This window comes from Pseudomonas sp. HY7a-MNA-CIBAN-0227 (assembly GCF_040310325.1).
Taxonomy (GTDB): Bacteria; Pseudomonadota; Gammaproteobacteria; order Pseudomonadales; family Pseudomonadaceae; genus Aquipseudomonas.
On sequence record NZ_JBEOPT010000005.1, the window covers coordinates 334510 to 392180 of the forward strand.

Sequence of the window (57671 nt, forward strand, 5' to 3'; positions counted from 1 at the left end):
CTTACGTGTGGGTAAGTGTTGAGCAGTTGAAGCGGATCGTCGCCTTTGACGTCGCCGGGGACGATCAACACAAACGGCTCTTTGCGCAGCACCTGGACGTGTAACTCCTTGGGCAGGTCAAAGGGCGGACGAATGATGATCGCCGAGTCCAGCTCTCCAGCGTCCACCCGGCTGAGCAACTCCAGGGACACGCCAGGTACCAATTTGCACTCCACCGTCGGAGCAGCTTGGCGCAAGCGGACCAAGGCTTGCGGCAACAGGCCAGTCTGCGCAGTGGTGATGGCGCCGACTTTCAACTCGCCGCGATACTCGTTGGCATCCACCGGCACTGCCATGCGGTTGAACGTCTCCAGAATCTCCCTGGCTAACGGCAAGGCCCGGATGCCCGCCGCATTGAGGCTGGCCTGGCGCCCGGTGCGGTCGAACAACTGCACGCCGAGTACCTGTTCCAACTGGCGGATCTGGGCACTGACGGCCGACTGCGTCAGGCCAATATGCATGCCGGCGGCCGCGAACGTGCCATGGCGGGTAACGGCGATAAAGGTTTTCAGTTCCCGCAGCATCGGCTTCTCGATTGATCAAAATAATTTGTGCTCGGCGCAAAAATTATCGTCTTTTCATCGCCAAAGGCAAGGCTAAACTCGGGCAGACCTAATGCCCATAGAGGTTTGACCTGATGACCCTTGCACCCTTTCACCTGGCAATCCCGGTATTCGACTTGTCCGCTGCGCGGCTGTTCTACGGCGAAGTCTTTGGCCTGGAGGAGGGCCGCTCCAGCGAGCACTGGGTCGACTTCAACTTCTTTGGCCATCAACTGGTCATCCATGAACACCCGAAAACCGCCAGCCAGAAATCCGCTCATACCAATGCGGTGGATGGTCACGACGTGCCCGTCCCGCATTTTGGTGTGGTGCTGGGTTGGGACGATTGGCACGCCCTGGCGCAAAGGTTGCAATCGCGGGGTACGCAGTTTGTGCTGGAGCCGCACATCCGCTTCAAGGGGCAGGTGGGCGAGCAGGCGACGCTGTTTCTGTTTGATCCCTGTGGCAATGCGCTGGAGTTCAAGGCATTCAGGGACATTGGGCAGTTGTTTGCCAAGTGAAGGAGCGACCATGAACCACCTCGACGCAACCGGTATTGCCGAGGCAGTGAGCTCTGGCGCTACGACGCCTGGCCTTGTCGCTGAACATTTTCTTGCACAGATAGGCCGCGGCGAGCCGGACATTCAGGCCTTTGTTTCCTTCGACCCTGAGGCTGTGCGCAAGCAGGCCGGTCAGCTAGAAGGCTGTGCTGGTCCGCTGGCGGGAGTGCCGGTGGGGATCAAGGACATCTTTGATACGGCCGATCATCCCACGGAGTTCTATTCGCCGATTTACCAAGGCAATCGTCCGTCGCGGGATGCTCATGTGGTGACGCTGCTGCGCCAGGCTGGCGCGATCATCATGGGCAAGACCCACACCACTGAATTTGCCTACATGCACACTGGGCCGACGCGCAATCCACTCGATCTGTCCCGCACGCCTGGTAGCTCCAGCGCTGGTTCTGCGGCGGGGATGGCGGCCGGGTTTTTCCCGTTGGCGTTGGGCACCCAGACTGCAGGCTCGTTGCTCAAGCCCGCAGCTTATTGCGGGCTGTATGCCTTCAAACCTTCGATGGGGCTGGTTTCGCTGGAAGGCGTTAAACCCCTGGCGCCGAGTTTCGATACGGTGGGTTGGTATGGACGCTCGGTGCGCGATCTTGAGCGGGTGGCGCGAGTGTTAATTCCGGGTTTTGCGGCCTTCGAAACCGAGAGCCGCCCTTTACGGCTTGGGTTCTGCCGCACATCCCGCTGGCCTGATGTGCAGCCGCCGGTGGCACGCGCCATTGAGCAGGCGGTGGCGCAATTGGCGGGCAAGGGGCATCCCGTAAGTGAGGTCGTGCTACCCACGGCGTTCGATGGAGTATTCGACGATCACCAACTGATCAACGATTGCGAGGGCGCTCGGTCATTGGCCAAGGAGTTTCAGGCCCATCCTGAATTGCTCAGTGATTCGACACTGGCCATGATCAAACGCGCCAAAGCTACGAGCTGGGAGCAGGAATCGGCAGCCAAGGCCCGCCTGGCACAACTGGCTCCGCAGCTCGCGCAGATCTGCCAGCCGTTTGATGCGATGTTGAGTGTTTCCTGCGCGATTCTGGCGCCGGTGGGGCTGGAGACCACGGGACCTTCTGACTTCATCAAGTTCTGGGGCGCGTTTGGGTTTCCGCAGGTGAATCTGCCGCTGGCGCGTGGGGAGGGAGAGTTGCCGGCGGGGTTACAGGTGATTGGGGCGTTCAGAGGCGATGGGCAGTTGCTGATCACGGCGCAAGGCGTTGTTGATGCGCTGGCGAGCTGAGGGGCACTATGGGGATGCAGGTCTCTGTCTTATTCTTGTAATCATCGTATTTATCCCTTATAGCTAAAAAGCATTCATAACGAAAAGAGGCTAAATCAGCCCCCATGCATGAGAACACACGTATCTTTCGCTTTTTAGCCCCCCGTCCTGCGCCCCGCAGTGATGGGTATGGGCCTAACCAGAAATCCCCTCCGCTCACCGCTTTTCCTTCTGCGATTGCCCTGCTCTCGGGACGGTTTCAATACCAGCCAATTCTGCCACATGACGTCCTGGTGGCTCTTAAACGCAAGCGCTCATTCCCTCCACCTGCAGCTTAACGCCTGAACTCTTTCTCCTGTTGCCTGCGGCTTTAGCCGTCTGGGGTTGGATGTTTTATTTTTGCCGCGTTTAATCTGTTGAGGGAATCCTATGTCTATTCGTGTCGCTATTATCGGTGCCGGTCCTTCCGGCCTGGCGCAACTGCGCGCCTTTCAATCCGCACATGCCAAAGGCGCCCCCATGCCGGAAGTGGTTTGCTTCGAGAAGCAGGCCGACTGGGGCGGAATGTGGAACTACACCTGGCGCACCGGGCTAGATGAGCACGGCGAGCCGGTCCATGGGAGCATGTACCGTTACCTATGGTCCAACGGTCCGAAAGAATGCCTGGAGTTCGCTGATTACAGCTTCGATGAGCATTTCGGTCGAGCGATTTCCTCTTACCCGCCCCGTGAGGTGCTTTGGGATTACATCCAGGGCCGGGTGAGCAAGGCCGGTGTGCGCGATTACATTCGCTTCAATACTGCGGTCAAGCACGTCAGTTTCGACAAGGCTACGCGGCAATTTACCGTCACCGCCCACGACTATAGCCTCCAGCAAAACGTGACACAGGTATTCGACTTTGTGGTCGTGGCCAGCGGACATTTCTCGACGCCGAACGTGCCTGCTTTCGAGGGCTTCGACCGTTTCTCGGGGCGAATCCTGCACGCCCACGATTTTCGCGAAGCAACGGAGCTCAAGGGCAAGGATCTGTTAATCGTGGGAAGCAGCTACTCTGCTGAAGACATAGGCTCGCAGTGCTACAAGTACGGCGCGCGCTCGATAACCAGCGCTTATCGCACGCAGCCGATGGGCTACAAGTGGCCAAAGAACTGGGAGGAACGTCCGCAACTGAGCAAGGTAGACGGCGACTTGGTGTATTTCGTCGACGGGTCGAGCAAGCGGGTGGACGCGATTATTCTCTGCACAGGCTACAAGCACCACTTCCCCTTCCTGTCTGAGGAACTGACACTCCAGACGGCTAACCGTCTCTGGCCCACAGACCTCTATCAAGGGGTGATATGGGAGGACAACCCGCAATTGATCTACCTCGGCATGCAGGACCTTTGGTACAGCTTCAACCTGTTCGATGCCCAGGCCTGGTTTGCCCGCGACTATATGCTCGGTCGTATTACCCTACCCGAACAGGCGGCCATGAAGGCCGACAGCGCTCGCTGGCGTGCCGAGGAAGAAAGCCTGGAGTCCACTGCCTCCATGTACGAATTTCAGGGCAGCTACATCAAACATCTGATTGGGCAGACCGACTATCCAAGCTTCGATATCGACGCAGTGAATCGGATTTTCCTCAAGTGGAAGGCTGACAAGAAGCACGACATCATGGGCTATCGCGACAAATCCTATCGTTCGGTGATCACCGGTACGGCTGCGGTCCCGCACCACACGCGCTGGTTGCAGGCGCTCGATGACTCGATGGGAGAGTACCTGCGCGAAACCGCAGGCAAAGGTGACGTTAATGCACTACATCAGCGCTAGGCAGTCATCAGCCAGGCTGAGAGCTTCCTGAGGTCGCCGTGCAAGCCCGCCGCGATCCGCGGCCGTTGCGCCAAGTGTTTTTCAGAGTGTTGTGTTGCACTTTCTCCCAAGCGAGGAGCGTCCTGAATTTTTACCTTTGGACTGCAGGACTGGTCTAGCGTTTTTTACGACGGATACGAAAAAGCCGCGCAATGCGCGGCTTTGAGTATGGTGGGCCCAGTAGGACTCGAACCTACGACCAAGGGATTATGAGTTGCTGGGCGAGCTGATATGCCTAGAGAAATCGTTCGTAGGTGAACGTAGGTTGGCATAGCTGTAGGCCCCATAGTACGTGGTGTTGAGAGTAATTTTGAGAAGGTTGTTCAAGCTGGGCACTGTACCGCAAAGGTACTGTTTTTGCAGCTCGTACACATTTGTAAGCAAGGATCGACTCTAAGGCAAACTCGCAGGCGGTGACGCTCACTAGATCTGTAGAACTTTGTAGTGGTCCCTTCTTTCTCGAAGGGCTAAACGGATGGTTGGTGCTGAGGTCTTACTCAATGAGAAGGTTGGCAGATGAGTCACTTTTCTCTGCCATTCAGCAAGCCCTGCGCTTCAAGACCCGGTTCGTCACCCTCTACGCCAACGGAGTGTTAAGGATCCGGATTCCAGGAAGGCCAGATGAAAACTCTCCCCAATACCCAACAGTTGCACGCGTTCGAGACATTTATAAGTGCTTTCGATTTTATGCTATGTGTCGACCTTGAGGCGACATGCGACGAGCTCATGGAGTCCGAGACTCCTCGAGCACTGATCGTAAGGCCGGATGAGATGGAAACCATCGAGATAGGGCTAGCCGTGGTGGATCTGCGAACACTGGAAACTGTTGAAATGTTTCAGCGCTATGTTCGCCCGGTCCTTCACCCTACTCTGACAGCGTTCTGTACCAACCTGACCTCAATTACGCAAGCTGATGTGGATGCCGCCCAAGCATTCTCGGATGTCGCAATGGAGGTCACTGCGCTCCTACAAAAATATCCCAGCGCATTGTGGGGCTCCTGGGGACATTACGATGCTGACCAGCTTGCTGCTGATGTCCTGAGAGCCAATTGCACGCCGATACTGCCTGGAATTGAGTACTTGGATCTTGAACGACGCTATTGCGAAATATTTGCATGTCCATCAATAGGGTTGAGGCCCGCAGTCGAAGCGCTGGGCCTAGCTTGGAGCGGCCGATACCACCGAGGCATCGATGACGCTAGGAATCTCGCCAATATGGTTACGCTGCTGTTGGAAAAGGCTCGATGCATCTCGTAGCTGCTTGTTCCCGGAGCCTATCGAAAGTGTGCTCCGATCCTAGCCGGAACCCTCCTGTGGACGGGCAATTATGAGTTCTCGGTAATTTTTTGCCGTTTGCGACACTATGGGTTAGTAGGTTACGCCGGCTCTTACCCGCGTAGCCCACTTAAATGTCAGGCGATAGACCTTTATGATGGCCGTCGGCTACTATGTGCGTACTCCAACAGAGCGTGATTGGGGACATGACCAGTAGGGATGCCGATGTCAGTTGCTGTTATTTTTAAGGATTTTGTATCCAATCTGCGCATCACCAACCACGTAACGATTGAAGATCGTTACGCTGGTATCACGCGCTCGCTGAATAAGTATTTTCGGACGTTGGATTCCACCGCCAATAACCTCCAAGTAGGCTCGTATGGCCGGTGGACAGCCATCAAAGGCGTTTCCGACCTCGATATGTTGTACATCATGCCCGACAGTGATTGGGATAGGTACAACAAGGAGGGGGGGCAGTCGAAGCTGCTTTCAGATACTAAGGCTGCAATCCAGGAACGGTACTCCACGACCACGATTACGGTTGACCGCCTGGTGGTGTGCGTGAAGTTCCAGAATTTCAACGTCGAGGTTCAGCCCGTTTTCAAACAAGACGACGGCAGCTTCAAGTATCCTGATACGTACAACGGCGGATCGTGGAAGATCACCAAGCCCAAAGATGAAATCAAGGCTACCAGCGACGTCGATGATGACCAAAATGGAAACCTGCGCCGCCTCTGCAAAATGCTGCGGGCGTGGAAGAACAAGCATGGCATCGGGATTGGGGGCCTCCTGATCGACACGTTGGCACATAATTTCCTCACGCAGACGGACGATTATGCTGACAAAAGTTTCGCCTCATACGACTGCATGGTCAGGGATTTCTTTTACTACGCATCAAACCTTCCACAACAGGAACGTTACGAGGCGCTGGGCAGTCGCCAGCACGTCAAAGTGAAACAGAAATTTCAAAAGCCGGCCAAGCGTGCATATGAGCTATCCCTGAAGGCCATTGAAGCTGCGGGTAAGGAAAACGAGGGAGAGCGGTGGAAGAAAGTATTTGGTCGCGACTTTCCGACCACACGTACAGCCGCACGTGCCGCTATGGAGTCACTGGCCAAGTCCCTTTATACCTTCAGGGACACAGAGGAATTTATCGAGGATCTCGCCCCTATCGATGTCCGCTACCCCTTGGTACTCGACTGTGATGTGGAGCAAAAAGGTTTTCGAGAGCGGTTGCTGAGTGATTTGATTGCACTAGGATTGCCCCTCCAGGCGCGCAAGACACTCAAATTCAAGATTGCTCGAAACGACGTTCCAAAGCCGTACACCGTTAAATGGAAAGTGCTCAATATCGGGGAAGAAGCTGAGAAACGAGATTGCATCCGCGGCTACATAACTGCCGACCTGGGCCATGAGACAGTCCAGGAATCCACGAGCTTTAAAGGCGACCATTTGGTTGAGTGCTATATCCTCAAGGATGGTGTTGTCGCAGCCCGCAGCGAAATAACCGTACCTATTAGTGAAAGCATATGAGTCAAGCGTCGTTACTCAAAAGTATCGCAGAGACGGGCTATAACGTTGGCTTTGGTGGCCGCAAGCACTGGGCTACGTATGACATCGTAGACAAGATCCCAGGGTTGATTGGATTCATTGGCACTGCCGTGGGTATTTTCTCTCTGGTCTACGAGTCACTGTCAGCCAAAAACGTCTCCGCAGTTATGGCCGTTTTTGGCGTTATCGGTATTTATATCTCGGTTTATGATTCAAAAAAATCGGACTACGAGAAGTCTGCCGTGGAGATAACCAAGATTTTCAATGGTCTGCGTGACTTGTACCGCGAGGTTGAAGCGCTGGCGGCGAATGCAGATCTTTCCATCCATTGGGCACGACTGGCTACATTTGAATCTCAGTATTACGGTGCTTCTATCAGCAAACAGATCCTATTCAGCGACTGGTACGCTCACTACAAATTCTTCTGGCAGTATCAAATTGACTGGGTAGCAAACCAGAAGAGTTTTAGCTTTTGGAGAGACAAAGTGCCGCTTACGGCATGGCTAGCTACGGCCGCAATTATCGTGTCGATTGCCACTTGCTTCGCTTTACACATAGACTCAGTCAAGAGTTGTTTCGGTATTGTCTGACCGATGCCGAAGTTTGGAAGGATAGTGGCATTGGCGGTTTTCTATGACGGCGAGGTCGGACCGGGCCTTTACAGCCTAACTCAGCAAATCGCCTTGAATGGTGTCGTCGCGATGCGTATTGCTGACCTTTGCGCTTTCTACGATCTCCAGAAATGCATCTTTCGAACTGGCGGCCTGTTCAAGTAGGCCGCGCTGCTCAAGCGCTATGAACAGCGCTACAGAGTACGCCTGGCAATTTATCGAGCGCTCAGGATTAAACTCAATATCTGTAAACGCTGAATATAACGTTAGCTGAGTTGCGATCAGTGGATGCTTTTTGAGCGCGTTGATGTATAGCCAATCATAGAATGCGGTTCTTGGCTCGAGTGGCCATTCAGTGCCGAAAAACTGAAACGCTGTGAGCCTTCCCGACGATTTTAGCCTCTCATCTTTCTTGGCTTCCCGGGAGGTTAGGGAAAAAATATCGCGATAAGGTCCGCCATGCTCAAAAACCTTGCTGCCCTGAAATGCACATTCAACACTAAATGTCAGATTGTTTTTGAGCGTGGTAATGGTGAGGTTGAAAGCACTTAGAGCGATCCCAAGGTCGAGCTTCGATTTGCTGGACACCTCAAGGACGTCGGTGAGTGAGGGGATCTGTTTCTTTGCAGCTTGGTGCAGCGACTCAACAGATTTCTGTTTTTGAGATGCTGATAATCCTGGAAACCATTTGAATTCGACATGCCTAGTGTCTACTAGCGTAGGTCCTGTGCTGTTCGGGATAAAAATCGGTCTAGATGCCATAAAAATCCTAATTTTTTCTCAGCCCCATGTGCGAGCATATTTACGGTTTGCGAACATTCCTTTGTTGTTCGAATGCACATACGGCTTTCGATCGCCTAGCAAATGTGCATGGGCATCACGGACAAGGGCTTTCTCGTAAATAACTCCGACAATGTACTGCGGCTCGATTACATCGAAAACCAAAACCTCCGCTTGAACGTCTGTAGGGTCTGATATTTTCAACCGTTGCTCAACCCGCGGCAAGCATCCGTCGATTTCCTCGAACATACCCAAGAGCGATTCAGGAGTCATCAGTTGGGGGAGCGGGCAGCAACTGATTCGGCCATCAGCAGCATTGTGCTTGCAGAATGAGCAATCTTTTACCCATAAAATGCTGGGGTGCAGGACCAGAATGACCCAGTCGACGAGGGGCTCGGCCATTCTGTACTTGTACAGCATCTGGCTGTTTGGAAATCCGATTGAAACCGAGTTGCTATCTTTGTGACCGTCAAGGCGCAGTTGATCGTTGATCTGGGGAGCTAAGCCTACCTCATGGGTCCTTCCTATCGGGTATAGCCCATGTTGAAGGATTGTAGGAAGGTTCGATGCTCGTGTGAAATGGAGTAGGTAAGGGATACCACGAGCGGCGGAGTGAGCTTGAATCGCCTGCCTTGGCATAATTTTTCTCCGTAATGGCTATTTGATATTGCCTGTGTGCCGAGGCTAATCCAATTCAGAGCAAACGTCCATGGCGTTGAGCTGCCATAAAAAAGTGGCCGGGGCACGAGCCAGGAAGCGATCGATTATGAGTTGCAAACAACTAGTCTTCGCTAAGCTAGGTGGACAGAGCAACCCTGTAGGGTTGCTCATCGTTTATAGAACTCAATCAATCTAGGATTTAATTTCAACTCTGGTTCTTACATTAATAGCCTGTAACGTTTGGTTTTCTTGCAGTATCTTGTTGTAGATACTGTTGTCACCTTCTGCGCGTATCGTAAGTATCAATGTATAGCGAATGGCAGGTAGATCTTCGCTAATTGTTCCGCCTTGCTCGCGGGCGTGATATTTAACATCAAAAACTGGGGATTGAAGCGTAGATCGTTTAAAGCGTTGATGTCTAGAAAGAGTGGTTTCCCATTTGTGTGCATCCTCTCTCAACTCATACTCACTCGGGTATAGTTTTCCTAGCGAAAAAAATGGCTTGGTGTCAGCATTAGCTCCGTCCAACGTAAATCGATCTTCATTCGCCCGAAAAGAAATTTCAAGACCGGATCTGGTGTAGTGCAATGGATGTTCAGGATCCACGATGGCACTTATACAGAATGTAGCACTTAAATGTACCCATGTTGAATCAGTTGATGCCGGAAGAGGTACTGGGATTCGGAGATGCTTTGAGTTCTCAAGCTCGCCTTGGAATACGATAGTCGCCTCATCATCAAGGCATGTAATTACCGATTCAGGTGAGGTAGGGAATCTACCCCAGCCTACATTTTTCAGATCATGTTCATCCGGTTTCGCAGAGTGCACCATCAGAGCTTTAACTGTGTTTGTGGATAGATTGAAGTCTGTGATGGCGTCAATGCCGGCAGCCACACGTAATGCGTATGGAGCAGCATAGCTTGTGCCCATAGTGTCTACGAAAGAATGGATCCTTGGTGAGTAGACTCTGAACAGGTTGTGAGGCGCGCCACCGAATATCACCCCATCAGGTTTGACTACTCCAGGACTACGTCCTGGCCCCATGCAGCTGTAAGGGGCTCTTGCCCACCCTTGGACTTCCCCGTCACTTGCTCCAACCGAAAGGCTGTTGACCATATCACTAGGTGGTTGTACACGACCATAATCGCCTGGTAGGTCACCGTCGTTCCCTACTGCGACGACTGCGAGGCAGTCACCGTCCTGAAGAAGCGCATCGATAACGGATGTCCACACGTGAACTTCGTCATCGTCAATCGCAATATTAGGTCCGAGGCTCAGGTTTACATATTTATAAGTTTTGAGCTTCAGGGTATCTTCAATGCGAGTGAGTACATCAAATAGGTCAGGGTCGTCGTCACCCTGGGAAATAACTCTGACTATGTCGACGGTAGTGTACGGAGATCCCAGCGTACAGTCCGAACCCAACGCCGGTCCGAATAAGTATGCAGAGCAAACTTCGCTGCCGTGAGCAAGATACTCTGGATGTGAGCCTTCCATTCCTTCTGGTACGATCTCGGTCACCCAGTTAGAGATATGATTTCCGTCTCCTAAGCCTCCATCGAAAATGCAAACCTTGAAATCACGATTCAAGATGTCTGGATTCCAGTTAGGAAGAATTACCGGGTTGCTCACAGGGCTGCGTAGTGTTTCCGGTTTATTCATTCTCAACTTTGGAATGCTTCTGAGTACTCTGAGTTGAGCAAATTTTGCCAGAACTTGTTCCTTGCCACGTGGAATACTTACAGGCAAAAATGTCAATCCACCTACGACTTTGGCTTTTTCTCGTCTTACTGCTCCGCCGTTGAGAGAAGCATAATCGTCGAAAGCGCGAACAACATACTCGTCGTCAGCGGATGCGTGTATAACCACTTCAAGATTCAAGCTGTCGCCAGACATATCGATGCTTTTTATCTTTTCGGCTGCATCAAAATATTCGATACGTTCAAGAGTTCTTAGAACGTCTTCGGATGCTCTTGTTAAAGAGTTTGACGTTAGATCAGTTAATAATTTCCTGTATTGACTTTTTTCACCAGATACAAACACACAACTAGCCAATCCAGCTTCCGGGTGCTTTTTGACACCCCATTGCTCAGGTTTTACGGTTACCGCCCGGGAACCAATATCTTCCATTCCGTAGGCAGAGAACAGCTTTCTCGGATAATAAGATTTTGCTAGATAGGAAGGATGCTGAATAAATTTTATGACTACCTTGCCGCCAGCGCACTCTGTATCTGGTTTATTTTCTATTTTAGATATTATTTCTTCAAGCTGAGAACTAATGCGCTTTATCGCGTCGGATATTGAGTATGGATGTTTTTTTTCGCCACCACCACCACCGATATCTACCTTTGTTGTAAGCGTTTCGCCATATCCGACTATAAAATTGTTCATTGGGTTTCCTTACATTCGACGTGTTGGTCCATAATTTTTTTTACGGTTGGTCTGCTTATTTCCAGTGCGATAGATATGGCTCTCTGAGACATTCCTTCGGCTGCTAATCTAATGACATCTTTCTTTTTTAGCTCAACTTTATTTCCTGGTTTGTTCTCGATGGCTCCAGTGATGCAGGTGATGAAGTTGCACTCATTTAATATGCTTTTCTTTTTGGCTCTCCTCAGGCTTCGATCAATATCGCTGTAGGAAATTTCACCAAAAAAACGTGCGAGATTATCCGCGTGTTTAGTTAGTTCTGGCCAGTAGCTAATGATATAAGCTTTTCGCATTTGTTCGCTTGGAAGATCAAATGATATTTCCAGATCAAACCGACGCCAGATGGCAGGATCCAAGAGGTCGCCGTGATTTGTTGCAGCTATTAATACCGACGATTCAGGCCATTCATCAATAGCCTGTAACAGTACAGTTACCAACCGTTTAAGTTCTCCTAGTTCCCTATCGTCATCTCGCCGCTTAGCTACTGCATCGAACTCGTCAAGAAGCAACACGCAGGGAAATGAAGACGCATGATCAATCACTGCCTTGATATTATTTCCGGTTTTTCCTAGAAAGCTGCTCATGACAGTTGCTAGGTCGAGCGTTAAAAACGGGAGGCCTAGTCTTGATGCAAGCCACCGTGCCGTCATCGTTTTACCGACTCCAGGTGGCCCTTGGAATAATAGTGATTTAGCAGGAGACAAACCTTCGGCTAATAGCTTTGATGCCGATTTTCGCTCAAGAACGACCTGGTCTAGCAGTGCCAGGATTTCTTCGGAGTAAATGGGGGCGTCATCCATGACTACCGGATTTTCGACCCTGACTAAATTTAGTCGGCTGTCTGAATCCACTGGGATAGGTTTCGCTGGCTGAGCTGATCTAAGGCCGTTGGTCGATAGTCGTGACAGGATTTTTTCAGATAACTCTGGATCCCGGTGGCCGGTTTTGACCGCCATTTTGTGAAGATGCATGCGTAGAGTGCGCGGATCTCCGCCTAGAGCTAGGTCTATGAGGCTTAGAATTGCTTTGCTGTCCATGTGTGCTCCGGAAGCGCACGGCTCTGACCCATAGATGAGATGCCGTAAAAGTTACCATTTCTCGGCCTGAGTTTACCATAAATGGTAAATTTTCTGGATATTTTTGGTTTTTGTTTACCGTTTGACGGGTGCGCTTCGATGTTGGGCTGGCTCGAAGACCGACGAGCGGTGGTCGAACCAAAAAATAGAGAGGGCTGCGTTAAATCTAGTGTCAACGCAAAGAGCTGGGGCGCAGGTGGGAGGCAGACATCCGGCGCATTCCTAGAGGCCGCGAAAATCCGTATCAACAGCAGGGGGCTGGAGGGGGCTGCGCAGAATTCTGATCAGCGAACTCGATGGCATCGAGTTAAGTCAGTAGATGATAGGCAATGTTTCGGGTGCTCAAGCGAGTTAATGCTGATGGTCTTTCCTGTCAGTATAAGCAACTTGAGAGATATCTCTGGTGTTGACTAGACGGCTTCAGAGCTCCACTGGCTCTCCCAATAGCACTTCTTCGCCTGCGAGGCTAAGAGAGAAGCCGTGTCGATGGTTTGCTGGCACTTGCCTGGAATAGAGATGCCAGTATTCAGTAGGCGTCTCCGCCTGGATATAGTAAGTAACAGACTCAATTTTGTAATTGGCAGAAAATCGTTTTAGCCCCTCCCTTAGTCTTCCGTACTCCAGGGCCTTGCTTTTCTCCTGGCTTTTAGTCCCGAAATAATGGATGAGTCCATGCTCCAGCAGCATGCCTTCCTCCATTTTTTGTACTTCATCTATTGCGGAGTTGCTAACTGCGAAGCTCATGAGATATGGATTCGTCTGTGTAACTGACATCGCTTTCAGCAGGTTGTAATAGACAAAAATGTCTCTTTCATCGGTGGGCGTGCCATATAGCGAATCACTGTAGCCTCGGTGATCTCGCTTCAACGGGCGGGTTGCGGGGTCATCGGTGGAGCCAACGTATAAAATTTCAGTATCGATCCCAAGATTAATATTCTCCCCCATTAAAAACTCATGCACTGATATTCCTACAGGCTTGCCCTGATCGCTGCCCCAAATTGAAATGAATCGTCCATTATCAACGATAATGGGCAAGCGTCTGCCGCTAAGGGATGGCGATGCCAGGAAGCGGACTTTTCTAACTTTTCGCTTCTTGCCTATTTCTAGATAAATTATTATCTCTCGTTTTGTTAGGCTGTATTTCGGGGGCTTTCTAGTGCTGAATCGTACTTTTTGTCTGGCGGCTATGAAATATACAAAACGTTTGTCATTACTTTCTTTTACTGCGTCGCGATAGTCCTTTAGGTATGCAGCGGCTACTTTCTGGAAGTCAATTCCTGGTGGCGAATTGATCACGAGATCGAACCAAAAGACCGTATAGTCGGCCAGTTCGACGTACCAGTTTTTTTCAGAGTCTTTGTAGGCAGGGGCGTCTTTAATGAAGCTGAAAAAGCCACGTGATTTCATAGCGCTATCCATTGGATATTGAACTGATTATCGGTGCAGCATGAGCACTCTCTGATTGCGAGGCATACGTGGCTCGACTCGATGGATGAAGGTAGCTGGTGAGCGCTAAGCAGTACCTCCTCAACGAAATTATCACTCGACATTCCATCGCTCTAGGCTTGCCCTTATAGCTCTGTTGACGATGTCTGTATGGTTATCAACGATACGGGTTAGCGCTTCGATCCGCTCGACAGTTACCGGCTCGTATGCACCTTCGTTCAGGCGACGAGAGATCTGGTTCAGGTTGCGGCCAAGGGCCAAAAGCTGGTAGTTCGACTCACCCAGTGCGTCGATCTCACTCATTCCAAATTGCGGCTCATGAGTCAGTCCAGCTCGGATGGCATCCACGATCCACCGGCGCATTGAACACCTTTCCACCCGCGTCCGTTCTTTTACTGCCGCCTTTTCAGAAGCGGTCAGTAGGATTTCAAATCGTTGTTTAGGCTCGGCGGCAGGTGCTTCGTGGATCTGATGGTAAATCTTCGGCTGCGGATTTGCGGCCGCCTTCGCCAACTGCTGCTCGATAGCCTCTTTGATTGCCGCGCCGGGCTTCTTACCGAGAGCCTTGCAGTAATCGGCCCATGGCTCTTTGAACGCGCCCAAGTACACGTCCAGGTACTGAGCCGACTTCGACACCTTCGCTTTCTCCATACGTGACTAGCGCCTCCAATGAGTAAGGCCCGGCAGGGCGATCAGAAACTACCGGGGTAGTTTACCGGCGGTTAGCCTATCCTGCACTAGTGCTCCACCGTCTTTCAAATTTGTTCATGAACAAGGAAAAACCATAGTGGAGATGGCGTTGTGTAATACAGCTTTCCGGTGAAAGCCTATCCTGCACTAGGTCTCATATCCCCCAAACATTTGTTCATGAACAAGCTTTCCTTGATGCGGTGTGTCGGATAGTTGGGGTAGAGCGAAGGCAGGCGTAGTGGGTGTCACATTCCCGGCGGAAGCCTATCCTGCACTAGATCTCCACTCGCTTTAGTTCTTGTTCATGAACAAGCTTTTAGCAAAGCTCACTGCGTTCCTGATGGCTGAGAATCGCCCGTGTCAGGAAGCATCTTCTGCGAGAGCATCACAAATTCGTTCAGGTCAATTTCGCCGGTGATGTAGCGCTGGCCAAGGTGTTTCATTCCTTCTGAGGTTTCGAATCCAGAAAGACCAATGGACGCATTGGCGAGGGCGACAGCTTTCTTACGTTGGTTCTGCTCTGCCTCAGAAATCTGATGCTCCGGGTCCTTCCCATCACCGGCTTCGATTTCGGTGCTTCCTTGATGCTGCGTTGGCTCTTGGTTTTCTGAGGTCATGTGGGTTTCTCGCTGTTTGGCTGAACGCAGGAGCGCATCCGCTCTAGTCTTAGGTGCGTGCCAAAGTACCAAGGTTTTTGCTGGATGTGGTGTCAAGGGCGGCACCGGAGGCCGCATGCGGAGCGGAGCCGAAGGCGAGCACCGAACGGGTGAGGATGCCGGGCGTAGCCGCACCCTTGATGCCACAGTAAGCACCGAGCCTATGGCAAGGGGGAGGTCAAGGGCTCTGCCCGCCGTACCTGCCCCCGCAGCCAGTCCGGCAAGTTCGGACGCGGGATGCAACCGAAGGGGGGGCCCAAGCAACGCGCGGAGTTTTCCTAGTCGTGTTGCATTCGCCTTCCGTGAGCTTTGTGTCCGGGGCGGGTTCAATGCGCCTTATGACTGAACATGAATCAGAGGCGCGCTGAAACTGTCTTGTTTTTGGTATTAGTCGTTTATTTACAATCGGTTAACGGATTTTAGAGTTGCCCATCCCCCCGCCCTTCCCGCGAGCGGGAAGGGAGCGAGTCGCCCTCTGTCGTCAAGGGTGCAGGGGGAGGCCTCCGGCCTTGATCCCCTACACCCGTGCCGTAAGCGTTGGTCGCTTCTGCCGCGTCAAGGGGCCGAGTCCTCGTCGCTTCGCTCCTGCGGGCCGCACCAACCCCTTGACCCGACATACGCTTGTCGACGGTGCTCAGAAAAAGACCCCGCCGAAGCGAGGTCTGATGAGTCATAAGTCAGGGCTACTGATTTACTTTGCCGCCGGTAGCGTTCCCCCAGTTTTTGCCCATGTTCTGCATGACGTGCTGTCGGTAGGCTGGGTTCCAGGCTGTGTTACCGGCCGCAAGATGGTTCAAGCGTCCAGCGGTGACCATTTGGCCCGACTGCATGTCGCGCCGCGTGGACTGTCGGTTAAGCCCTTTGGTAATCGGTGAGGCGGCACCGCTCGCGATTCCGCGTAGGGTAAGCCCTGCACTTGATAGCCCACCTGCAAGGCTGCCAGCGACGGCATTGGCTTGCTGCAACATGTACAGCACAACAACCGTTACCACCAGAAGCTCCAGAAATGTGGCAATGGGGTAGTCGGCGGGTGTCGCGAGTATGTCGCTGGTTAGCGATGAGAAGAACTTGATTCCGAAGCTGAGCACAGTGACCACCAACGCTATTTGCAGGATGTAGGTGATGACCTGGGCGAACCAGCTATCGAACCATTTGGATGTGAACTGACCGAACAACAGCATCATGATAAAAATTGGCCCGATCCCCAGCATGATCGACAGCATTCCCTTTGCAACGATGATCATTGCTCCAGCAGGTACCGCGATAATGAGTGTTGCCGCGTAGACGATTATGGCGGTCAACAAATCAAAAAATATCATTCCCACTTCGTGCCAGGCGCGGGTTCCCATCCTCGCCAGGATATCGGCACCTATCGCCCAGCCGTCGGACATGGCTTTGTCCACTACCTGAAACACAGAGGTTGAAGCGGTTGAATCGCCAGTTGCTGAGAAGGCAGAGGCAACCCCCGTTTCTAGGCCGTGAAGTGCTTCCACTATCCACGACATATACGTATCTGCGTTCATTGCCAGTCCGCTAATAAGCAGAAATTTTCCACAGGTCTTGAGGAAGTGGGAAGCGGGTTGCTCGATTGTGCCGGTGATCATCATGAAGCCGATCATGGTCAGATAGAGCGTTCCGCAAAGCGTTACCGTCAGTGAAAAATCATTGATCACTTGGCTGGAAGTGATGCGTATGAAAGTCTGGAGCGTTTGGTCCATGCTCCCCGCGATCCATTCAAATATTCCGGTCGTGGTTGTCATTCTATTTTCCCTGAGAAGAAAAATTGACCGGCTCGCGGTGTTTGTAGCCACGCTGTTCCAGGACTATTGCATTCGCGGCCGATGATGCGTTGATGCAGTTCGCAGAGATCGATAGCTTTCCAGGGTTGGATTTGCACCTATCTAGCGTCTTCAGACGGTCAGATGTATTAGCCTTGTACCAGTCGACGGTTTGAACCGGTTCTTGTCGTTCGCAGCCCGCGAGAATTGAAGCTGTGATGAGCAAGAGAGCAGGAATCCTTTTCATTTTTTCACCTCATCGCCAATGCTGTTGGTTGGTTCCACGCTTGTCGCTTTCGCGTCGCGATTACTGGATATATTCATCGCTGCTGCCAGCTCTGCTTGATCAATGATCCGTAGCGCCGCGACTGTGCGCAGAGCGCTTTCCCGCGTTCCTGCCCAGCTGCCAGCGAGGCGTTCAAAGGTATTGTTGAGAGTGCCTATGCAGGCGCATACACAGCAGACTGAGAGCAATGCAGCGAAACCTGAAGGGATAGGTGCTGACTGCCGGGGAAGCGTTATTCCAAACCAATCAATGGCCGCCATTGCGAATGGCACCATCGCAAGCACTGCGGCTATGAGGTCTCGGTGCAGTAACGTCGGTGCCCGTTTAGAAACTTCTTTCATGTATCCGAGCCGGTCTACGCATACCCAGTATCGGCGGATGGATATGAGAACGAACGTGCAGAAGGTGAGAATGGGTAGGTAAAGGTACGAGATCATAGTGTTGCTCCTTGGGGGAGGGGCGAACGCAGTGCTGTCTTTCCAGCCGTCCGGCGACTCTTTTTATCGAGCTACTTTTCTCGCCAGTCAGGGACTGTCTTTTCGGTCCCAGCACCCTGCACACCGAAGCGTTCTTGGGGTATTTGGATAACTGCGCTCAGAGTTTCTTTTTTAGTTGCCGTTGGCCTCTCATGCAGGTGGGGCTAGGACCAAGCCTTTCGGTCTATCATGATTTTTGTCGATATGTAGGAAATGTTCGCGAGTTCGTCGAGTGCCATCTCTACTGTTCTAAAGCAGTAAGGTCGGTTGTCTTCATCAATGACCGAGTGTTCGCTAACCCCATCAGAGACGGTGAGTGCAAATCCTTTTGAATAATTTGCGTGTAATATTACTTGAATATCTCCTGGGTGCTCTAGGCTGTCACAGTAATTTTCAAGCTCATTAAAATGCAGTTGCATGCTATAGCTCCTAATAAATATACTTTCTAGTTTGGGTTTACTGCTCTCTGCGTCGAGAGATTTTTAGGCCTGTACTAGGGATGAATAAACCAGTTTTGTATTTTTTTAGCAGTCCGTGAAGCAGCCGTATTGGGGTGGTTCGTAATGCGCCTGGTGTCTCCATGACTCCTGAGATTTCATCAAGCAACATTTGGGCGTCCTCTAATGGAACGTCGAGCAGCGCCTTGTATAAGGCTCTAGGCTCATTCGACACCAAGCCCGGTGGATAGAAGAGATCTTTGTGCGACTTATCCACAGAGGGCTTTGTTGTAGTAGTATTTTTTTCTTTTAGTTCTTGTTTTTGTTTCGTATTTAGTAGCGTCGGCTTTGCCTCGGTTGGGACCGCCGCCTTTGGCCTATCCAGATTCGGGTTTTCCGAACCTGGTGGTAGGACCTCCGCTTCGTGCGTTTGCGGGCTGGGATTGATCTCCCAGCTTGTGTTTGAGAACTGGCCTCGCCCATCACGTTCCCGATGGATTTTCAAGTAACCGACGACCTCCAGTTCTTTGATGCGTGCGCGTGTGGCATCACGCCCGTCCCGCTTTTGTTTTGATAGATAAGATAAGTAAAGCTGGAAATTATCTGGCAGATACATCAGGTAAGCTAGTAGCCCTGTTGCTCCCCATGAAAGGGTATTGTCTCGCAGCAAGTTGTTCGGTAGGACGGTAAAGTCTCTGACGTATTTGTGCTTGATAGTTACATGTTCTTTCATGGCCCTTTACTCTGTTGCAGGCGGCGTTTCTAGCTTTAATACGTCATTAACTTGGGCTGTGCGGAAGTATATTCTGCGACCTACGCGAACCATTGTGGGCTTGAGCATTCGTGAGGTCTCACTGTCTGAATATAGAGATACCCGTATGCCGTCAACGGATCGGTCTAGTAGTTTGGCTATGTCGGGCAAACTCATTAACGGGCCGAATCGATCAAGTAAGTACTGCTCAGTGGTCATTGGTAATTTCGCCATGGTGGGAGAAGTTGAGCGAAGTTTTACGCAGTGATTTACTGGTGTCAAACTAAGTGGTGACGCGTATTGGCCAGGAAGTATTGCTTTGGTAGTTGTGCTGTCGCCATATCGCTACCAGGATTATATATCTTGGTTTTCTTGAGGTTGGCTAAGCCCTTGTAATTCAAGGGCTCGTATTGATGTCTAAGTTATTTTTGAAATAAATCTAATTTTTTGTGTTTTTTTGGATGCTTTAGCTTCAAGGGGTACGGTTATCTTGAAATTTTATCCAACTTCTCAACTAGGTCCTCAGCCCGAAGGTGGGTATATCGCTTAAGCATCTGCATCGACTTATGACCACTGATGGCCGAAACCTCTTGATCCGATAACCCACCTTCGACAAGCCGACTTACTGCTTCATGGCGCAGGTCGTGAAACCTGAAGTCAGGTAGATCGAGCTTCTTCTTGAGCTGTCCCCAAATCTTGGTGAAGGTATACGGCCGACGCTTCCCGTCCTTTCCAGGCTCACCGAAAAACACCAAGTTGCAGTCGATTGGTCGCACCGGGTTATCCATCGCAGCTTTGAATACTTCGGTGGCACGCTTGCTGAGAGGCACGGTGCGCGAGCCGTCGTTCTTTGTGTCTGAGAGACGTATGACGCGCTTTGCCAAATCCACTTGAGGGCGACGTAGGGATGAGATCTCTGACGAGCGCATACCCGTTTCCAGAGCTATGCAAACAATCCACCCCAGCATAGGGTTGCTGTGTCGATTCACTGCCGCAAGCAGAAGGCGTTCTTCCTCCGGCGATAACCTTCGGTCACGACCATCCCCAGGGCTTGGCTTACGGATGTTTAGCACTGGGTTGAACGTCAGACCCAAACCCCACTCCTGAATTGCTACCGTGTACAAGTGGCTTAATAAGGCCAGTTCGAGACGCACGGTGTTGTTGCTGATGGTCCCACCACGGCTGGGTTCGTTCAGGCGCTTGTCGCGATAGCCGGCGATGATTTCAGCGGAGAGGGCAGCCAGTGAGTATTTGCCCAAGTGCTCGATAAGTTTCTTGGCTTTCGAGGTTTCGCCACGCTGAGTGGTGGGCTTCTTGGTGGGCGTTATGTCGCTCAGGTAGCGCTTGAGTGCAGCCTCTAGCGTCATTTTCTCCGAGCCGCTACGCCGGATGTACACGCCACGCACCATTTCTTCTTCGGTACGCCTCGACCAGTCCTCCGCATCACGCTTTGTGCGGAAGGTTTTGGCGACAGTGGGCCAGCCATTTTTACGAATGAGTGCCTTCCAGGTGCCGGAAGGTGTTTTGACTAGAGTTGCCATGAGAGGGTGCTCCTAGGCGGCTGGCGAACCAGCACTGTACCTAAATTGTACCCTTGGACCATAGGACTGTATCTGGGATGGTTCCGCCAAAAACACGAAAGCCGCGCAGTGCGCGGCTTTGAGTATGGTGGGCCCAGTAGGACTCGAACCTACGACCAAGGGATTATGAGTCCCCTGCTCTAACCAACTGAGCTATAGGCCCTCAGTAGGTCGCGGATTATAGCGATGGTTTCTCTGCTGTGCTATCCGAAAAATCCGAAAGGTTCATGCGAAGGAAGGTGGCGGCGAATACGTCGGCGGGTAGGGGTAGGCTGACGATGTAGCCTTGCATCTGTTCGCAGCCTTCGGCGGCGAGGAAGGCTTGTTGGGCGGGGGTTTCTACGCCTTCGGCGATGATGGTGAATTGCATGCTGTGGCCCAGGGCGATGATGGCTCGGACTATGGCCACGTCGTGGGGGTCGTCGGGCAGGCCGCGGACGAAAGATTGATCGATCTTCAGGAAGTCCAGGGGTAGGCGTTTCAGGTAGCTGAGGGATGAGTAGCCGGTGCCGAAGTCATCGATGGCCAGCTGCACGCCGAGGCGCTTGAGTTGATGCAATACCTCCAGGGCTTCTTCGGCCTGGCTCATGATGAAGTTTTCGGTGATTTCCAGTTGCAGGCAGCCCGGTTCCAGGCGGTTGTCCCGCAGCAGTTGTTCGATGCGCGCCAGCAGGTTGGGGTGACGCAGTTGGGCGCCAGCGAGGTTGACAGAAAGGGGGCCGAAGTCCTCGTAGGCCTCTTTCCAGGCGTGCATTTGCTGGCAGGCCTGTTCCAGTACCCAGTCGCCAATTTGCAGAATCATGCCGTTCTCTTCGGCCAGGGCAATGAAGTGCTCGGGCGGCACGTCGCCGAAGGTGGGGTGACGCCAGCGAAGCAGCGCTTCGGCGCCGATCAGTTGTTGAGTCCTCAGGCTTAGCTTCGGCTGGTAGTAAAGGAACAATTCGTCCCGTTCGATTGCCCGACGCAGTTCGTGTTCCAGCGCCACTCGCTCGTTGGCCTGGGCGGTGAGGTCTTGGGTGTAGCTCTCGACCCGGTTGCGGCCCTTGGCCTTGGAGCGGTACATGGCGGCGTCGGCGTTTTTTACCAGGGTGGCGACGTCAACACCGTCTTGTGGATAGAGGCTGGTGCCGATACTGGCGCTGATAAAGAACTCGTGTTCGCCGGCCTGGAATGGCGGGGTGAAGCAGGCCAGCAGTTTATTGGCCAGGTGCTCGGCGTCGCTGGCTTGTTGCAGGCCTGGAAGCAGAATGATGAATTCGTCGCCGCCCAAGCGGGCGACGGTGTCGATGTCGCGCAACTGGTCCTTGAGGCGAATGGCGATGTCCTTGAGCAGCAGGTCGCCGATCGGATGGCCGAGGCTGTCGTTGATGTGCTTGAAGCGGTCAAGGTCGAGAAACAGTACGGCGCCCTGGCTGCCGGTTTCCTGTTGATTGTTGAGGGCGGCCAGCAGGCGACTTTCAAACAGCGTGCGGTTGGGCAGACCAGTCAGTGGGTCGTGATGGGCCTGGTAGTCGAGCCGCGCCTGGGCGTGTTTGAGGCTGGAGATGTCGGCGAACACCGCAACAAAGTGGGTGATCACCTGGTCGCGGTTGCGCACGGCACTGATGGTTAGCCAACTGGGATAAAGCTCGCCGTTCTTGCGCCGGTTGGAAATCTCGCCCTGCCAGTGGCCGTGGGCGGTTAACTGGTGCCACATGGCAGCGTAGAAAGCGCTGTCATGCAGGCCTGAGGCAAGTAGGCGCGGGGTATGGCCCAGCGCTTCGGTTTCGCTGTAGCCGGTGATTTCGCTGAACGCACGGTTGACGGCGCTGATGTTTTGCCGGATATCGGTGATCAGTACGCCTTCGGCAGTGCTCTCGAAAACTGTCGCGGCCTGTTGCAGTTTTTCCTGCATCAGCTGACGTTCGGTGATGTCTCGGGCGATGGTCAGCATGCAGTCTTCGTCGCCGATGGGCAGCGGGCGACTGGAGACTTCGCACAGGCGGATCTGGCCGTCATTGCGCCGGATGTGGCAAACGAAATCGAGGACCAGGCCGTCCCGTTGTAACAGCTCGAGCATGTGCTTGCGTTCGTTCAGGTCCACCCAGATGCCCAGGTCCAGCGTTGATTGATCCAGTGACATCGCGCGGTTGAAGCCAGTAATGCGGCTGAACCCTTCGTTGACTTCAAGCAGCAGGCCGTCCTGCTGGCGAGTCAGCAACAAACCGTCGGGTGACGCGTGGAAGGCCTTGGCGAATTTCTCCTCGGAAGTCTGCAGTCGCTGCTGAGTTTCCTTCAGTTGAGTGATGTCGCGAACCACCACCACAAGGGCTTCGGTGGTATCGAGTTGAAAGGGTTCTGCAGAGATCAGTCCGGTAAATGCTTGGCCGTTGCTGCGCAAAAAGGGCATTTCCAGGTTGCGAATGCTGGTGGACTGCACCCGTTTCAGCAGGTTGGGGCCGACGCCTTGAATGCCCCAGATATTCAGCTCGGTGGCGGTTTTGCCGACTACTTCTGCGGCGCTGAGACCGATTTGATCCTCAAAGGCTTTGTTCACCTCCAGCAAGCAGCCATCCGGCAGCCGGGCAATGACCAGGATGTCTGGGCACTGCTGGAACACCGAGGCAAATTTTTGCTCCGAAAGCCGCAAGGCTTCCTCGGTGTGCTTGGCCTCGCTGATGTCGATCATCAAACCGCGCATCACTGGTTCATGACCATGCTCGATCAGGCTGACAATGTTCCGCACCCACAGGCAACGACCATCGGCAGTGATGACCCGGTAGTCAAGGCTATGGTCGCGATTGGCACGGGTTTCGCGGTAGCAGAAGGTTTCTGCACGGGTCAGGTCGGCGGGATGAATGATGTTGCGCCAGAAGCCGGGGGTCAGCCAGTTCGCTTGGGGATAGCCCAGCAGCTCCTCGGCATGGGGCGACACATAGCTGTAGGTGAAATCGTTGATGTCGGCTTCCCAAGCGATGGCGGAGAGGCTTTCTACCAGGCCACGGTAATGGTATTCGCTGCTGCGCAGCTCTTGCTCCAGGGCCACCCTGCGCGAAATTTCCGAACTGAGCCGGCGGTTGATACGAATGACGATGGCCAGCACGGTGCTTAATAGTAGTACGGCGGGCAGTCCATACAGCAGCAGATCGGTCCAGAAGGCTCGATGATCGATGACGTTACCGACCCAGTGTTGCTGGATGGCGTCAATTTCGTTCGGGCGGAGGTCGGCCAGGACTTTGTCCAGAATGCTGATCAGCACCTTGTTATCCTGCGGTACGCCCATCGCCAGTTGATAGCGATAGGGCGTCTCACCGCTCACATACAGGCCATCGAGCTTGAGCTGACGCAGGCTCCAGACGCTGGAAGCCAGGTCGCCTACCACTGCGTCGACTTCATCGGTGGCCAGGGCCTGCAGCGTTGAGCTGACGTTGGGCATGGCTACCAGGTTGAGGTCGGGATGGTGGGTGCGCAGCAGTTCGTGGGGTGCGTAGTTTTCCACAACGGCGATCTTCAGACCGTACAGGTCTTTGAGGGAGCGAGGTTGGGCGCCGCCTTCATGGGCGAGGATCACAATGGGGAAGTCGAGGTAGGGCCGGGTAAATGACAAAAAGCTCTGGCGTTCCGGAGTTGACATGATGCCGGGTAGCAGATCGAGCTGATTGTTCTTGGCTTGTTCCAGTACCGCACTCCAGTTTGCTGGCTCGATCAGTTTGATCTTGATCGCCAGGCGATCCTGGATCAGCCGTACATAGTCGGCGGCTAGGCCCTGGTAGCGGCCTTCTTCATCACGGTATTCAAACGGTGGCCACGATGCATCAACGCCCAGGCGTAACTCAGGGTGGTCCGCCAACCAGCCACGCTCTTGATCTGTGAGAGTCAGCGCGCCAGCCGTTGCGGTCCAGGTCAGCAGCGACAGCAGTAGCACGGTCGGCAATCTGGGCATAACGGTCTCGTTATGGCATGGGGAATGTTTCGAGTGTAGACGGGCATTTCGGGGGAGGGAGGCGGGTAGATTTAATCTGTAGAAAGCAAAACCCCCGGCCAAGGCCGGGGGTTTTGTGATCACTCGTCGAGGAAGGAGCGCAAATGCTCGCTTCTCGTCGGGTGGCGCAGCTTGCGCAGCGCCTTGGCTTCGATCTGGCGAATCCGCTCACGGGTCACGTCGAACTGTTTACCGACTTCCTCAAGGGTGTGGTCGGTATTCATGTCGATGCCGAAACGCATGCGCAGTACCTTGGCTTCACGGGCAGTGAGACCGGACAGTACGTCGCGAGTCGCTTCTTTAAGGCTCTCAACAGTGGCGACATCGATTGGCGACTGCATGGTCGAGTCTTCGATGAAGTCACCCAGGTGGGAGTCTTCGTCATCACCGATCGGGGTTTCCATGGAGATCGGTTCTTTAGCGATCTTCAATACCTTGCGGATTTTATCCTCAGGCATTTCCATGCGTTCGCCCAGCTCTTCCGGGGTCGGTTCACGACCCATTTCCTGCAACATCTGCCGGGAAATACGGTTGAGCTTGTTGATGGTCTCGATCATGTGCACCGGAATACGGATGGTGCGGGCCTGGTCGGCGATCGAGCGAGTGATCGCCTGACGGATCCACCAGGTGGCATAAGTCGAGAACTTGTAGCCGCGACGGTATTCGAACTTGTCCACCGCTTTCATCAAACCGATGTTGCCTTCCTGGATCAGATCGAGGAATTGCAGGCCACGGTTGGTGTACTTCTTGGCGATGGAGATCACCAGACGCAAGTTCGCTTCAACCATCTCTTTCTTCGCGCGGCGGGCCTTGGCCTCACCGATCGACATGCGACGGTTGATGTCCTTGATCTCGGCAATCGTCAGACCGGTCTCGGTCTGCAGTGCGATCAGCTTATGCTGGCAACGAAGGATGTCGGCCTGGAAGCGACCAATAGCTTCAGCGTATTTGCTTTTGCCCTTGGCCAGCGCATCGGTCCAGCTTTCGTCAACTTCGTTGCCCGGGAACTGGCGCAGGAAGTCGGTACGCGGCATGCGCGCATCACGGACACAGAGCTGCATGATGGCGCGCTCTTGTGCACGTAGACGCTCAAGGGCGCCACGAACCCGTGCAACCAGGCCTTCGAACTGCTTCGGCACCAGTTTGATCGGCATGAAGAGTTCAGCCAGGGCCAGCAATTCGGCGGTTGCCTGCTTGCTGCCACGGCCATGCTTCTTCAGGGCCTTGCGAGCCAGTTCCATCTGGTCGGAGACAGCGCCAAAACGCTGTGCCGCGACGACCGGATCCGGACCGCTTTCGACTTCTTCGTCGTCGTCGGTGCTGGCTTCAGCTTCTTCTTCGTCGGTATCGTCGTCCGCTTTCGCGGTTTTCGGATCGACAGGCGGCGGAACTTCAGCCGCAGGTGGCGCAGCAATGCCGTCGTCCGGGTCGATATAACCGCTCAGGACGTCGGACAGGCGGCCACCTTCGGTGGTGACGCGAGTGTACTCGGAGAGAATGTGGTCAACCGTGCCTGGGAAGTGCGCGATTGCGCCCATCACTTCACGAATGCCCTCTTCGATACGCTTGGCGATTTCAATTTCGCCTTCGCGTGTCAGCAGCTCTACCGTACCCATTTCGCGCATATACATGCGCACAGGGTCAGTCGTGCGACCGATGTCGGTCTCGACCGCTGCCAACGCGGCAGCTGCTTCTTCAGCGGCTGCTTCGTCGGTATCGGAGTCGGCCAACATAAGGGCGTCCGCATCCGGAGCACTCTCGTGTACGGGGATCCCCATGTCATTAATCATGCGGATGATGTCTTCCACCTGCTCTGGATCTGAAATATCCTCAGGCAGGTGGTCGTTGACCTCTGCGTAAGTCAGATACTTCTGCTCACGACCCAGGGTGATCAACTCTTTGATACGAGACTGCTGTTGCGATTTTCCGGACATAACACCCTATCCACTGAAGGTCTTGGCGGGCAAAAAACAAGCCGAGGATTATACCCGAGCTATGACCTCACGCGCCAGCTGAGGTCGGGTTTGATGCGCAAACATTGCGACTTAAAAGGTCGCGCAGTTGATTTTTCTCTTCGGCAGTCAATTCACTCTGACGTGCTTTGCGAAGAAGTTGTTCCAAATTTCGCTCGCGTTGACGAGCTGACAAGCTAGTAATGGTGTCGAAAAACTGTTGTTCAAGGTTGTCGCCATCAATCAGCCATTCCTTTTCCGCCAATGCCTTGAGCAAGCGGCCCTGTTCGGTGCCGTGCCAGCGTGCAATCAACTGGAATGAGTTTAGCTTAGGATTCTTTTGTACGGCTTCGAGCAGTGCCACCAACAATTGCGTATTGGTGTGGTCCTCGGCTGCGAAATGCCCAGCGTCTTCGACCTTTTGCGCCAGTTGCGGATAGTGCAAAAGGGTACGCAGGGCTGCCATCGTGGGCGGTTCTACAGCAGCTGGGACGCGTGGTGCGCGAGGTTCGTCACGACTACCGCCACGCTTGCCGTTTTTATCCCAGGGTTTCTTGTCCCATTTCTTGCCGCCTACCCCCGGTTTCTTTGGCGTCCACTCCTGCTGGGGCGCGTACGCCTCCTGAGGCTGGTGGTAGTCGGCGAAGTCCGGCATGGCGTCGTAATCGATGCCGGGATCGTAAGCGGGCGGTGCGTCTTGAGGTGCGCTATGCACCAGCTGGCTGACCGCTTCGCCGCTCAATCCAGTGATTTCCAGCAGTCGCTGACGCATCAGGGTTCGCAGGTTTGCACCTGGAACCTTGTCGATCAGCGGCGCCGCAAGGGTGACCATATGGGCCTTGCCTTCGAGGGAGCGCGGATCGGACTCTTCGGTCAGTTGCTGGAAAAAATAATCGGCCAGCGGTTGTGCGTGTTGATTGATGCGTGCACGGAAGGCGTCGGTGCCTTCGGAGCGGACCAGGGTGTCCGGGTCTTCGCCTTCGGGCAGAAACAGAAAGCGCGCACGACGGCCGTCCTGCAGGCTTGGCAACGTTGCTTCAAGCGCGCGCCAGGCGGCGTTTCTGCCAGCCTGGTCGCCGTCGAAGCAAAACAGCACGTTGGGTACTACGCGAAACAGTCGCTTCAAATGCTCTTCGCTGGTGGCGGTGCCAAGAGTGGCTACCGCATTGCGCAGACCTTGCTGGGCCAGGGCGATAACGTCCATATAGCCTTCAACCACGATAATTTCATCGAGGTTGCGGTTGTTCTTGCGTGCTTCGAATAGGCCGTAGAGCTCTTGGCCCTTGTGAAATACCGGGGTTTCCGGAGAGTTCAGGTATTTGGGTTTGTCGTCCCCCAGCACTCGGCCGCCGAAGGCGATGATCCGGCCGCGACTGTCGCGGATCGGGAACATCACCCGATCGCGGAAGCGGTCATAGCGCTTGCCAGTCTCGGCATTTTCCACCAGCAGGCCGGCGTCGATCATGGCTTTCTGCTGTAGGGTGTCGCTGCTCAGGTGTTTGTACAGGTTGTCCCAGCCTGGCGGTGCGAAGCCGAGGCCGAAGTCGCGGGCGATTTCCCCGGTCAGGCCGCGGCCCTTGAGGTAATCGACGGCCGCTTTGCGCTGCGGGTGGCTTTTCAGTGCCAGGCGGTAGAAATCGGCAGCGGCGGTGAGCAGCGGGTACAGCGGCGAATCGGTGGGTTGCCGTGGTTTGTGCGGTCGGCCACTTTCTTCGCGGGGGATTTCCATGCCGGCGGCTTTTGCCAGTTCCTCGATGGCCTGGGGGAAGTCCAGGTTGTCGTGGTCCATGATGAAGCCGAGGGCATTGCCGCCAGCGCCGCAGCCGAAGCAGTAGTAGAACTGCTTGTCGGGACTGACGCTGAACGATGGGGTCTTTTCTTTATGGAATGGGCAGCAGGCGGTGTAGTTCTTGCCGGCCTTTTTCATTTGCAGGCGCGAGCTGACAACATCGACGATGTCGGTGCGGTTCAGAAGGTCGTCAATAAAGCTCTGGGGAATGAGCCCGGCCATGGCGTTCTCGTCATCACTGCATGTCAATGAGGCCCCGAAGGGCGGTCGAAGTGCTCGAGGCGCGCGCATTGTGCGGCTCGATCATCAATCGTCTGCTTGGGCTGTCAGGAAGTGTATCTGCCGAACATTCACTGACGTTAGTTCCAATCAGTCTTCGACGTTATTGAAAGTATTGCCCTGGAGTCCGGTCTCGGCCAATGGCGGGCCTCGGAAGCTCATCGGTGGGCACAGTCGACCTGTTGATCGCCTGTTTATAGAATGAGTGTGCTCGTCAGTAGCCTTGTTAGGCTCGTCAGAAGAGACGCGCACCGCTGGCAAAAGAGCCAGTCCTGACGTGTGAAGCAGTGTCTCGGTCGCGTGTGCGGCGTCGACGGTGAAGCATCAAGCGATATCCGCAAATGCCAACAGCCCGGCTGAGGGCCGGGCTTGGCAGAAGCTTGCTACGAACGTCTGTGTATTAGTACAGACGAACGGCGCGGCGCTGCTCGCGCTGAACTTTCTTGGCGTGACGCTTAACAGCGGCTGCTGCTTTACGCTTACGCTCAGAAGTTGGCTTCTCATAAAATTCGCGGCTACGAACTTCAGCCAGAACACCGGCTTTTTCGCAGGAGCGCTTGAAACGACGCAGAGCTACGTCGAAGGGTTCGTTCTCTTTTACTTTGACGGCTGGCATCCAGAGCTACCTTCTTTCATTACCGGGAATCAACGTTCTCGTCGCAAAAAATTCGCGGCTGAGGTCGTCGGTTTTTAAGGGTTGCGGATGTTAACCCCACATTGACCGGAATGCAAAGCCTCTGATCGAAAACCGCTAGTCGGGAGGGGGAGTGGCGACTATTATGCGCGCCTTCGAATTCAGCCTCTACAAGGCGCAAACCCATGTTAGTACTGGGATTAGAAACCTCCTGCGACGAGACCGGTGTCGCACTTTACGACAGTGAACGCGGGCTCTTGGCCGATGCGCTGTTCAGTCAGATCGACCTGCACCGCGCCTATGGCGGCGTGGTGCCGGAGCTGGCCAGCCGTGACCACGTCAAGCGCATGCTACCGTTGATCCGCCAGGTGTTGGACGAGGCCGGCTGCGTGCCAGCCGAGATCGATGCCATTGCCTACACCGCTGGCCCTGGATTGGTCGGAGCCCTGCTGGTTGGGGCTTCTTGCGCCCAGGCGCTGGCTTTTGCCTGGGGCATTCCAGCCCTTGGTGTGCACCATATGGAGGGTCATTTACTGGCGCCCATGCTGGAAAAAACGCCGCCGCAGTTCCCGTTCGTCGCTTTGTTGGTTTCGGGCGGCCATACGCAGCTGGTTCAGGTCGACGGAATCGGCCAATACACGCTGTTGGGCGAGTCCCTGGACGACGCCGCCGGCGAAGCGTTCGACAAGACCGCGAAGATGATGGGCCTCAATTATCCGGGTGGCCCGGAAATCGCCCACCTCGCCGAGAAAGGCGTCGCCGGCCGCTACACCTTCCCGCGCCCGATGTGCGATCGCCCCGGTCTCATGTTCAGCTTCAGCGGCTTGAAAACCTCCGCGTTGAACACCTGGCAGCAGAGCGTCAGCGCCGGGGACGACAGTGAGCAAGCCCGTTGCGACATCTCGCTGGCGTTCCAGCAGGCGGTGGTGGAGACTTTGACCATCAAGTGCAAGCGCGCACTGAAACAAGCGGGCATGAAGCGCCTGGTGATCGCAGGGGGCGTCAGCGCCAACAAGGCGTTGCGCACTTCGCTGGAAAAAATGCTCGGCGACATGAAGGGCGATGTGTTCTACGCCCGCCCTGAGTTCTGCACCGACAACGGCGCGATGATCGCCTATGCCGGTTGTCAGCGCCTGCAAGCCGGACAGCATGAAAGCCTGGCGATCAGCGTGCAGGCGCGCTGGCCCATGGAGCAGTTGTCGCCGCTGTAGTGGGAGAGCGTGAGCGGGGTTCATCGGGCGTATTTAAAAATGCCGTTCGCGCCCGGCAAACAGGTCGCGTAAATTGCCCCGGTGGCGCCAGACGATCAACAGCGTCAGCACGCTCATTGGCATCAGCGCTGCCGGTTCCTGCCAGGCCAGCAGCGGTAAGGTCAGAGGTGTGGCGATCAATGCCGCCAGGGAGCTGGTACGGGTCAGGTAGAACGTCAGCAACCAGGCGCCGATAGCCAGCAACGCTGCTGGTGGGTAGATCCCCAGCAGCATACCAGCCGCCGTGGCGACACCCTTGCCACCGCGAAAGCGAAAGTACAGCGGGAGCAGGTGGCCAAGGACAGCGCAGACGCCTACCCAGGCTTGTTGTTGCAGGGAAAGCCCGGCGAGATCGGCGATCAGCACTGGCAGGAGGCCTTTGCAGACATCGCCGAGCAGCGTCAGGACGGCGAGTTTCTTGCCGGCCAGGCGTAACATGTTGGTGGCACCGGCATTGCCCGAGCCACTCATTCGCGGATCGGGATTTCCCGTCAGGCGGCTGAGCAAAATGGCAAAGGACAGAGAGCCAAGCAGGTAGGCGAGAGTCGCCAGTAACCAAAACATGCTAACTATTCCGGGCGAGGACGCCCTGATTCTAACGGGGCATTGCGCCCTTGTCGTGCTGTGGAGAAGAGTGCTTGGACAGAGTGTTTATCGAAGGCCTGGAAGTCGACACCGTGATCGGGGCCTACGACTGGGAGCGAGGTATCAGGCAGTGCCTGCGCCTGGACCTCAGCTTCGCGTGGGATAACCGCCCGGCGGCAGCCGGCGATGACCTGACCCTGGCACTCGACTATGCCAGTGTGTCCGCGCGCATCCAGGCCTTTGCCGAGCAGGCACAGTTCCAATTGGTGGAAACCTTTGCCGAGCGTCTGGCCGAAGTATTGATGAGTGAATTCCAGATTCCCTGGCTGTACCTGAAACTGACCAAGCCCGGTGCCGTTCCGGCAGCCAAGGGCGTGGGCGTGGAGATCGAGCGCGGATGCCGCTAACTCAGATTTACCTTGGTCTTGGCAGCAATATCGAGCGCGAGTCCCATCTGTGCGCAGGCCTTGATACGCTGGCGGGTTTTCTGACCGACGTGCGCTGTTCTGCGGTGTTCGAGAGTCAGCCGGTGGGCATCAAGAGCGGTCCGTTTTTCAATCTGGTGGTGTCGGCGTATACCGATTTGCCGTTGATGGAATTGGATCGCCGGCTGAAATTCATCGAGGCTGACAATGGCCGCTACGCCCCGGATCGAAAGGGCTTGCCCCTTGATATCGACGTGCTGCTGTATGGTGACCTGACGGGTAACTTCGATGGTTTGATTTTGCCTAGGGCAGAAATCCTGAAAAATGCCTTTGTGCTCTGGCCGCTGTCGTTGATGGCGCCGGATCGGGTGCATCCTGAAGCAGGCAAGACGTTTGCCTCGTTGTGGCGCGATGCACAAATCGACCAGGTATTGGTGCCAGTCGCGTTTGAGTGGCGCGCGCAGCAACTGACGCCGGACGCACTCTTGTAGGTAGGCGCTCGCTACAGGAGATGTTGTTCTTTGTAGGTCATCAATGCCTTGAGTCGTTCACGCTTGAGCGCCTCACCCAACTCCGGCCCTTTGAAGCCTTGCTCCAGCAATGGCGCAACGGCAACGCCGCGTGCCACCAACGCAGCCCCGCGCAAATAATCAGCCTGTGGATAACTTCTTTCCTCCAGTCCCTTGCGGCCTCGGGCATCCATTTCGCACGCCACGACAAACTCTTCAAAGCGTTGCGGGCGGCGATAAACGTCAAAGCTTTGCAGCAACTCCAGCAATGTCGAGGCCCGCAACTCCAGTGCTCGGTGACCATGGGTATGGTATTCGCCCACCAGCAGCGCCAGTTCCTGGCAATCTCTGGGCACCTTGAAGCGCTCATTGGCCGCCTTGATAAGCCGCAAGCCCCTTTGCTCGTGAGCAATATGCTGCGGTAACTTATCCACAGGCGTCAGGCCCTTGCCCAGATCATGCAGCAGGCAGGCCCAGCGAACGGTCAAGGGTTGTCCATGGCGCGCGGCCTGTTCCAGCACGCTCAAGGTGTGCACGCCGGTATCAATCTCGGGATGGTGAGCTTCGGGTTGCGGCACGCCGAACAAGGCGTCGACTTCCGGCATCAGGGTTTTCAGCGCGCCGCAGTCTCGCAATACCTGGATAAATACCTGTGGCTGATCTTCCATCAGCGCCCTGGAAATTTCCTTCCAGCTACGTTCCGGCGTCAATGCTTCCAATTCGCCGCAATCACTGAGTTGGCGCATCAGGTCCAGGGTTTCCGGGGCGACGGTAAAGCCCAGGCTGGCATAGCGCGCGCAAAAGCGGGCGACACGCAGAACCCTGAGGGGATCTTCGGCGAACGCGGGGGAAACGTGGCGTAGAACGCGGGCTTTCAAATCGCGTTGGCCATGATAGGGGTCGGTCAGGTTTCCATCGTCATCTTCGGCCATGGCATTGATTGTCAGGTCGCGACGGATCAGGTCTTCTTCCAGGGTGACGTCGGGGCTGGCATGAAAGACAAATCCGCCATAGCCGCGACCGCTTTTACGCTCGGTGCGGGCGAGGGCGTATTCCTCGCCTGTCCTGGGATGCAGGAATACCGGGAAGTCTGCACCTACCGGACGAAAGCCCTGGGCGAGCATTTCTTCGGTAGTCGCACCAACCACGACGCGGTCGATATCGGTAACGGGAATACCCAGCAAACGATCACGGACCGCACCGCCGACTTTGTAGATTTGCATGAAAAAGCCTCCATTAGCGGCACAGGATAACGCCTGTGCCTTGCCAGTGGAGGCTTTGCTGTTTCAAAGGTGGACAACGGCCAGGTCCAGGCGGCCGTAATCGTTATCGCCGTGTTCGTGGCGGGGCGGCACATGGTGGGTTTTCATGATCTGGTCGCCTTGCAGGGTTTCCAGATGGATATCGAACCCCCACAGGCGATGCAGGTGCTTGAGGACTTCGTCTGTGGACTCACCAAGGGGTTTTCGGTCGTGTTGCTGGTGGCGCAGGGTCAGCGAGCGATCACCGCGCACGTCAATGCTGTAGATCTGCACGTTGGGCTCCCGGTTGCCCAGATTGTACTGCGCGGCCAGGGTTTCGCGGATGGTGCGGTAGCCAGGCTCGTCATGGATGGCCGGGACCAGCAAGTCGTCCTTGAGGTCATCGTCGAGAATGCTGAATAGCTTGAGGTCGCGAATTACCTGTGGCGACAGGTACTGCAGGATGAAGCTCTCGTCCTTGAAGCTGCTCATGGCGAACTTGAGGGTGGACAGCCAATCGCTGCCGGCAATGTCTGGGAACCAGCGCCGGTCCTCCTCGGTTGGGTGTTCGCAGATGCGGCGAATATCCCGGTACATGGCAAAGCCCAGGGCGTAAGGGTTGATGCCGTTGTAGTGCGGGCTGTCGAAGCCGGGCTGAAATACGACGCTGGTGTGGGAGGTCAGGAACTCCATCATGAAGCCGTCGGTGACCAGTCCTTCGTCGTACAGGTCGTTCATCAGCGTGTAGTGCCAGAACGTCGCCCAGCCTTCGTTCATCACTTGGGTCTGGCGCTGTGGATAAAAGTACTGGGCAATCTTGCGCACGATTCGCACGATTTCTCGTTGCCAGGGCTCCAGCAATGGAGCATGTTTTTCGATGAAGTACAGGATGTTTTCCTGAGGTTCGACGGGGAAACGCGCATTGTCCTTGTCGCTGTTCTTGTCGGCGCGCTTGGGAATGGTGCGCCACAGGTCGTTGATCTGTTTTTGCAAATGCTCTTCGCGATCCTTCTGGCGCAGCCGTTCCTCCTCGGCGGAAATTGGATAAGGGCGTTTGTAGCGATCGACCCCGTAATTCATCAGGGCGTGGCAGGAGTCCAGCAGGTCTTCCACTGCATCGATACCGTGGCGTTCCTCACACTGCATGATGTACTGCTTGGCGAACACCAGGTAATCAATGATCGAACTGGCATCGGTCCAGGTGCGGAACAGGTAGTTGCCCTTGAAGAAGCTGTTGTGGCCATAGCACGCGTGCGCGACCACCAGCGCCTGCATGCAGATGGTGTTTTCTTCCATCAGGTAGGCAATGCAGGGGTCGGAGTTGATGACGATCTCGTAGGCCAGGCCCATCTGGCCGCGCGTGTAGGACTTTTCGGTGCTAAGGAAGTGCTTGCCGTAGGACCAATGGTGGTAGCCCAGTGGCATGCCCACCGAAGCGTAGGCGTCCATCATTTGTTCGGCGGTGATCACTTCAATCTGGTTGGGATAGGTGTCCAGGGCGTAACCGGACGCGATGCGGCTGATTTCCCGGTCGTAGGCCTGGATCAGTTCGAAGGTCCATTCGGACCCCGTGGAAATGGGTTGGCGCTTATGCTCTTTGGCGGTCATGTCACTAACCTGCGCTGGAAGAGTTCACGAAAGACCGGATAGATATCACCGGCCGAGATCAATTGTTGCTGGGCAAAGGTGTCAGAGAAGGCTTCGCTGATCCGCTCGTATTCGAACCACAGGGCCTGGTGTTCGCGGGGAGTTATCTCGACGTAAGTGTAGTACTGCACAAACGGCATGATCTGGTTGATCAGGATGTCGCGGCAGATCGGCGAGTCGTCGTTCCAGTTGTCACCGTCGGAGGCCTGGGCGGCGTAGATGTTCCACTCGTTGGATGGATAGCGTTCGGCCATGATCTCTTGCATCAGCTTCAAGGCGCTGGAAACGATGGTGCCACCGGTTTCCCGTGAGTAGAAGAACTCTTCTTCGTCTACCTCACGAGCGCTGGTGTGATGGCGGATGAACACCACGTCAATCTTGTCGTAGTTACGCTTGAGGAACAGATACAGCAGGATGAAGAAGCGCTTGGCGATGTCCTTGGTCGCCTGGGTCATGGAGCCGGAGACGTCCATCAGGCAGAACATCACGGCCTTGGAGCTGGGATTGGGCTGCTTGACGAGCAGGTTGTACTTCAGGTCGAAGGTGTCGAGGAACGGTACGCGATGAATCCGTGCGCTGAGTTTGGCTATTTCCGCCTCGATTTCCTGGATATCGCCGAAATTGTCTGGCTCTTCGCGCTTCAAACGTTCCAGTTCGGTCTTGGCGTCCCGCAGTTTTGCCCGGCTGCTGCCAGACAGCGCAATACGCCGGGCATGGGCCGAGCGCAAGGTGCGGATGATGTTGATCCGTGACGGATTGCCTTCGTTGCTGATCCCGGCGCGCACGGTCTTGAAGGTGTCGGTACCGGTCAGGTTGCGCTTGACCAGGTTGGGCAGTTCGAGGTCCTCGAACATGAATTCGAGGAACTCTTCCTGGGTAATCTGGAACACGAATTCATCCATGCCCTCGCCGGAGTTGCCGGCCTTGCCTGGGCCTTTGCCTCCAGCACCGCCCTGTGGGCGCTGGATGTGTTCGCCGCTGGTGAATTCCTTGTTGCCTGGGTGGACGACGGTCTGTTTGCCGCCACGGCCATGGTGCAGCACCGGTTCATCGATATCCCGTCCGGGAATGCTGATCTGTTCGCCATGCTCCATGTCAGTGATGGAACGGCGGCTGACAGCCTCTTCGACGGCCTTTTTGATGTGATCACGGTAACGCCGCAGGAAACGCTGACGGTTTACCGTGCTCTTGTTCTTGCCATTGAGACGTCGGTCGATCACATAGCTCATGGGGAGCCCTCCGGGCAGCTTCAAGTTACAAGCTTCAAGCCGCAAGCTGGAAGCTTAAAGACAGGCGGTCGGTTGCCGCGTATCCAGCCGCGCCCGTCGGTGCGGCTGGTGCCTGCAACTTGTCGCTTGTCGCTGCCTCACTGCGATTTTCTGACCCGCAGGTACCACTCGGAGAGCAGTCGTACCTGTTTGTCGGTGTAGCCACGCTCGACCATTCGTGTAACGAAGTCGTTGTGTTTTTGCTGATCCTCCTTGCTGGCCTTGGCATTGAAGCTGATGACGGGCAGCAGATCCTCGGTGTTGGAGAACATTTTCTTCTCGATGACCACCCGCAGCTTCTCGTAGCTGAGCCAGGTGGGGTTCTTGCCGTTGTTGTTGGCGCGGGCGCGCAGAACGAAGTTGACGATTTCGTTGCGAAAATCCTTCGGATTACTGATGCCAGCCGGTTTTTCGATCTTTTCCAGCTCCTCGTTGAGGGCCACGCGGTTGAGGATTTCGCCGGTTTCCGGGTCGCGGTATTCCTGGTCCTGTATCCAGAAGTCGGCGTACAACACGTAGCGGTCGAAGATGTTCTGGCCGTACTCGCTGTAGGACTCCAGGTATGCGGTTTGGATTTCCTTGCCAATAAACTCGATATAGCGCGGTGCCAGATACTCTTTCAGGAAGCGCAGGTAGCGCTCGCGGATTTCGGCCTGGAATTGCTCCTGTTCGATCTGTTGTTCCAGCACGTAGAGCAGATGCACTGGGTTGGCAGCAATTTCGTGCGGGTCGAAGTTGAAGACCTTGGAGAGGATTTTGAAGGCAAAGCGCGTTGAAAGGCCGTTCATGCCCTCATCAACGCCCGCGGTATCGCGGTATTCCTGGATCGACTTGGCCTTGGGATCAGTGTCCTTGAGATTTTCCCCGTCATACACGCGCATTTTTGAGTAAATGTTGGAGTTTTCCGGCTCCTTGAGACGCGACAGCACGGTGAACTGGGCAAGCATTTTCAAGGTGTCAGGGGCGCAATGGGCCTTGGCCAGGGAGCTGTTGAACAGCAACTTGTCGTAAATCTTGATTTCATCGCTGACCCGCAGGCAGTACGGCACCTTGACGATATAGATCCGGTCGATGAAGGCTTCGTTGTTCTTGTTGTTGCGGAAGGTGTGCCATTCCGATTCGTTGGAGTGGGCCAGCAGGATCCCGGTAAACGGAATCGCCCCCAGGCCCTCGGTGCTGTTGTAGTTGCCTTCCTGGGTGGCGGTGAGCAGTGGATGTAGCACCTTGATCGGTGCCTTGAACATCTCCACGAACTCCATCAGGCCCTGGTTGGCCCGGCACAGCGCGCCCGAGTAGCTGTAGGCGTCGGCGTCGTTCTGTGGGAATTCTTCCAGTTTGCGGATATCGACCTTACCCACCAGCGCCGAGATGTCCTGGTTGTTCTCGTCTCCGGGTTCGGTCTTGGCCACGGCGATCTGGTTGAGGACTGAAGGGTAGAGCTTGACCACCTGGAACTGGCTGATATCGCCGCCGAATTCGGCCAGGCGCTTGGTGGCCCATGGCGACATGATGGTATTGAGGTAGCGCCTTGGAATGCCGAAGTCTTCTTCGAGAATCGCACCATCTTCTGTGGCGTTGAACAACCCCAATGGCGACTCGAACACCGGAGAGCCCTTGATGGCGTAGAAGGGCACCTTCTCGATCAGTTGTTTGAGCTTTTCGGCCAGGGATGATTTACCGCCGCCGACCGGACCGAGCAGGTAGAGGATCTGTTTCTTCTCTTCCAGGCCTTGGGCGGCATGGCGGAAATAGGAGACGATCTGGTCAATGCATTCTTCCATTCCGTGGAAGTCTTCAAAGGCCGGGTAGCGGCGGATCACCTTGTTGGAGAATATTCGCGACAATCGCGAATTGGCTGAGGTGTCCTGCAGCTCCGGCTCACCGATCGCCAGCAGCAGGCGTTCGGCTGCAGACGCGTAGGCGCTACGGTCGCTTTTGCACAGATTGAGGTACTCCTGAAGCGAGAGCTCTTCCTGGCGTGTGGACTCGAAGCGTTGTTGGAAGTGGCTAAAAATACTCATGACGTCGTCACCTCGCTCGATACGTGGAGCCGACGCCGGATCAATCAGTCGATGCTGGCAGTCATTGGCTATTGCCAATGGCCGTTTTCCCCCCAGAACACCCTGAAACGCTACCGATGACCCGCACGCCGGTGTACCGGCTCTCCCCTGTTTTGGATGGCCTGCGCTAAGGATAGTTCGGAATACGGGAGGTCAAGGCGGGATGCGTAATTAGTTTGGGTGCGCCGTTTGTCAGAAACGGCGCGAGCCCAAGTGTCACGGGGGATAGCGGGGTGTGAAAAAAATTATTGCGAGTCGCCAGAGGCAATTTCTGCCGGATAGGTTGTACGCCACAGTTCAAAGCCGCCGTCCAGGCTGTAGACGTCGCTGAAGCCCTGGCTAACCAGATAGGCGGCTGCGCTCTGGCTGGAATTGCCGTGGTAGCACGACACGATCACTGGCGCGTCGAGGTCGGCGGCGCGGATGAAGTCGGCAATCGAGTGATTGTCCAGATGCTTGGCACCACTGATATGGCTCGCGGCATAGGTGGGCTGGTCGCGGATGTCGACAACGACAGCGCCTTGCTCACGCAGGGCCTGGGCTTGTTCGGGAGGGATACGTTTGAATTCGCTCATGGCGGGCTCCTTGGGTCTGGATGAAAGTGCCGTCTAGCGCTTTGCGATGGCCTGTAATTGTTCGGGAATAGGGGGTTGGTTGTGGCCCTGAGCGTCGCACTGGCAGCTCAGGCGCTCGCCGGTGTCGATGTTCATCAGGGTCATGGCGCCGCCCCAGACGCAGCCGGTGTCGAGGGCGAATACGCCAGGCTCGTCGCACTTGCCTTCAAGGGCTGCCCAGTGACCGAAGATGATCTTCGTTTCACGGGTCTTGCGTTCCTTGTGGGCGAACCAGGGTTTATAGCCGGGCAGCGCGGTGTCGGCGCCTTCCTTGCTCTTGAGGTCAAGTTTGCCTTCGGCGGTGCAGAAACGCATGCGCGTGAAGTAGTTGGTGATGACCCGCAGGCGTGCGACTCCGGTGAGATCGTTGTCCCACTTCACCGGTTCATTACCGTACATGCCATCTAGGTAGGGCGTGAACAGGTTGTCATCACCCAGGGCTTCTTCGACTTCAGCGGCGCACTTGAGGGCTTTTTTCAGCGTCCATTGAGGAGGAATACCTGCATGGACCAGCGCCATGTTGCGGTCTTCGTCGTAATGCATGAGCTTTTGCTGGCGCAGCCAGTCGAGCAATTCGACGCAATCTGGCGCTTCAAGAATTTCCCGCAGGGTGTCGCCCTTTTTCAGGCGCTCGATGTTATTGCCGGCGGCCAGCAGGTGCAGGTCATGGTTGCCCAGTACGCACACCAGCGAATCGCGCATGCCATAAAGGAAGCGCAGGGTCTCAAGGGATTGCGGGCCACGGTTGACCAAGTCGCCCACCAGCCACAGGCGATCCTGTGTCGGCTTGAAGGCCACGCGTTCAAGCAGGCACTTGAGCGGTTCCAGACAGCCTTGCAGGTCGCCGACGGCATAGGTTGCCATCAGTGTAGGGCTCCGGGCACCGCCAGGCGGAAGGGGGCGATGATGGCGTCGAAGTGCTTGCCGTCGTCGCAGAGCATCTGATAGCTGCCTTGCATATTGCCAACGCGGGATGTCATCACCGTGCCGCTGCTGTAGGTATGGCTCTTGCCCGGGGCGATAAGCGGTTGTTGGCCCACGACGCCGGCGCCACGCACTTCCTCGACCTGACCGTCACCGTCGGTGATGACCCAGTGACGTGACAGCAACTTGGCCGGGAGCTCACCGTTGTTCTTCACCGTTACGGTGTAGGCAAACGCGAAGCGGTTTTGGTCGGGTTGCGATTGTTCCGCCAGGAAGCGGGTGACGACGCTGACGTCGATCTGATAACGAGGATCGGACATGCAAGAGGCCTTAAAAGCAAAATCGGGGGGACAACGGATGCCGGTCAGTCTAGGCCAAGTGACAGGCACTAGGCCAGACATGGTGTCTGGCTGTGCACAGGTGGTGCGGGTGAGGCTCAGGTTCAGTCGGCGGCTGGCGCAGGCTGAATGGCGAGTTGGTCAGCCAGGCGCACAAATGCTGCCAGGTCCAGTTGCTCTGGGCGCAGGCTGCCGTCGACGCCGGCGGCTTCGATTTCGTCGTTGCTGAGCAAGGCCTTGAGGGTGTTACGCAGGGTCTTGCGGCGCTGGTTGAAGGCTTCGCGCACGACGCGTTCCAGCAGCTTGTGATCCTTGGCCGGGTGCGGCAGCACCGCGTGAGGCACCAGGCGCACGATGGCCGAGTCGACCTTCGGTGGCGGATTGAACGCGCCTGGACCGACGTTAAATAGATGCTCAACCCGGCAATGGTACTGAACCATGATCGACAGGCGACCCCAATCACCACCGCCAGGGCCTGCTGCCAGACGCTCGACCACTTCCTTTTGCAGCATGAAGTGCATGTCGCGGATCAGGCCTGCGTTGTTCAGCAGGTGAAAAATCAGCGGTGTGGAGATGTTGTACGGCAGGTTGCCCACAACCCGCAGGCTGTTGGGCGCCGCATTCAGGCTGGTGAAGTCGAACTTCAGTGCATCGCCCTGGTGCAGGTGGAAGTTGGGTTGGCTGGCGAACAGCTGGTTGAGGATCGGGATCAGGTCCTTGTCCAGTTCAACCACGTCCAGTTGGCCGCCACTGTTGAGCAGGCCTTTGGTCAGCGCACCCTGGCCCGGGCCGATTTCCAGCAGACGGTCTTCGGGCTTGGCGTGGATGGAACGCAGGATGCGGTCGATCACGCCAGCGTCGTGCAAGAAGTTTTGCCCGAAGCGCTTGCGCGCACGGTGTTGGTAATGCTCAGTCATATACGGGTCTCGGCCATCTGATAGGCGGTTTCCAGGGCCACATGCAGGCTGCCGGTATCGATCTTGCCGCTGCCGGCCAGGTCCAGGGCGGTGCCATGGTCGACGGAAGTACGGATGATCGGCAGGCCCAGTGTCACGTTGACTGCGGCGCCGAAGCCTTTGTATTTCAGCACGGGCAGCCCCTGGTCATGGTACATCGCCAGCACTGCGTCGCAGTGCTCCAGATATTTGGGGGTGAACAGAGTGTCGGCAGGCAGTGGGCCACGTAGGTCCATGCCCTCTTTGCGCAGGCGCTCTAATGTCGGTTCGATGATGTCGATTTCTTCATGGCCCAGGTGGCCGCCTTCACCGGCATGGGGGTTGAGGCCACATACCAGGATCCGCGGTTGGGCGATGCCGAATTTTTGTTGTAGGTCAGCGTGCAGGATGCGCGTCACACGTTCCAGGCGTTCAGGGGTGATGGCGTCGGCAACCGCCCGCAGGGGCAGGTGAGTGGTCACCAAAGCTACTCGCAGGCCACGGGTCGCCAGCATCATCACTACTTGTGCGGTATGGGTCAGTTCGGCGAGGAATTCGGTATGGCCGGAAAAGGCGATGCCGGAATCGTTGATCACGCCCTTGTGTACCGGAGCGGTGATCATCCCGGCGAAGTCTCCATCCACGCACCCTTGTCCAGCGCGGGTCAGAGTCTCCAGGACGAATGACGCATTGGCTTTGTCCAGTTGCCCGGCAACAACCTTGGCCTGCAGCGGGGTGTCCCACACATATAGGCTGTTGGCGGGCGCCGGAAGATCTGGCCAGTTGCCGGGTGCCACCGATAGCAAGTCGACAGCCACCCCCAGTTGCGCGGCCCGCTCAAGGAGCAGGTCGCGGCTGGTAATGGCAATCAGAGGGTATGGCTGGGGCTGCGAGGCGAGCAGCAGGCAAAGGTCAGGACCAATGCCGGCCGGCTCGCCGGGTGTCAACGCGAAACGCTGGGGTTTCACTGTGCTGCCTGGTCGGTGCCTGTTTGATCGGCGCCAGGAAGCTTGTTTTCCACGTAGGCTTCGTCACGGATCTGACGCAACCAGGTTTGCAGTTCTTCGTCGTATTTGCGGTTTCGCAGTACGGTCAAGGCTTGTTGCTCGCGGGCCTGGGCGGTGCTGTCAGTGGCGCGACGGCCAAGGACTTCCAGGACGTGCCAGCCATATTGGGTCTTGAATGGCTTGGACAGTACGCCTTGCGGAGTATCGGCCATCACTGCCTGGAACTCGGGCACTAGTGCCTTCGGGTCGATCCAGTTCAGGTCGCCGCCGTTGAGGGCAGAGCCTGGGTCTTCCGAGTAGCTTTTGGCCAGGGTGGAAAAGTCTTCGCCGCTGGTAATGCGCTCGTAGAGCTTCTGGGCCAGGGCCTTGGTCTCTGCTTCGCTGCGAATTTCGCTTGGTTTGATCAGGATGTGACGAACATGTACTTCGTCCCGTACCTGAGTCTCGCCGCCGCGCTTTTCCAGCAACTTGAGGATGATGAAGCCGCCAGGAGTCCGAGCGGGCTGGGTGATGCCGCCGATCTCCATGGTGCTCAGCTCGCGATCGAACGGAGGTGGCAGTTGAGCAGCTTTACGCCAGCCCATGTCACCGCCTTCGAGGGCGTTGTCGCTGCCGGATTGAGCAATAGCCATCTGAGCAAAGTCAGCGCCCTGCTTGAGCCGGTCATAGACAGCCTGGGTTTTTGCCGCCGCTGCGTTGAGCTGTTCAGCGTTGGCACTGTCTGGCGTCGGGATCAGGATATTAGCCAGGTGCAGTTCTTCAGAGAGCTGCATCTTGCCCAGGTCCGAGGCCAGGAAGTTCTTCACTTCCTGTTCGGAAACCTGAACCCGCTCGGCCACACGGCGCTGACGCACACGGCTGATGATCATTTCGCGGCGAATCTGGTCACGGGCGTCTTCATACGACAGACCGTCGTGAGCCAGTGCGGCGCGGAACTGATCAATGCTCATGTTGTTGCGTTGAGCGATGGTGCCGACGGCCTGGTTCAACTCTTCGTCGGTGATACGAATGCCGGAACGGTCGCCGATCTGCAATTGCAGGTTTTCGACGATCAGGCGTTCCAGCACCTGCTGGTCCAGGACGCTGGTAGGCGGCACGCCACCGCCACGCTTGGCGATGGTTTGCTGAACTTCCTTGACCCGTTGGTCCAGTTGGCTCTGCATGATCACGTCGTTATCGACGATGGCCACTACCTTGTCCAGCGGTTGAACTGCAGCGTGTGCCGCTGCAGTACCCAGGAACAGCGCGCCCAGCATCAGCGGGCGCAGACAATCAGAAAGCTTTATCTTCACGTTCACGATAACCTTGGATGCCTTTGTCGAGGAAGCTCTCTACCTTGGCGCCAGTGAGGCCGCCGAGTCCCTTCAGGACAATTTGGAGGAAGAGGCCGTGGTCGCCTTTTTCGTTGAGCGGGGCGATCTGGCTGTATTCGTCGTTGGAAACCCAATAACGGTTGATCACGCGCAGTTTCCAGCAGCAGTTGTCGTACTCGAAGCCACCGAAGGCTTCCAGGGTACGGTTGCGTGCATAGTCATACTGCCAGCGGGTGATCAGGTTCCACTGGGGAATGATTGGCCACATCATCGAGAAGTCGTGTTGCTGGATTTTGTAGTAATCCTTCACGTAGTTCTCTTGACCTGCAGTGCCGTAGTCACCACCGAACTGCCATTTGCCGGTCAACTGGTTGTAGACAACCTGGTCATTGCGATAGCGATAACCAACGTTGATAACCTTGTTCTTGTCGTCTTCCGGCTGGTAATGGAACATCGCGCTGCCGGAGCGTGCGCTATGGCTGTCGGTGTCCCAGTTGTAGTCGGCGGTGGCGCGCCAATCGCGGTTGAAGCGGAACTCGTAGTCAAGGGCGATAGGCGAAACATTCGACTGTGCATCCGCGCGGTCGGCGGCCAGGATGCCTGGCAGTTGGACTTCACGGTCCTTGAAGTACAAGGCTTGGCCGACGGAAATACGTTGACGCTCAAAGCCGTTTTCTTCGATCCAGCGGTTGGTGACGCCAAGCGACAGCTTGTTTTCGTCACCGACGCGGTCGCCGCCGACGAAGCGATTGTCACGGAACAAAGAGGCGTAATTGAACGTTGTTTCGCTGGTGTCGAATACGGGGATATCGCTCTGGTCTTTCTCTGGAACATAGAGATAGAACAGGCGCGGCTCCAAGGTTTGGTTGTAGTTTTTACCGAACCATTGAGTGTTGCGATCAAAGTAAAGACCACTGTCGATACTTGCGATTGGAACCGCGCGATCTTGGGAACTTTTGAACTTGTCGCCAGCTGCGAGAGTGGTTTTACCTCTCTCGTCTAGGTCGAGATCATACTTCGTGTAAACGTATTTAAGCTTCGGTGTGATGAAACCATACGTCCAGTTTAGAGGCAGCTCGACACTCGGTGCCGCGTTCAGGCGAGTGCCGTTGGCGCGGGTCAGCCCTGTCACGTAGTTGTCCAGGCGGCGTTCGCCTACAGTGCCATCGGCATTGAACGGCCCACCATCTTCGTTGGTGATATTACCGGTCCTCAGGTCCCGATCAAACCGGACAGCTTCGGTTTCATAAGCAAAGTTCAACCCGCCCGGATGGTACGGCAGCGCACCATTGAAGGTGATCTGTGGCAAACGGTTATACGGAGTGATGTTGGAAATCGTCGCCAGCTTGTAAGCCTGGAGATTCAACCGAGCAGTATAGTTGTCGCCACGATAGTTGACGGCACCCTGCTGATTGATAAAGTCCTGGGACTCAACGCCAATCTGATCAGTCTTCAGATCCTGGAAGTAGAACGGATCGCTGATGTCGGTGTAATCGACTTCAGTCATTACGCGCGAATCCAGGCCACCCTTGTGCTGCCAGTTAAGCATCCAGCGGGTTTTCTCGTAATCGGATTGCTTGCTGCGCTCGTCGTTGTCGTCGTTGAGGTACGCGCCGCCGAACTGCCCTTCGCTGGACTTGGTGAGGTAGCGGAATTCGCCTTCCATCAACATGCCGCGCTTGGTCATGTATTGCGGGTATAACGTGGCATCGTAGTTCGGTGCCAGGTTGAAGTAATACGGCGTATTCAGGGTAAAGCCCGTTTCACTGCCGGTGCTGAAACTCGGCGGCAGGAAGCCGGATTGACGACGGTTGTCGATCGGGAAGTAGATGTACGGCGTGTACAGGATCGGAATGTTCTTGATCCGCAACGTCGCGTTCGTCGCCGTACCGAAACCGGTGGCCGGGTTCAGCGTGATGTTGTTGCCCTTGAGCTGCCAGGCGTTGCTGTCTGGCTCGCAGGTGGTGTACGTACCGTCCTTGAGACGGATGATCGCATTCTCGGCGCGCTTGGCGTACAGCGCGCTACCGCGGATGCGTGATTTGTGCATCACGTATTCGGCGTTGTCGACTTGCGCGGCACCGGTGTCCAGTTGGACCTGGGCATGGTCGCCGACGATCAGGGCGCCGTTGTCGCGCAAACGGACGTTGCCGTTCAGCTCGCCACGGTTCTCGGCCTGGTACAGGCTGGCCTCTTCGGCTTCGACCTGCATGCTGCCTTGGCGCATGACAACGTCACCGGCCAAGGTCGCGACTTGTTGTTCCTGCTCATAACGAGAGACCTTGGCACCGATGAAGGTCGGCGCGTCGCTCTTGTCCGTCTTGTCGTTCATGCCAGGACGAAGCGGCTCGACATAGGAACCGGCACAATAAGGACCGGTTTCAGCCAACTGAGCGGCGGTGAGCTTCTCGCGAGGGACCCAATCCAAATGGCTGTAGTCGGCGCTGCGCGAACGCAGGCCACGGCCTTTGGCTTCGGTGACCAGCTTGGTCTGCGGCACGGCTTCAGCGCCAGCAGTCTCGCCTTGCGGCGTGCCGTTGGCCGAGCTGACGGCACTGCCGTCATGCACCGGGCGCGGTGGTAATGGGGCGGCGCTGGTTTTCGGCGCGCAATCCCAGGCACCCGAAGCAGAGACTGAGCAGTCATACTGTTCCGCGGCGACCACGAATGAGGTGGCGAAGGGTTGCATGGCCAGCAGACTGCCGGTTACCAGCAACGGAAATTTTCTACGAAACGCGGGGGATTTCAATGCCATCTTATTAGTCCGGGCTTCCTGCGTGCCATCTGCCCGCGGTGTGGGCCGCACGCCTCTCGATGGTCTGAAAAAGATGCGTGATAATAAAGCATGACCCGCTTGACGGCTAGCGCCGTCGGAGACCCTTGTAATGCCCGAGCAAGATCTACGTTTGCAACACCTGAAAGTCTGGCTTGATGAGCAGCTACCTTCACTTTTTACCGCTCAAGGCTGGGGTGTCGTACCCCCGGCCACGTTGACTGCGGCCAGCAGCGACGCGAGTTTCAGGCGCTATTTCCGTTGGGAAGGCGAGGGCCGCAGTTTTGTCGTCATGGACGCCCCTCCCCCCCAGGAAAACTGCAAACCTTTCGTCGATATCGCTCAAATGCTGGCGAAATCGGGGATAAACGTCCCACAAATTTATGCAGAAGATCTGCCTCGCGGCTTTCTTTTGCTCAATGACCTGGGTAGAAAAACGTATCTGGACGTCATGGACGGCGAAAATGCCGATCAATTGTTCGCTGATGCCATCGACGCGTTGCTGGCTTTCCAGCAGTTGCCAATGGACGCCGGTTTGCCCAGCTATGACGTTGCGCTGTTGCGCCGGGAGTTGGAACTGTTCCCCGAGTGGTATGTGCGCCGGCACCTGGGCATTGAGTTCGATGCTCATCAACTGGACCTGTGGCAGCGGGTCAGCACATTGCTGATCGACAGTGCCCTGGCTCAGCCCAAGGTGCTGGTGCATCGCGACTACATGCCGCGCAACCTGATGATCAGCGAGCCGAACCCCGGTGTGCTGGATTTCCAGGATGCGGTCTACGGCCCGGTGACCTATGACATCACCTGCTTGTTCAAGGACGCGTTCCTCAGTTGGCCCCAGGCTCGTGTGCAGGAATGGCAGCGTGGCTATTGGCAGCGCGCTGGCCAATTGGGCATCCCTGTACAGGAAGACTTTGAAGATTTCCTGCGGGCCAGCGACCTGATGGGTGTGCAGCGTCACCTCAAGGTGATCGGTATCTTCGCGCGTATCTGCCATCGTGACGGCAAGCCGCGCTACCTGGCCGATGTGCCGCGCTTCTTTGCCTATATAGACGCGGTGCTTGCGGATCGTGCGGAGTTGAACGACCTGGGCGAACTGCTGGCGAGCCTGCGCCAACCCGCCGAGGCCGTTGTATGAAGGCCATGATCCTGGCTGCCGGCAAAGGTGAGCGGATGCGTCCGCTAACTTTGCATACCCCCAAGCCGCTGATCCAGGCGGGAGGCAAGCGCCTGATCGAGTACCACCTTGAGGCGCTGGCGAAAGCCGGCTTCACCGACATCGTCATCAACCACGCCTGGCTCGGTCAGCAGGTCGAGGGCTATCTGGGCGACGGTTCGCAGTATGGCGTGCGAATCCAGTACTCCGCCGAAGGCGAGCCGCTGGAAACGGGTGGCGGGATTTTCCAGGCATTACCGCTTCTGGGTGACGAGGCGTTCCTGGTGGTCAATGGTGATATCTGGACTGACTACGACTTCGCCGGCCTGAATCAGCCGCTCAAGGGGCTGGCCCACTTGGTGATGGTCGATAACCCGGCGCATCACCCCAGTGGTGGTGACTTCTATCTCAAGGACGGTTCGCTTCATGATGCCGTGCCCGGTGCCGATAACCTGACCTTCAGTGGCATTTCAGTGCTGCACCCCGAGCTTTTCGCGGGTTGCAGCGCTGGCGCCTTCAAGCTGGCGCCGTTGTTGCGCGCGGCGATGGCTCAAGGTTTGGTGACGGGGGAACACATGGAAGGACGGTGGATCGATGTCGGGACGTTGGAGCGCCTGGCGCAAGTCGAAAACCTGCTGACAGCGGGGCAGTAAGATGCTGTGGCCAGGGACTCTGATTGGAGCCGGGGCGGGCTTTGCCATCGCCAGCATTCCGGGGGCTATGTTGGGCGCGCTGTTGGGTCAGGCGATGGACCGACGTTTACAGCTGCACAGTTGGGCGCAATTGCGCGAGCGACTGGGCGGGCGTCCGGCGCTGCGCAACGATGAATTGCTGTTTGTACTGCTCGGCCGCCTGGCCAAGAGCAATGGCCGGGTGGTGGACGGGCATATCCAGCAGGCCCGTCAGGAGATGCGTTCGCTGAATATGACCGAGCCGGCCCAGCGCCGGGCCATTGCTGCGTTCAACCGAGGCAAGTCCGGCTCTGACCGAGTGCGCAGTTATCTGCGCCTGCTCAAGGCCCAGCCCCATGCGGCGGAAGGCGTGTTGCGCGCCTGTTGGCGGATGGTCTGGGCGGATGGCAAGGCCAGCACTGCCGAGCGCGAGCTGATCGGGTTATGGGGCAAGTGGCTGGGCTGGACGCCGCAGCAGACTCAGGCACTGGCGGCTGATTACGAACCTGAGCGCAAACCGTTGGCCAACCGTGGCAGCACTTATCAGGAAGCGTTGCGGATTCTCGGGGTGACGGCGACCACTGAGCCGTCGGTGATTAAGCGGGCTTACCGGCGGCTGCTCAGTCGTCATCACCCGGACAAGATTGCCGGGAGTGGTGCCAGCCCGGCGCAGGTGCGTGAGGCGACCGAAAGGACTCGCGAACTGCATAACGCCTATGCGTTGATTCGTGAGCGGCGGGATTTCAGGTAGCCGCTGGCGATCAACTCCCAGTGTTCTGCGGGCTTAACCAGCCACGAATCCGGCGATACAACTGTTCCTGCCCGGCCTGGTTGTTGCCGGGAAGGGCCTTCAATGACACCTGTTTGTAGTTGTCATTCTTCAAGCGCTTGCTCGCCTGGGCTCGTTCCAGGGCATTTTTGCGTGCCTGGGCGTTGTCCTGATAGAAAAAGTCGGCGGTGGCCAGTTTCAGCGTTGGTGCCAGTTGTTGCAGGTCCGGAGCGCCTGCGAGCGGCGTCTGCGCCGCCACCATGATGAATTTCTGGACCTGAGGCGGTTGTTTTTCACTCAGATAGCGAGCCGCCCACCATGCGCCCGTGCCGTGCCCCAGCAGCACCACGCTGCGGGCATTTTGCGTCTGGGCGAAGGCAACGGCGGCATCGATGCGGGCAAAGATTCGCGTGGCGTCGGTCTTGTCCTGCTCATCTACGCCTGGGACGACGGCCGGGTCGGTGCCCTCGGCTTCGGCGCTGGCAGCCTGTTCGATCGGCTTGGGTGCTACGGTGCTGGCATCTTTGCTGCTGGTGTCCACGGCAGCCTTGGGGGCTTCGATTACACGCGGTGGAGTAGTGGCCAGGCTCAGGTCTGGCAGTGACAAACTGAGACTGCCCCAGGCGGCGTCCGGCAATTTTTGCCGCAAAGGGCCGATTGCTTGAGGCCAGTCAGCACTTTCCCCAGCGCCAGGGACAATAATTACCACGCCCTCAGGCTCGGCGCTGTTGGCAGGTTTCCACAGGGCGAGGAACGTATCGCTGCCGGCCTGCAATTGTTGCTGTTCCTGGGACGGGACTGTCCTCTCAAGCGCCGCGGTTTCTTCCTGGCTACGCTCGGGCAATGGCTGGCGCTCGGCCGGTTTTTCTGCAGCCGGTGGTTGGGTATCAGCGGCCTGGACACAAAAGGCGCTGGTAAACAGCAGCGACAGGCACAATGCTGGCAGTGCCGAACGGTGGGGAAGGGGCATCGTTGATTCCAGGCCAGAAGTGATTCCGGCAGCCTAATGGGTTGGTCAGTATTTGTCAGTGATGTGAGATGTGAATCATGATTTTTCGCTGTCTGCTGGTTATCGGCTGTCTGTGCTTTCCCTTGATGGCGGGCGCTGTGCCGGTGCCTGTCGTGCCGCAGGCGGTACTCAGTGTCGAGCAGCGTGAATGGCTGGCCCAGCACCCGGAGCTGCGGGTCGGGCTGGTCCTGCAGGCGCCCTATGCGCAATACGACCGGCGCTTGCAGCGTTTATCCGGGGCCAATGTCGAGCTGATGCAGTGGTTAGCCAAGGCGCTGAATATAGAGCTGACCTGGCGCAACTTCCCCAATCAGGAACAGTTGGACGCGGCGGTACGCGACGGCGAGGTCGATCTTGCCCCCGGCCTGTTGCAAACCCCGGCCGGTCTGCGTCTGTGGCAGTTTTCCGACCCCTATATGCGGGTTCCCCAGCGCGTCGTCGGCATCCGCGATGGCGGCGGCACCGTGGATCTGGAAAAGCTCGATGAGCAATCCCGGGTGGCGGTGCGCATGCCCAGCACTGTCGCCGATTACCTGCGCAGCAATTACCCCAGCCTAAACCTGCAAGGCGTGCCCCTGGAGCGCCAGGCCCTGCAATTGCTGCTGAGCCAGCAAGCCCGCTACGCTGTGATCGATGAAGCGCAGCTCAGTCGCTTGTCTGTGGAGCCTGAGTTTTCCGGGCTCGCGGTGGTAGGCGATATAGGCCTGCCGCAACTGCTGCGGGTGGCTACTCGACGTGATTGGCCCGAGCTTGCCGAGATCATGGAAAGCGCCTTGCGGGCGATTCCGGCTCGGGACCTGGACCAGTTGCATGCTCGCTGGCTGCAGCCCAAATACCCGCGCCTGACCGAATCCCCCGGTTTCTGGCAGAACCTGAGCCTGCTGCTGGGCATCCTGTTGCTGGCCTGCATGGCGGTGGCATTGTGGCAGCGTCGTCAGCAGCGCGGTTTGGAGCAGGACCTGCTGGCGACTCGGGAAGAAAGCGCCGCTCGCGCCGCCGGTGCCGAAGCGTTGCGCCTGACGCAGTTTTCCATCGACCAGAGCACCGTCGGCATCCTCTGGGTCAACTGGGACAGCCATGTGCGCTACGCCAACGTGGCGGCAGAAACCATGCTCGGCTACGCCCCCGGTGCGCTGATCGAGCGGCCGCTGATCGAGTTCGAACCCAAGTTGACCATGGACCGCTGGCTGAACCTGTGGAAGCGCGCCCGTGCCAGCGAAGACGGGCCGCAAAGTTTTGCCACCGATTGCCTGCGGGCCGACGGCAGTGTGTTGCCCACTGATGTCTCCTTGAGCTTCCTGCGTTTTGCCGGTGGCGAATACCTGGTGGTTTACCTCAATGATGTCACTGAGCGTCGCCGAGCCCTGGCCGCGTTGCAGGAAAGTGAAGCGCGCTTGCAAGGGATTGCCGCCAATGTGCCGGGATTGGTGTTTCGGCTGGAGCGGCTGCCGTTGAGCGCCGCTATCGACTTTGCCTATATCAGTGAAGGAAGTGAAAGCCTGGTGGGCTATGCCCCGGCGGTGCTCCGTCATCGCGATGTTGGCATTCGCAGCCTGGTGCACCCGGACGACCGCGCCAGTTACCACCGCACTCAGGACCAGGCCATCGACACCGAAAGCAATTGGTCGTGGCAAGGCCGCATCCTCACCCGCCAGGGCGAGCAGCGTTGGGCCGAAATCAAGGCCGTCACCCGGCGCCTGGAGGAGGGTGTTGTGGTGTGGGACGGGATTGTCTGGGATATCAGCGAGAGCAAGCGCATCGAGTTGGAGCTGGACGCCTCCCGCGCACAATTGCGTGAATTGTCAGCTCACCTGGAAACCGTGCGTGAGGAAGAAAAGGCGCGCATCGCCCGCGAAGTGCATGACGAACTGGGGCAAATGCTTACGGTACTCAAGCTGGAAACTTCGATGTGCGAACTGGCCTATGCGCAGCTTGACCCAGGCTTGCATGAGCGCTTGAACAGCATGAAGCGCCTGATTTCCCAGCTCTTTCAACTGGTACGGGATGTTGCCACCGCGTTGCGCCCGCCGATTCTCGACGCCGGGATTGCCTCGGCTATTGAGTGGCAGGCCCGGCGTTTCGAATCCCGCACGCAGATTCCTTGCCTGGTGCAAGTGCCGGACAACCTGCCGGCGCTCAGCGACGCCAAGGCCATTGGCCTGTTCCGGATACTGCAGGAGGCGCTGACTAATGTGATGCGCCATGCCCAGGCGCATACTGTTGAACTGACCCTGGCGGTGGAAGGTGCCAATCTGCGGCTGACCATCAGCGATGACGGCGCAGGTTTTGTGCCTGCGCCAGGGCGTCCGGTGTCATTTGGCCTGGTCGGCATGCGTGAGCGGGTACTGATCATGGGCGGGCAGTTGACCCTCGACAGTGAGTTGGGGGAGGGCACGACCCTGAGTGTTACGGTGCCGCTGGATTCATAACCACAAAAAGAGGAAACCCCTGTGATCCGCGTACTGGTAGCCGAAGACCACGCCATTGTTCGTGAAGGCATCAAGCAATTGATCGGCCTGGCCAAGGACCTGCTGGTAGTAGGCGAGGCGAGCAATGGTGAACAACTGCTGGAAACCTTGCGCCACGTTCCGTGCGAGGTGGTGCTGTTGGACATCTCGATGCCCGGCGTCAACGGCCTGGAAGCCATCCCGCGGATACGCGCCCTGAACAATCCTCCCGCTATCCTGGTGCTGTCCATGCACGACGAAGCGCAAATGGCCGCCCGTGCGCTGAAGGTGGGTGCCGCCGGTTATGCCACCAAGGACAGTGACCCGGCGCTGCTGCTGACGGCGATCCGCAAAGTGGCGGCCGGCGGGCGTTACATCGACCCGGACCTGGCGGACCGTATGGTCTTCGAAGTTGGCCTCACCGACGCCCGGCCCTTGCATTCGCTGCTGTCGGAGCGGGAGTTCTCGGTGTTCGAGCGCCTGGCCCAGGGCGCCAACGTCAACGACATCGCCCAGCAACTGGCCTTGAGCAGCAAGACTATCAGTACCCACAAGGCGCGGTTGATGCAGAAACTCAACATCACCTCCCTGGCGGAACTGGTGAAGTACGCCATGGAGCACAAGCTTCTATAGAGTCATATCTATTTGCGACACCCCGAAAAACGTCGCCAAGCCCATTCTTACCGCTTGCAGCTTGATGCTCATGCCTGCACTGTCCAGTGCCCGCCATCCGTGTAGGGCAATCCCTACCCTGAACCTTCCAAGATGCTGATGCCAATCTCTCCTGCACCCCGATTTTCGGGGGCTTGCGCCTGGACTACGCTTGCTTCACGGCAGTCCAAAACGAAAAGGTGTGGGTATGAGCGAGGTGGATTCAAATGATGTGCTGGTCAGCTTTCGTGGCGTACAGAAGAGCTACGACGGCGAGAACCTGATCGTCAAAGACCTCAACCTGGAGATTCGCAAGGGCGAATTCCTCACCCTGCTCGGGCCGTCCGGTTCGGGCAAGACCACCAGCCTGATGATGCTCGCCGGTTTCGAAACGCCGACCGCGGGCGAAATCCAGCTGGCCGGGCGCTCTATCAACAACGTGCCGCCCCACAAGCGTGACATCGGCATGGTGTTCCAGAACTACGCCTTGTTCCCCCACATGACGGTCTGCGAAAACCTGGCGTTTCCGCTGTCGGTCCGGGGCTTGAGCAAGACCGATATCAGTGAGCGGGTAAAGCGCGTGTTGAGCATGGTCCAGCTCGATGCCTTCGCCCAGCGCTACCCGGCGCAACTCTCCGGCGGCCAGCAGCAGCGGGTGGCCCTGGCCCGGGCGCTGGTATTTGAACCGCAGTTGGTGTTGATGGACGAGCCCCTCGGTGCCCTCGACAAGCAACTGCGCGAACACATGCAGATGGAGATCAAACACCTGCACCAGCGCCTCGGCGTGACCGTGGTCTACGTGACCCACGATCAGGGAGAAGCGCTGACCATGTCCGACCGTGTGGCGGTGTTCCACCAAGGTGAGATCCAGCAGATCGCAGCTCCGCGCACCTTGTATGAAGAGCCGAAAAACACCTTCGTTGCCAACTTCATTGGCGAGAACAACCGTCTTAATGGCCGCTTGCACAGCCACAGCGGCGACCGATGCGTAGTCGAGCTGGCGCGGGGCGAGAAGGTCGAGGCGCTGGCGGTGAATGTCGGCCAGATCGGCGGCCCGGTGACCCTGTCGGTGCGCCCGGAGCGGGTAAACCTCAATGGCTCCAGCGAAAGCTGTGTCAACCGCTTTTCCGGGCGTGTGGCGGAGTTCATCTACTTGGGCGACCACGTGCGGGTGCGCCTGGAAGTCTGCGGCAAGAGCGATTTTTTTGTGAAACAACCGATCGCCGAGCTGGACACGGCGTTGACGGTCGGCGACGTGGTACCGATTGGCTGGCAAGTCGAGCACGTTCGCGCACTCGACCCACTTCTAGAGGCGAATTGATCGCCCCCTTGGCTTCACCCAACCCTGCACGTGGAGAGAACAACAATGTTGAAATCCCTTAAATTCAGTGCGCTGGCCCTTGGCTTGATAGGCGCGACACAGGCCATGGCAGGCACGGACCTGACGGTCGTGTCCTTCGGCGGCGCGAACAAGGCGGCGCAGGTCAAGGCCTTCTACGCTCCGTGGGAAAGCGCGGGCAACGGCAAGATCATCGCCGGTGAATACAACGGTGAAATGGCCAAGGTCAAAGCTATGGTCGACACTAAGAGCGTGTCCTGGGACCTGGTGGAAGTCGAGTCGCCGGAGCTGTCCCGTGGCTGTGACGAAGACATGTTCGAACCGCTGGACCCGGCGCTGTTTGGCAAGGCTGAAGATTTCGTCAAGGGTGCGATTCAGCCGTGTGGCGTAGGTTTCTTCGTGTGGTCGACGGTCATGGCGTACAACGCCGACAAGCTGAAGACCGCCCCTACCGGTTGGGTGGATTTCTGGGACACCAAGAAATTCCCCGGCAAGCGTGGCTTGCGCAAGGGTGCCAAGTACACCCTGGAGTTCGCTTTGATGGCGGACGGCGTAGCGCCTAAAGACGTTTACAAAGTGCTGGCCGGCAAAGACGGTCAGGACCGGGCTTTCAAGAAACTCGACGAACTCAAGCCGTCGATTCAGTGGTGGGAAGCCGGCGCACAACCGCCGCAGTACCTGGCCTCGGGCGATGTGGTCATGAGCTCGGCCTACAACGGCCGGATCGCCGCAGTGCAGAAAGAAAGCAATCTGAAAGTGGTGTGGAACGGCGGCATTTACGACTTCGACGCTTGGGCGATTCCAAAAGGCCTGGCCAAGGATCGTGCTGAAGCAGCGAAGAAATTCATCGCCTTCTCGGTCGCGCCACAGCAGCAGAAAACTTATTCGGAAAACATCGCTTACGGTCCGGCCAACACTCTGGCGGTACCGCTGCTGGCTAAAGATGTGCTCAAGGATATGCCGACCACCCCGGAAAACATCGCCAACCAGGTGCAGATCGACGTCAGCTTCTGGGCGGATAACGGTGAGCAACTGGAGCAGCGCTTCAATTCCTGGGCGGCCAAGTAACCCGGCTTTGCCACTGAGCTTTTGTGGCGAGGGGGCTTGCCCCCGTTGGGTTGCGAAGTAACCCCAGTAGAGTCACCGCGTTTTATCAGACATAGCGCGGCGGCTGGTTTTGGGGCTGCTACGCAGCCCAACGGGGGCAAGCCCCCTCGCCACAGGGGTTGCAGCCTTACGCGAGACTGTTGTCATTATCAGAATTTCGGAGTTTGCCATGGCCATCGCCGTTCCCTCGAACGAGGTCTCCACCCCCACCTTGAAGCAGCGCCTGGCGCGTGCCGAGCGGCTTAACCGCTGGAAGGCCCAAGCCTTGATTGCGCCGCTGGTGCTGTTTTTGTTGCTGGTGTTCCTGGTGCCGATCGTCGCGCTGCTCTACAAAAGCGTTGGCAACCCGGAAGTAGTGGGCGGCCTGCCGCGCACCGTGGTCGCGGTGACCGCGTGGGACGGGCGTGGCTTGCCCGGCGAGCCTGTGTATCAGGCCCTCAGCGAGGACCTGGGCGAAGCCCGGAAAAACCAGACCCTGGGCGATTTGTCCAAACGCCTGAACATGGAATTGGCCGGCTACCGCAGTCTGCTGACCAAAACCGCGCGGGCGCTGCCGTTTACTCAAGTGCCTGTCTCTTATAAAGAAGCGCTGGAAAACCTCGACGAGCGTTGGGGCGACCCGGCGTACTGGCAGGCGATCCGCCGCAATACCAGCAGCTTGACGCCTTACTACCTGCTGGCGGCCGTCGATCACCGTATTGACGACCTCGGCGAAGTCGCCCCGGCCACACCGGACCAGGCGATTTACCTCGACATCTTCGCCCGGACCTTCTGGATGGGCCTGGTGATTACCGTGTTTTGCCTATTGCTGGCCTACCCCCTGGCCTACCTGTTGGCCAACTTGCCGGCTCGGCAAAGCAACCTGCTGATGATCCTGGTGCTGCTGCCGTTCTGGACCTCGGTGCTGGTGCGAGTGGCGGCGTGGATTGTGCTGTTGCAATCGGGTGGGCTGATCAATGGCGCGCTGATGAGCATGGGCATCATCGACAAGCCCCTGGAGTTGGTATTCAACCGGCTGGGGGTCTACATCTCCATGGTGCATATCCTGCTGCCGTTCATGATCTTGCCGATATACAGCGTGATGAAGGGAATTTCGCCGACCTATATGCGTGCGGCGATTTCCCTGGGCTGTCATCCATTTGCCAGCTTCTGGCGGGTGTACTTTCCGCAGACCTACGCGGGCGTCGGTGCGGGCTGCCTGTTGGTGTTCATTCTGGCAATTGGTTACTACATCACCCCGGCGTTGCTGGGTAGCCCGAACGACCAGATGGTCAGCTACTTTGTGGCCTTCTACACCAACACCAGCATTAACTGGGGCATGGCCACGGCCTTGGGTGGATTGCTGCTGCTGGCCACCGTGGTGCTGTATCTGATCTACAACTGGCTGGTGGGCGCCAGCCGCCTGCGCCTGAGCTGAGGAGACCTTGAGATGCTGAGCCCTTACATGTCACCCGTTGAGCGGGTCTGGTTCTACAGCTTGCGGATTCTCTGCGGCCTGATCCTGTTGTTCCTGATTTTGCCGGTGCTGGTGATCATTCCGCTGTCGTTCAATTCCGGGAGCTTCCTGGTGTACCCGCTGCAAGGGTTCTCGCTGCACTGGTACGAGGACTTTTTCGCCTCGGCGGAATGGATGCGGGCGTTAAAGAACAGCATCATCGTCGCCCCGGCAGCGACCGTGCTGGCCATGGTCTTCGGTACCCTGGCGGCGATTGGCCTGACCCGTGGCCATTTCCCCGGCAAGGCGCTGGTGATGGCGTTGGTGATTTCACCGATGGTGGTGCCGGTGGTGATTATCGGCGTTGCCAGCTACCTGTTCTTTGCCCCGTTGGGCCTGGGCAACAGCTTCTTTTCGCTGATCGTGGTGCATGCGGTGTTGGGCGTGCCGTTTGTGATCATTACCGTCTCGGCGACCTTGCAAGGCTTCAACCATAATCTGGTGCGTGCGGCAGCCAGCCTGGGGGCTTCGCCGGTGACGGCATTTCGGCGGGTGACCTTGCCGCTGATTGCTCCTGGGGTGATCTCCGGCGCGCTGTTTGCCTTCGCCACTTCGTTCGATGAAGTGGTGGTGACACTGTTCCTCGCAGGTCCCGAGCAGGCGACTTTGCCCCGGCAGATGTTCAGTGGTATCCGTGAAAACCTCAGCCCGACCATCGCCGCTGCGGCGACCTTGCTGATTGCGTTCTCGGTTGTGCTGTTGCTGACCCTAGAGTGGTTGCGTGGGCGCAGTGAAAAGCTGCGTACCGCACAAGTCTGAAGGCTAAGTCTGCCATTCAACCCCTGAATGGCAGACAACCCTCAATCCCGAGCTATCCTTGTGCCAGCCCCCAACCTCT

General features: G+C 56.6%; 49 protein-coding genes and 1 tRNA gene (1 of these 50 running past the window's edge). 18 read left to right on the top strand and 32 right to left on the bottom strand.

The window, feature by feature from the left end; genetic code table 11:
- Window positions 1-563: the 5' portion of a LysR family transcriptional regulator gene (locus AAEZ06_RS11540; protein ID WP_350614342.1), read on the bottom strand. Its footprint begins 310 nt before the window's first position; only the first 563 of its 873 coding nucleotides appear in the window; it begins with the start codon at window positions 561-563; its stop codon lies beyond the left edge, outside the window.
- 113 nt (window positions 564-676) lie between these two features.
- On the opposite strand from AAEZ06_RS11540, the gene AAEZ06_RS11545 reads away from it, so the two are divergent.
- The 6 genes from AAEZ06_RS11545 to AAEZ06_RS11570 all read left to right on the top strand — a co-directional run bounded on the left by AAEZ06_RS11545 (window position 677) and on the right by AAEZ06_RS11570 (window position 7618).
- Window positions 677-1102, top strand: a complete 426-nt coding sequence (locus tag AAEZ06_RS11545) for a VOC family protein (RefSeq protein WP_149413470.1) — start codon at window positions 677-679, stop codon at window positions 1100-1102.
- Between the two features lie 10 nt (window positions 1103-1112).
- Window positions 1113-2375, top strand: a complete 1263-nt coding sequence (locus AAEZ06_RS11550; RefSeq protein ID WP_149413471.1) for an amidase — start codon at window positions 1113-1115, stop codon at window positions 2373-2375.
- Window positions 2376-2783: 408 nt separating this feature from the next.
- On the top strand, window positions 2784-4163 hold the full coding sequence (locus AAEZ06_RS11555; protein ID WP_149413472.1) for a trimethylamine monooxygenase: 1380 nt from the start codon (window positions 2784-2786) through the stop codon (window positions 4161-4163).
- Window positions 4164-4823: 660 nt separating this feature from the next.
- Complete coding sequence (locus tag AAEZ06_RS11560) at window positions 4824-5459, top strand: 3'-5' exonuclease (protein WP_350614345.1); 636 nt, start codon at window positions 4824-4826, stop codon at window positions 5457-5459.
- A 243-nt stretch (window positions 5460-5702) separates the two neighbouring features.
- Window positions 5703-7010, top strand: coding sequence for an SMODS domain-containing nucleotidyltransferase (locus AAEZ06_RS11565; RefSeq protein ID WP_350614347.1), 1308 nt, complete (start codon window positions 5703-5705; stop codon window positions 7008-7010).
- Entirely contained in the window at window positions 7007-7618 is a 612-nt protein-coding gene (locus tag AAEZ06_RS11570) for an SLATT domain-containing protein (RefSeq protein ID WP_350614349.1), read from the top strand. The genes AAEZ06_RS11565 and AAEZ06_RS11570 overlap by 4 nt, the downstream gene beginning before the upstream one ends.
- Window positions 7619-7693: 75 nt before the next feature.
- On the opposite strand, the gene AAEZ06_RS11575 is transcribed toward AAEZ06_RS11570, so the two are convergent.
- The 18 genes from AAEZ06_RS11575 to rpsU all read right to left on the bottom strand — a co-directional run bounded on the left by AAEZ06_RS11575 (window position 7694) and on the right by rpsU (window position 29282).
- Window positions 7694-8401, bottom strand: coding sequence for a DarT1-associated NADAR antitoxin family protein (locus AAEZ06_RS11575; protein ID WP_350614351.1), 708 nt, complete (start codon window positions 8399-8401; stop codon window positions 7694-7696).
- Window positions 8402-8419: 18 nt separating this feature from the next.
- Window positions 8420-9058 carry a DarT ssDNA thymidine ADP-ribosyltransferase family protein gene (locus AAEZ06_RS11580; RefSeq protein WP_350614353.1) on the bottom strand — a complete coding sequence of 213 codons (639 nt, stop codon included), beginning with the start codon at window positions 9056-9058 and terminating at the stop codon, window positions 8420-8422.
- A gap of 213 nt (window positions 9059-9271) precedes the next feature.
- Window positions 9272-11470, bottom strand: a complete 2199-nt coding sequence (locus AAEZ06_RS11585; RefSeq protein WP_350614355.1) for a S8 family peptidase — start codon at window positions 11468-11470, stop codon at window positions 9272-9274.
- On the bottom strand, window positions 11467-12546 hold the full coding sequence (locus AAEZ06_RS11590) for an AAA family ATPase (RefSeq protein WP_350614357.1): 1080 nt from the start codon (window positions 12544-12546) through the stop codon (window positions 11467-11469). Before AAEZ06_RS11590 ends, AAEZ06_RS11585 begins: the two co-directional genes overlap by 4 nt.
- A 459-nt stretch (window positions 12547-13005) precedes the next feature.
- Window positions 13006-13992 (bottom strand): hypothetical protein, encoded by a 987-nt coding sequence (locus AAEZ06_RS11595; RefSeq protein ID WP_350614359.1) that lies wholly within the window; start codon window positions 13990-13992, stop codon window positions 13006-13008.
- 132 nt (window positions 13993-14124) lie between these two features.
- On the bottom strand, window positions 14125-14682 hold the full coding sequence (locus tag AAEZ06_RS11600) for a plasmid mobilization relaxosome protein MobC (protein ID WP_350614361.1): 558 nt from the start codon (window positions 14680-14682) through the stop codon (window positions 14125-14127).
- Window positions 14683-15047: 365 nt separating this feature from the next.
- The gene (locus tag AAEZ06_RS11605; RefSeq protein WP_350614363.1) at window positions 15048-15338 is read right to left on the bottom strand and encodes an antitoxin VbhA family protein; all 291 of its coding nucleotides are present in this window, start codon (window positions 15336-15338) and stop codon (window positions 15048-15050) included.
- Between the two features lie 722 nt (window positions 15339-16060).
- Window positions 16061-17137: a TrbL/VirB6 family protein gene (locus AAEZ06_RS11610; RefSeq protein ID WP_273507500.1), complete on the bottom strand. Its 1077-nt coding sequence runs from the start codon at window positions 17135-17137 to the stop codon at window positions 16061-16063.
- 1 nt (window position 17138) lies between these two features.
- Window positions 17139-17402, bottom strand: coding sequence for an EexN family lipoprotein (locus AAEZ06_RS11615; protein WP_095009913.1), 264 nt, complete (start codon window positions 17400-17402; stop codon window positions 17139-17141).
- Window positions 17399-17782, bottom strand: coding sequence for a hypothetical protein (locus AAEZ06_RS11620; RefSeq protein ID WP_256349234.1), 384 nt, complete (start codon window positions 17780-17782; stop codon window positions 17399-17401). Before AAEZ06_RS11620 ends, AAEZ06_RS11615 begins: the two co-directional genes overlap by 4 nt.
- A gap of 299 nt (window positions 17783-18081) precedes the next feature.
- Complete coding sequence (locus AAEZ06_RS11625; protein WP_176991571.1) at window positions 18082-18336, bottom strand: hypothetical protein; 255 nt, start codon at window positions 18334-18336, stop codon at window positions 18082-18084.
- A gap of 37 nt (window positions 18337-18373) precedes the next feature.
- The gene (locus AAEZ06_RS11630; protein ID WP_350614367.1) at window positions 18374-19087 is read right to left on the bottom strand and encodes a hypothetical protein; all 714 of its coding nucleotides are present in this window, start codon (window positions 19085-19087) and stop codon (window positions 18374-18376) included.
- Window positions 19088-19590: 503 nt separating this feature from the next.
- On the bottom strand, window positions 19591-20646 hold the full coding sequence (locus AAEZ06_RS11635; protein WP_350614369.1) for a site-specific integrase: 1056 nt from the start codon (window positions 20644-20646) through the stop codon (window positions 19591-19593).
- A gap of 125 nt (window positions 20647-20771) precedes the next feature.
- Window positions 20772-20848: transfer RNA gene (locus AAEZ06_RS11640), tRNA-Ile, on the bottom strand.
- A gap of 15 nt (window positions 20849-20863) precedes the next feature.
- On the bottom strand, window positions 20864-24607 hold the full coding sequence (locus AAEZ06_RS11645; protein WP_350614371.1) for an EAL domain-containing protein: 3744 nt from the start codon (window positions 24605-24607) through the stop codon (window positions 20864-20866).
- Window positions 24608-24726: 119 nt separating this feature from the next.
- A complete protein-coding gene (gene rpoD, locus AAEZ06_RS11650; RefSeq protein WP_149414376.1) occupies window positions 24727-26580 on the bottom strand; it encodes an RNA polymerase sigma factor RpoD in 1854 nt (617 codons plus the stop codon).
- Between the two features lie 67 nt (window positions 26581-26647).
- The gene (gene dnaG, locus AAEZ06_RS11655; protein ID WP_149414377.1) at window positions 26648-28609 is read right to left on the bottom strand and encodes a DNA primase; all 1962 of its coding nucleotides are present in this window, start codon (window positions 28607-28609) and stop codon (window positions 26648-26650) included.
- A 457-nt stretch (window positions 28610-29066) separates the two neighbouring features.
- Window positions 29067-29282, bottom strand: a complete 216-nt coding sequence (rpsU, locus tag AAEZ06_RS11660) for a 30S ribosomal protein S21 (protein WP_002551877.1) — start codon at window positions 29280-29282, stop codon at window positions 29067-29069.
- 203 nt (window positions 29283-29485) lie between these two features.
- Here rpsU and tsaD point away from each other — a divergent pair, with 203 nt between their 5' ends.
- On the top strand, window positions 29486-30511 hold the full coding sequence (gene tsaD, locus AAEZ06_RS11665; protein WP_149414378.1) for a tRNA (adenosine(37)-N6)-threonylcarbamoyltransferase complex transferase subunit TsaD: 1026 nt from the start codon (window positions 29486-29488) through the stop codon (window positions 30509-30511).
- Window positions 30512-30544: 33 nt separating this feature from the next.
- Here tsaD and plsY read toward each other — a convergent pair whose 3' ends face one another.
- A complete protein-coding gene (plsY, locus tag AAEZ06_RS11670) occupies window positions 30545-31114 on the bottom strand; it encodes a glycerol-3-phosphate 1-O-acyltransferase PlsY (RefSeq protein ID WP_350614374.1) in 570 nt (189 codons plus the stop codon).
- A gap of 74 nt (window positions 31115-31188) precedes the next feature.
- Between plsY and folB the strand changes: the two genes are divergently transcribed.
- Together folB and folK are read left to right on the top strand one after the other, a co-directional pair.
- Window positions 31189-31542 carry a dihydroneopterin aldolase gene (folB, locus tag AAEZ06_RS11675; RefSeq protein ID WP_149414380.1) on the top strand — a complete coding sequence of 118 codons (354 nt, stop codon included), beginning with the start codon at window positions 31189-31191 and terminating at the stop codon, window positions 31540-31542.
- Entirely contained in the window at window positions 31533-32051 is a 519-nt protein-coding gene (folK, locus tag AAEZ06_RS11680; protein ID WP_149414381.1) for a 2-amino-4-hydroxy-6-hydroxymethyldihydropteridine diphosphokinase, read from the top strand. The genes folB and folK overlap by 10 nt, the downstream gene beginning before the upstream one ends.
- An 11-nt stretch (window positions 32052-32062) precedes the next feature.
- Here the strand turns inward: folK and AAEZ06_RS11685 are convergent, their stop codons facing one another.
- The 11 genes from AAEZ06_RS11685 to AAEZ06_RS11735 all read right to left on the bottom strand — a co-directional run bounded on the left by AAEZ06_RS11685 (window position 32063) and on the right by AAEZ06_RS11735 (window position 46171).
- Window positions 32063-33292: a multifunctional CCA addition/repair protein gene (locus AAEZ06_RS11685; RefSeq protein ID WP_350614376.1), complete on the bottom strand. Its 1230-nt coding sequence runs from the start codon at window positions 33290-33292 to the stop codon at window positions 32063-32065.
- A 63-nt stretch (window positions 33293-33355) separates the two neighbouring features.
- On the bottom strand, window positions 33356-34918 hold the full coding sequence (locus AAEZ06_RS11690) for a SpoVR family protein (RefSeq protein ID WP_149414383.1): 1563 nt from the start codon (window positions 34916-34918) through the stop codon (window positions 33356-33358).
- Window positions 34915-36186 carry a YeaH/YhbH family protein gene (locus AAEZ06_RS11695; protein WP_149414384.1) on the bottom strand — a complete coding sequence of 424 codons (1272 nt, stop codon included), beginning with the start codon at window positions 36184-36186 and terminating at the stop codon, window positions 34915-34917. Before AAEZ06_RS11695 ends, AAEZ06_RS11690 begins: the two co-directional genes overlap by 4 nt.
- 137 nt (window positions 36187-36323) lie before the next feature.
- Window positions 36324-38246, bottom strand: a complete 1923-nt coding sequence (locus tag AAEZ06_RS11700) for a PrkA family serine protein kinase (RefSeq protein ID WP_133102277.1) — start codon at window positions 38244-38246, stop codon at window positions 36324-36326.
- A 284-nt stretch (window positions 38247-38530) separates the two neighbouring features.
- Complete coding sequence (glpE, locus tag AAEZ06_RS11705; RefSeq protein WP_149414385.1) at window positions 38531-38860, bottom strand: thiosulfate sulfurtransferase GlpE; 330 nt, start codon at window positions 38858-38860, stop codon at window positions 38531-38533.
- A 33-nt stretch (window positions 38861-38893) separates the two neighbouring features.
- Entirely contained in the window at window positions 38894-39763 is an 870-nt protein-coding gene (locus AAEZ06_RS11710) for a symmetrical bis(5'-nucleosyl)-tetraphosphatase (protein WP_350614377.1), read from the bottom strand.
- A complete protein-coding gene (gene apaG, locus AAEZ06_RS11715; protein ID WP_350614378.1) occupies window positions 39763-40143 on the bottom strand; it encodes a Co2+/Mg2+ efflux facilitator ApaG/CorD in 381 nt (126 codons plus the stop codon). Before apaG ends, AAEZ06_RS11710 begins: the two co-directional genes overlap by 1 nt.
- 122 nt (window positions 40144-40265) lie before the next feature.
- On the bottom strand, window positions 40266-41078 hold the full coding sequence (gene rsmA, locus AAEZ06_RS11720; protein WP_149414388.1) for a 16S rRNA (adenine(1518)-N(6)/adenine(1519)-N(6))-dimethyltransferase RsmA: 813 nt from the start codon (window positions 41076-41078) through the stop codon (window positions 40266-40268).
- Complete coding sequence (gene pdxA / locus AAEZ06_RS11725) at window positions 41075-42064, bottom strand: 4-hydroxythreonine-4-phosphate dehydrogenase PdxA (RefSeq protein ID WP_149414389.1); 990 nt, start codon at window positions 42062-42064, stop codon at window positions 41075-41077. The genes rsmA and pdxA overlap by 4 nt, the downstream gene beginning before the upstream one ends.
- On the bottom strand, window positions 42061-43395 hold the full coding sequence (locus AAEZ06_RS11730; protein ID WP_371923918.1) for a peptidylprolyl isomerase: 1335 nt from the start codon (window positions 43393-43395) through the stop codon (window positions 42061-42063). The genes pdxA and AAEZ06_RS11730 overlap by 4 nt, the downstream gene beginning before the upstream one ends.
- On the bottom strand, window positions 43376-46171 hold the full coding sequence (locus AAEZ06_RS11735) for an LPS-assembly protein LptD (protein WP_350614380.1): 2796 nt from the start codon (window positions 46169-46171) through the stop codon (window positions 43376-43378). The genes AAEZ06_RS11730 and AAEZ06_RS11735 overlap by 20 nt, the downstream gene beginning before the upstream one ends.
- Window positions 46172-46301: 130 nt before the next feature.
- On the opposite strand from AAEZ06_RS11735, the gene AAEZ06_RS11740 reads away from it, so the two are divergent.
- The 3 genes from AAEZ06_RS11740 to AAEZ06_RS11750 are packed head-to-tail and all read left to right on the top strand — an operon-like array spanning window position 46302 to window position 48767.
- The gene (locus AAEZ06_RS11740; protein WP_350614382.1) at window positions 46302-47327 is read left to right on the top strand and encodes an aminoglycoside phosphotransferase family protein; all 1026 of its coding nucleotides are present in this window, start codon (window positions 46302-46304) and stop codon (window positions 47325-47327) included.
- Window positions 47324-47998 (top strand): N-acetylmuramate alpha-1-phosphate uridylyltransferase MurU, encoded by a 675-nt coding sequence (murU, locus tag AAEZ06_RS11745; RefSeq protein WP_149414393.1) that lies wholly within the window; start codon window positions 47324-47326, stop codon window positions 47996-47998. The genes AAEZ06_RS11740 and murU overlap by 4 nt, the downstream gene beginning before the upstream one ends.
- Before the next feature lies 1 nt (window position 47999).
- Window positions 48000-48767: a TerB family tellurite resistance protein gene (locus AAEZ06_RS11750; protein ID WP_149414394.1), complete on the top strand. Its 768-nt coding sequence runs from the start codon at window positions 48000-48002 to the stop codon at window positions 48765-48767.
- Window positions 48768-48777: 10 nt separating this feature from the next.
- On the opposite strand, the gene AAEZ06_RS11755 is transcribed toward AAEZ06_RS11750, so the two are convergent.
- On the bottom strand, window positions 48778-49755 hold the full coding sequence (locus AAEZ06_RS11755; protein WP_149414395.1) for an alpha/beta hydrolase family protein: 978 nt from the start codon (window positions 49753-49755) through the stop codon (window positions 48778-48780).
- 77 nt (window positions 49756-49832) lie between these two features.
- Between AAEZ06_RS11755 and AAEZ06_RS11760 the strand changes: the two genes are divergently transcribed.
- The 6 genes from AAEZ06_RS11760 (at window position 49833) to AAEZ06_RS11785 (ending at window position 57592) form a co-directional block, all read left to right on the top strand.
- Entirely contained in the window at window positions 49833-52223 is a 2391-nt protein-coding gene (locus AAEZ06_RS11760; protein WP_350614385.1) for a PAS domain-containing sensor histidine kinase, read from the top strand.
- 21 nt (window positions 52224-52244) lie between these two features.
- Window positions 52245-52874 carry a response regulator gene (locus tag AAEZ06_RS11765; RefSeq protein ID WP_133102265.1) on the top strand — a complete coding sequence of 210 codons (630 nt, stop codon included), beginning with the start codon at window positions 52245-52247 and terminating at the stop codon, window positions 52872-52874.
- A 226-nt stretch (window positions 52875-53100) separates the two neighbouring features.
- Complete coding sequence (locus AAEZ06_RS11770; protein WP_149414397.1) at window positions 53101-54213, top strand: ABC transporter ATP-binding protein; 1113 nt, start codon at window positions 53101-53103, stop codon at window positions 54211-54213.
- Window positions 54214-54258: 45 nt separating this feature from the next.
- On the top strand, window positions 54259-55299 hold the full coding sequence (locus tag AAEZ06_RS11775; RefSeq protein ID WP_350614387.1) for an ABC transporter substrate-binding protein: 1041 nt from the start codon (window positions 54259-54261) through the stop codon (window positions 55297-55299).
- 208 nt (window positions 55300-55507) lie between these two features.
- The gene (locus AAEZ06_RS11780) at window positions 55508-56755 is read left to right on the top strand and encodes an ABC transporter permease (protein WP_149414399.1); all 1248 of its coding nucleotides are present in this window, start codon (window positions 55508-55510) and stop codon (window positions 56753-56755) included.
- Window positions 56756-56767: 12 nt separating this feature from the next.
- Window positions 56768-57592 (top strand): ABC transporter permease, encoded by an 825-nt coding sequence (locus AAEZ06_RS11785; protein WP_149414400.1) that lies wholly within the window; start codon window positions 56768-56770, stop codon window positions 57590-57592.
- The last annotated feature ends 79 nt before the right edge of the window (window positions 57593-57671 follow it).

What these genes read in the sequence shown, in the direction of transcription:
- AAEZ06_RS11545 (WP_149413470.1), top strand. Translation starts at nt 677, where the DNA reads ATGACCCTTGCACCCTTTCACCTGGCAATCCCGGTATTCGACTTGTCC.
- AAEZ06_RS11550 (WP_149413471.1), top strand. Translation starts at nt 1,113, where the DNA reads ATGAACCACCTCGACGCAACCGGTATTGCCGAGGCAGTGAGCTCTGGC.
- AAEZ06_RS11555 (WP_149413472.1), top strand. Translation starts at nt 2,784, where the DNA reads ATGTCTATTCGTGTCGCTATTATCGGTGCCGGTCCTTCCGGCCTGGCG.
- AAEZ06_RS11560 (WP_350614345.1), top strand. Translation starts at nt 4,824, where the DNA reads ATGAAAACTCTCCCCAATACCCAACAGTTGCACGCGTTCGAGACATTT.
- AAEZ06_RS11565 (WP_350614347.1), top strand. Translation starts at nt 5,703, where the DNA reads ATGTCAGTTGCTGTTATTTTTAAGGATTTTGTATCCAATCTGCGCATC.
- AAEZ06_RS11570 (WP_350614349.1), top strand. Translation starts at nt 7,007, where the DNA reads ATGAGTCAAGCGTCGTTACTCAAAAGTATCGCAGAGACGGGCTATAAC.
- AAEZ06_RS11575 (WP_350614351.1), bottom strand. Translation starts at nt 8,401, where the DNA reads ATGGCATCTAGACCGATTTTTATCCCGAACAGCACAGGACCTACGCTA.
- AAEZ06_RS11580 (WP_350614353.1), bottom strand. Translation starts at nt 9,058, where the DNA reads ATGCCAAGGCAGGCGATTCAAGCTCACTCCGCCGCTCGTGGTATCCCT.
- AAEZ06_RS11585 (WP_350614355.1), bottom strand. Translation starts at nt 11,470, where the DNA reads ATGAACAATTTTATAGTCGGATATGGCGAAACGCTTACAACAAAGGTA.
- AAEZ06_RS11590 (WP_350614357.1), bottom strand. Translation starts at nt 12,546, where the DNA reads ATGGACAGCAAAGCAATTCTAAGCCTCATAGACCTAGCTCTAGGCGGA.
- AAEZ06_RS11595 (WP_350614359.1), bottom strand. Translation starts at nt 13,992, where the DNA reads ATGAAATCACGTGGCTTTTTCAGCTTCATTAAAGACGCCCCTGCCTAC.
- AAEZ06_RS11600 (WP_350614361.1), bottom strand. Translation starts at nt 14,682, where the DNA reads ATGGAGAAAGCGAAGGTGTCGAAGTCGGCTCAGTACCTGGACGTGTAC.
- AAEZ06_RS11605 (WP_350614363.1), bottom strand. Translation starts at nt 15,338, where the DNA reads ATGACCTCAGAAAACCAAGAGCCAACGCAGCATCAAGGAAGCACCGAA.
- AAEZ06_RS11610 (WP_273507500.1), bottom strand. Translation starts at nt 17,137, where the DNA reads ATGACAACCACGACCGGAATATTTGAATGGATCGCGGGGAGCATGGAC.
- AAEZ06_RS11615 (WP_095009913.1), bottom strand. Translation starts at nt 17,402, where the DNA reads ATGAAAAGGATTCCTGCTCTCTTGCTCATCACAGCTTCAATTCTCGCG.
- AAEZ06_RS11620 (WP_256349234.1), bottom strand. Translation starts at nt 17,782, where the DNA reads ATGAAAGAAGTTTCTAAACGGGCACCGACGTTACTGCACCGAGACCTC.
- AAEZ06_RS11625 (WP_176991571.1), bottom strand. Translation starts at nt 18,336, where the DNA reads ATGCAACTGCATTTTAATGAGCTTGAAAATTACTGTGACAGCCTAGAG.
- AAEZ06_RS11630 (WP_350614367.1), bottom strand. Translation starts at nt 19,087, where the DNA reads ATGAAAGAACATGTAACTATCAAGCACAAATACGTCAGAGACTTTACC.
- AAEZ06_RS11635 (WP_350614369.1), bottom strand. Translation starts at nt 20,646, where the DNA reads ATGGCAACTCTAGTCAAAACACCTTCCGGCACCTGGAAGGCACTCATT.
- AAEZ06_RS11645 (WP_350614371.1), bottom strand. Translation starts at nt 24,607, where the DNA reads ATGCCCAGATTGCCGACCGTGCTACTGCTGTCGCTGCTGACCTGGACC.
- rpoD (WP_149414376.1), bottom strand. Translation starts at nt 26,580, where the DNA reads ATGTCCGGAAAATCGCAACAGCAGTCTCGTATCAAAGAGTTGATCACC.
- dnaG (WP_149414377.1), bottom strand. Translation starts at nt 28,609, where the DNA reads ATGGCCGGGCTCATTCCCCAGAGCTTTATTGACGACCTTCTGAACCGC.
- rpsU (WP_002551877.1), bottom strand. Translation starts at nt 29,282, where the DNA reads ATGCCAGCCGTCAAAGTAAAAGAGAACGAACCCTTCGACGTAGCTCTG.
- tsaD (WP_149414378.1), top strand. Translation starts at nt 29,486, where the DNA reads ATGTTAGTACTGGGATTAGAAACCTCCTGCGACGAGACCGGTGTCGCA.
- plsY (WP_350614374.1), bottom strand. Translation starts at nt 31,114, where the DNA reads ATGTTTTGGTTACTGGCGACTCTCGCCTACCTGCTTGGCTCTCTGTCC.
- folK (WP_149414381.1), top strand. Translation starts at nt 31,533, where the DNA reads ATGCCGCTAACTCAGATTTACCTTGGTCTTGGCAGCAATATCGAGCGC.
- AAEZ06_RS11685 (WP_350614376.1), bottom strand. Translation starts at nt 33,292, where the DNA reads ATGCAAATCTACAAAGTCGGCGGTGCGGTCCGTGATCGTTTGCTGGGT.
- AAEZ06_RS11690 (WP_149414383.1), bottom strand. Translation starts at nt 34,918, where the DNA reads ATGACCGCCAAAGAGCATAAGCGCCAACCCATTTCCACGGGGTCCGAA.
- AAEZ06_RS11695 (WP_149414384.1), bottom strand. Translation starts at nt 36,186, where the DNA reads ATGAGCTATGTGATCGACCGACGTCTCAATGGCAAGAACAAGAGCACG.
- AAEZ06_RS11700 (WP_133102277.1), bottom strand. Translation starts at nt 38,246, where the DNA reads ATGAGTATTTTTAGCCACTTCCAACAACGCTTCGAGTCCACACGCCAG.
- glpE (WP_149414385.1), bottom strand. Translation starts at nt 38,860, where the DNA reads ATGAGCGAATTCAAACGTATCCCTCCCGAACAAGCCCAGGCCCTGCGT.
- AAEZ06_RS11710 (WP_350614377.1), bottom strand. Translation starts at nt 39,763, where the DNA reads ATGGCAACCTATGCCGTCGGCGACCTGCAAGGCTGTCTGGAACCGCTC.
- apaG (WP_350614378.1), bottom strand. Translation starts at nt 40,143, where the DNA reads ATGTCCGATCCTCGTTATCAGATCGACGTCAGCGTCGTCACCCGCTTC.
- rsmA (WP_149414388.1), bottom strand. Translation starts at nt 41,078, where the DNA reads ATGACTGAGCATTACCAACACCGTGCGCGCAAGCGCTTCGGGCAAAAC.
- AAEZ06_RS11735 (WP_350614380.1), bottom strand. Translation starts at nt 46,171, where the DNA reads ATGGCATTGAAATCCCCCGCGTTTCGTAGAAAATTTCCGTTGCTGGTA.
- AAEZ06_RS11740 (WP_350614382.1), top strand. Translation starts at nt 46,302, where the DNA reads ATGCCCGAGCAAGATCTACGTTTGCAACACCTGAAAGTCTGGCTTGAT.
- murU (WP_149414393.1), top strand. Translation starts at nt 47,324, where the DNA reads ATGAAGGCCATGATCCTGGCTGCCGGCAAAGGTGAGCGGATGCGTCCG.
- AAEZ06_RS11750 (WP_149414394.1), top strand. Translation starts at nt 48,000, where the DNA reads ATGCTGTGGCCAGGGACTCTGATTGGAGCCGGGGCGGGCTTTGCCATC.
- AAEZ06_RS11755 (WP_149414395.1), bottom strand. Translation starts at nt 49,755, where the DNA reads ATGCCCCTTCCCCACCGTTCGGCACTGCCAGCATTGTGCCTGTCGCTG.
- AAEZ06_RS11760 (WP_350614385.1), top strand. Translation starts at nt 49,833, where the DNA reads ATGATTTTTCGCTGTCTGCTGGTTATCGGCTGTCTGTGCTTTCCCTTG.
- AAEZ06_RS11770 (WP_149414397.1), top strand. Translation starts at nt 53,101, where the DNA reads ATGAGCGAGGTGGATTCAAATGATGTGCTGGTCAGCTTTCGTGGCGTA.
- AAEZ06_RS11775 (WP_350614387.1), top strand. Translation starts at nt 54,259, where the DNA reads ATGTTGAAATCCCTTAAATTCAGTGCGCTGGCCCTTGGCTTGATAGGC.
- AAEZ06_RS11780 (WP_149414399.1), top strand. Translation starts at nt 55,508, where the DNA reads ATGGCCATCGCCGTTCCCTCGAACGAGGTCTCCACCCCCACCTTGAAG.
- AAEZ06_RS11785 (WP_149414400.1), top strand. Translation starts at nt 56,768, where the DNA reads ATGCTGAGCCCTTACATGTCACCCGTTGAGCGGGTCTGGTTCTACAGC.